Raw genomic sequence first — 57,157 nt, 5'->3', positions numbered from 1 at the left:
GGTTGGGTGGCTTTGACGATGAACTGGCAGAGCGGGTTGTAAAAATTCGCCCGGACCAGTTGCAGGATGAAGCGCAGCAGCACGATCAGCAGGTACAGGCTGCCCAAGGTTTTAATGATGAAAACGGCAGCGTCATTGAGTCCTAGCATTATTGAATCCTTTGTAAGAGCTGATTAGCGACCAAGTTGCTCAGCCATTTCGGCCGAGCGATGCGCGGCGGCGCCGAGTGCCGTTTCGACCAGGGCTTCGAAGCCGCCGGCCTGGAACGACTTGATCGCAGCTTCCGTGGTGCCCGCAGGCGACGTTACACGACGACGCAGTTCGGCGGCATCGACATCGCTGGCGACCGCCATGTGCGCGGCGCCCAGCGCGGTTTGCAGGGTGAGTTGTGCGGCGATGTCTGCTGGCAGGCCTAGCTTCACGCCCGCGGCGGTCATGGCTTCGATCAGCAGGAAAAAGTACGCCGGGCCGGAGCCGGACACCGCAGTGACGGCGTCCAGTTGCTGTTCTTCGTTGAGCCACAGTGCAATGCCGACAGCCGACAGCAGTTCTTGCGCTTGCTGGCGTTGATCAGCGTTCACTTGGGCCGTGGCGAACAAACCACTCACGCCCTGACGCAGCAGCGCCGGGGTATTAGGCATGCAGCGCACGATTGGCTGGGCACCGAGCCAGTTGTTCATGCTGGCGCAGGTGATGCCAGCGGCAATCGACACCACCAGTTGATTGGGCTTCAGGCTTGGGCGAATCGCTTCGCACACGGCTTTCATCGCCTGGGGTTTGACCGCCAGGACGATCACGTCGGCGTCTTGAATGGCGTCGGCATTGTCGGCGAATACTTCGATGCCGTGTTCGGCAGCGACCTTGGCGCGGGTTTCGGCACCGGGATCGCTGGCGCGGATCTGCGCAGCGTCCAGACCTTTGGCGCGCAGGCCGCCGATCAGGCTGGCGGCCATGTTGCCGGCACCGATAAAGGCAATACGGGTTTTGCTCATGTCAGGTCCTTATAAAGAGTGGTGTCAGCCAGGGTTTCAAGGCTGGCCGTAGTCGCGGGCGCCGAACAGGGCCGTACCAACGCGGACCCAGGTGGCGCCCATGGCAATGGCCGACTCAAGGTCGTGGCTCATGCCCATGGAAAGTGTGTCGAGCGGCAGGTTCAGGCTGGCTTGCAAGTGCTGCACGGCAGCAAAAGCGGCATCCTGGGCGGCGCGATCTTCAGTCGGCTCGGGAATTGCCATCAGCCCGCGCAGCTTTATGCGAGGCAAGGCGTTGATGGCATTGGCCAAGGCCGGCAGGTCGGCCGGGGTGCAGCCGGATTTGCTGGCTTCACCGCTGACGTTGACCTGGATGCAGATGTTCAGTGGCGGCAAATCGGCAGGGCGTTGTTCGGACAGGCGTTGTGCGATTTTCAAGCGATCCACGGAGTGCACCCAGTCGAAGTGCTCGGCGATAGCGCGAGTCTTGTTCGATTGAATGGGGCCGATGAAGTGCCAGATCAAGGGCAGGTCGGCCAGTTCGAGCTGTTTGCCCAGGGCTTCCTGCAGGTAGTTCTCGCCAACGTCGCGCAGGCCGGCGGCATAGGCTTCACGCACGGCTTCGGCGGGTTTGGTCTTGCTCACGGCCAGCAGTTGAACGCTGTGCTCATCGCGCCCGGCAGCCAGGGCGGCGGCGCGGATGCGTGAACTAACCTGAGCAATGTTGTCTGCTATCGTGGACATTCAATGTGCGCCAGCGGTCTGAAGGTTCGCGGCATTCTACTGGAATTGAGGAGCGCTATGGATATCACTGAGCTGCTGGCTTTCAGCGCTAAACAGGGCGCATCCGACCTGCACTTGTCAGCTGGCCTGCCCCCGATGATCCGTGTCGACGGCGATGTGCGGCGCATCAACCTGCCGGCCCTGGATCACAAACAGGTTCAGGAGCTGATCCACGACATCATGAACGACACCCAGCGGGTGGACTTCGAGAAACACCTGGAAACTGATTTTTCCTTCGAAGTGCCCGGTGTGGCGCGTTTTCGGGTGAATGCGTTTAACCAGAACCGGGGCGCCGGGGCGGTGTTCAGGACCATTCCATCGAAGGTCCTGAGCATGGACGACCTCGGCATGGGCGAGGTGTTTCGCAAGATCACCGATGCGCCGCGCGGGCTGGTGCTGGTCACCGGGCCGACCGGTTCCGGCAAGTCCACCACGTTGGCGGCGATGATCGACTACCTGAACAGCCATCGCCATCACCACATCCTCACCATCGAAGACCCGATCGAGTTTGTCCACGAATCGCGCAAATGCCTGATCAACCAGCGCGAGGTGCATCGCGATACGCGCAGCTTTGCCACGGCCCTGCGCTCGGCCCTGCGCGAAGACCCGGACGTGATTCTGGTGGGGGAGATGCGGGACCTGGAGACCATTCGCCTGGCGCTGACCGCTGCCGAGACCGGGCATCTGGTGTTTGGCACGCTGCACACCACGTCAGCGGCGAAAACCATCGACCGGGTGGTGGATGTGTTCCCGGGGGATGAGAAGTCGATGGTGCGGTCGATGCTGTCGGAATCGTTGCTGGCGGTGGTGTCGCAGACACTGGTGAAGAAGATCGGCGGCGGGCGGATTGCGGCGCACGAGATCATGTTGGGCACGTCGGCAATCCGTAACCTGATCCGCGAGGACAAGGTGGCGCAGATGTACTCATCGATTCAGACGGGAGGATCGCTGGGGATGCAGACGCTGGATATGTGCTTGAAGGAGTTGGTGACCAAGGGCTTGATCAGTCGCGAGCATGCGCGGGACAAGGCACGGTCGCCGGATAACTTCTGAGGAGGAGGTGATCACTCCCACGCAGAGCGTGGGAGTGATCATCCCGGGTCAGGCCCGGGATTTCATCAGCGCTGTACGACGCGCATCTGATTCGGTTCTTTTGGCAGAACCCGCTTGGCAACCACGTAGTGTTTTTCCCAGTACGGTTTCTTCAGCGTATCGATGCTCACCGACTTGCCACGGCGGGGCGCGTGGATGAAGCGGTCATTGCCCAGGTAGATGGCAACGTGATTGACTCGACGGCTTTTGATGTTGAAGAAAATCAGGTCGCCGGGCTTCAGTTCGTCGCGATCGACTTTCTCGCCATGACCGCTGGCCATGGCATTGGAAGTGCGCGGCAGGTCAAACGTAGCGTCGTTGAACGCGTATTTCACCAGGCCACTGCAATCGAACCCTTTACTTGGGCTACTGCCGCCCCAACGGTAGGGAGTACCGAGGACGTTGACGGCGCGGCTCAGCACATTGCTGCTTTCCTTGCTCGCCATCGGCGGTACAAGTTTGCTGTTGGCGTTGCTCGGTTCGCTCGACAGTTTTGCAGTTTGTTTGCTTTTGTTCGAAGGAGCAGAAGCATGGGATTTTGGGGTGTAACCATTAACGTTTGGAAGACGTTGCTCACGATTGGTGGCGTGGGCGGCCAGTGGCATCAAAAGGCAAATGGTTAGCCATGTCTTGAAAAATGGACGCATTAGGCAGGGCTCGAATGGGTGAACGCGCAACTTTATAACAGCTTTTTTTACCCTTCCGAGGCCGTTGGTCGATTCAACCTGGTGGCCATTTGAACCAAACAAGCGGCAGATTGACGCAATTGTCGGACAGAAGTCAGGTGCTATAAGGCTTTGACGGGACCCACGGTAGCATTTGCCATACGTCGGCTACCTGTAAAAAAGTCACAAAGATTTAAAGAATATTTCTCTATCGTGTGAATCGAGGTCATTCATGAACAGCTATCAACAGTCGGCCGCGCATCAGGATACTCACAGTAAAGTGATCGGGTATCTGCTGTGGATTTTTGGTTTTACCGGGGCCCACCGCTTCTATTACGGCAAGCCTGTGACCGGGACGATCTGGTTCTTCACCTTTGGTTTGCTGGGGATTGGCTGGCTGATCGACGTATTTCTGATCCCGGCTATGGACCGTGAAGCTGACCTTCGGTTCACCGCTGGGCCTATCGAGTACAACGTGGCGTGGATTCTGCTGACGTTTCTAGGGGTGTTCGGCGTGCACCGGATGTATCAGGGGAAGTGGATCAGCGGCTTGCTGTACCTGGTGACGGGCGGGTTGTTCTTTGTGGGGGTGCTGTATGACTTCTGGACACTGAATGACCAGGTTTCGCTGCGAAACGCCCAGAATAAGAGCGCTTTCTAAGACGCCATCGCGGGCAAGCCCGCTCCCACAGTGGTTTTGTGTGGACACAAATTTTGCGACCAGCCAATAACCCTGTGGGAGCGGGCTTGCCCGCGATTGGAACGACGCGGCCTTAAGCCTGGTGGCTAATCCGCCCATCCACCAGTGTGTAGCGCACTACACCCGGCAGGGTATGCCCAATAAACGGGCAGTTTTCACCCTTGGACAACCAGGTTTCACCCGCCACCGTCGACGCTGTCGGGTCGAACAGCACGATGTCCGCCGGCCCGCCGACCGCCAAACGACCTGCCGGCAAGCGCAAGGCCTCGGCCGGGCCGGTGCTCAAACGCGCCAGTAACGTCGACAGGTCGAGCAAACCATCTTCCACCAGCGTCATCGCCAACGGCAGCAGCAATTCAACACTGCTGATGCCCGGCTCCGTGGCGCCGAACGGCGCCAGTTTGGCGTCCAGCTCGTGTGGCTGGTGATGGCTGGAAATGGCCGAGATTACACCCGATTTCACCGCCTCACGCAGGCCATCGCGGTCGGCGCGGGTACGTAGCGGTGGCTGGACATGATAGAGGCTGCTGAAGTCGATCAAGGCTTCATCCGTCAGAATCAGCTGATACAGGGCGACATCGGCGGTCACCGGCAGCCCGCGGGCCTGGGCCTGGGCGATCAAGGCAACGCCGCGAGCGCTGGTGAGCTGGCTGAAGTGCGCGCGCACGCCGCTCTGCTCGACCAACAGCAGATCGCGGGCCAGGGCCACGGTCTCCGCGGTTTCCGGTATGCCCGGCAAGCCGAGGAAACTGGCGGTAGGGCCTTCATGGGCCAGGCCACCTTCGGCCAGATCATGGTCCTGGGAATTGAAAATCACCGTCAGGTCGAATGTCGCCGCGTATTCCAGCGCCCGGCACAGGGTGCGGGTATTGCGAAAGCTCTCCAGGCCATTGCCGAAGGCCACGCAACCGGCATCGCGCAGCGCAACGAGCTCGGCAAGCTGTTCGCCGTCCAGGCCTTTGCTCAGGGCGCCAATCGGGAACACTTTGGTGTTGCCGGCTTCACGCGCGCGGTCGAGGATCAGTTCGGCCACGGCCGAAGTGTCCAGCACCGGTTTGGTTTTCGGCGGGCAGCACAGGCTGGTGACGCCACCGGCGGCGGCGGCGCGGGTTTCGCTGATGATCGAGCCTTTGCGGCTGTAACCCGGCTCGCGCAGGGCGACGTTCAGGTCAACCAGGCCGGGAGCAGCCACGAGGCCATGGGCGTCGATTGTGTCGACGGCGACAAAACCGGCTGGCGCAGCGCCAAGGGCGACGACTTTGCAGGCTTCAATGTGGATATCGGTTACTTGATCCAGCCCCGTGGCTGGATCGATCACGCGGGCGCCGAGAATACTGAGCTTCACTGGGCGTTCTCCTGCTCGAATTGACGTTGCGCAGTCTGCCCGCTCATGGCCATGGACAGCACGGCCATACGAATCGCAATACCGTAGGTGACCTGGTTGAGGATCACCGAGTGCGGGCCGTCGGCCACCGCCGACTCGATTTCCACCCCACGGTTGATCGGCCCCGGGTGCATGACGATGCAGTCGGGTTTAGCGCCGGCCAGGCGTGCGGTGGTCAGGCCGAACAGGCGGTAGAACTCGCCTTCGCTCGGCAGCAGGCCGCCGGCCATGCGCTCGCGCTGCAGGCGCAGCATGATCACCACGTCGACGTCTTTCAGGCCTTCGGTCATGTCGGTGTAAACCTTCACGCCGTATTGCTCGATGCCGATGGGCAGCAGGGTTTTCGGCGCGATCACGCGGATGTCCGGGCAACCCAGGGTTTTCAGGGCCAGCATGTTCGAGCGCGCCACCCGCGAGTGCAGGATGTCGCCGACGATGGCCACCGAGAGATTTTCAAAACCACCCTTGTGCCGGCGGATGGTGAGCATGTCGAGCATGCCCTGCGTCGGGTGCGCGTGACGGCCGTCGCCGCCGTTGATGATTGCCACTTGCGGGCACACATGCTCGGCGATGAAGTGCGCGGCGCCGGAGTCGCCGTGGCGCACGACGAACATGTCGGCGGCCATGGCCTCCAGGTTGCGCAGGGTGTCGAGCAGGGTTTCGCCCTTGCTCGCCGACGAGGTCGACACGTTCAGGGTGATCACGTCCGCCGACAGCCGCTGGGCCGCCAGTTCGAAGGTGGTGCGAGTGCGGGTCGAGTTTTCGAAGAACACGTTGCACACGGTCTTGCCGCGCAGCAACGGGACTTTCTTCACGGCCCGGGCGCCGACTTCGAGGAACGAGTCAGCGGTGTCGAGGATTTCCGTCAGCAGCTCGCGGCGCAAACCGTCGAGGGAGAGGAAGTGGCGCAGCTGGCCCTGATCATTGAGCTGCAGCGGGCGCTTGGTATCTAGAGGCGTCATCGCGAGGGGACTCTCAATAGGGCGGATTAAAGGGCGAGGTCTTGCAGTTCAAGCTTGAGTTCGGGGCCGGAAAGCTTCACTCGTTCATGGGCGGCCAGCGACAGCGTCGCGCCAACCACGTTCGGGCGGATTGGCAGTTCGCTGGCGTCCAGGTCCAGCAGGCAGACCAGCGTTACGCTGGCCGGGCGGCCGTAGTCGAAGAGTTCGTTCATGGCGGCGCGGATGGTCCGGCCGCTCATGAGCACGTCGTCGATCAGCACCAGATGCTGGCCTTCGATCTCGAATGGCAGTGCCGACGGGCGAACCTGTGGGTGCAGGCCGTTCTGGCTGAAGTCGTCGCGGTAGAAGGACACGTCCAGCGTACCGAGCGGCGAATCGCTGCCCAGTTCTTCGAGCAACGCCTGGGCGACCCAGACGCCGCCGGTACGGATACCGATATAACGCGGTTCGCTGATGCCACGGTGTTCCAGGTGTGCCTTGAGACGGATCGCCATCTGGCTGATCAGTTCGGCGGGATTGGGCAGGCTCATGGTTGCTCCTTCTTGGGCCCGAGCCGGGTTCTGCGGGTGTGACGCCTGGCTCGGGTTGTCGCTAAGTAGAGACGCTTGCTGCGCCTCTTCAGGATTCGAACAATGCGGTGTTTTCGTCGAGCCAGCCTTGCAGCAGCAGGGCGGCGGCGATGGCGTCCACCGGGTTGTCGCGGTAACTGCCTTTTTGCCCGCCACGATCACGTCGTTCGCCTTTGGCTTCAAACGTGGTCAGGCGTTCATCGTGGGTATAGAAAGGCAGGTTGTAGCGGCCGTTGAGACGGCGGGCGAATTTTTCCGCGCGCAGGCACATGTCGCTTGGGGTGCCATCCATGTTCAAGGGCAGGCCCACCACCACTGCGTCGGGTTTCCATTCTTTGATCAGGGCTTCGACCTGATTCCAGTCCGGAACGCCGTTCTGCGCTTTCAACGTACACAACTCGCGGGCCTGGCCGGTAATCACCTGGCCGACCGCGACGCCGATCTGTTTGGTGCCGTAGTCGAAACCCAATATCAGGCGCAGGGCCATCAGGCGTGCCCCGCCTGGCTGGTGAGCAGGCTGAGGTTGACGCCCAGATGCTTGGCCGCCGCTTCCAGACGCAATTCGCTGCTGGTGTTGAACAGGATGTCGGCGTCGAACGGGCAGGTCAGCCAGGCGTTCTGAGCCAGTTCGGCGTCCAGCTGCCCGGCTTCCCAACCGGCGTAGCCGAGGGCAATCAGGCTTTTCGCCGGGCCGACACCGTCGGCAATGGCAAACAGTACGTCTTGAGAGGTGGACAGGGACAGATCGCCTTCCAGATCAACGGTCGCCTGATAACTCTGCCCTTTGGGGTGCAGGACAAAACCGCGATCCGTCTGCACCGGGCCGCCGATGAAAATCGGCACATGCCGACACAGCGGTGGGGGCTCGATGTCCGGGCGCAGTTGCTCAAGGATCTCGGCCAGGTTCAGGTCTTGCGGGCGGTTGATCACCAGCCCCATGGCACCATTGGCCGTGTGCTCGACGATGTAGGTCAAGGTGTGCGCAAAGTTCGGGTCGGCCATGTGAGGCATGGCGATCAGGAAGTGATGCTTGAGGTAGCTGGGGCTGACATTCTTCATGAGCGCTAGTGTGGCGTTGGAGGGGCGAACTGACAAGCTGGGGATGCACGGGAAATGCCCCGATTTTCCCCGGCAACAGAGATCATTGTGGGAGCGGGCCTGCCCGCGAAGGCGTCAGGTCGGTCGACATTTATGCTGAATGTGCCGACCTCTTCGCGGGCAAGCCCGCTCCCACAGGGGGATATGCAGTGTTCAATTGCTCGAGAGGCGGTCGCCGCGGGCAAATTTCCAGGTGCGGATGATTTCCAGCCGGTCGATGTCCGACAGATCCCCGGTAAACGGCGCAAACGGGGCCGCGAGCCGCACGATCCGCTGTGCCGCCTGATCCAGCAGCGGCTGCCCGGACGACTCCAGCACCAGCACTTCATACAACGAGCCGTCCCGGTTGATCGAAACCATCAAGCGCAAATTGCCGTAAATCTGCTTGCGTCGGGCTTCGTCGGGGTAATTGAGGTTGCCGATGCGCTCGACCTTCTTGCGCCATTCGTCCTTATACCAGGCGCCTTTGTCGCGCATGGTCGAAGCCGCGCTCAAGCGGTGAATGCGCGGGCGCTTGGCGTACAGCTGTTGTTCATTGGCCAGTTCCGCTTCGAGGCTGGCGATGTCGCTGGACAGCTGGGCACTGTCAAACGTCGGCGCGGCCACGGCAGGCTTGGCCTGTGGCTTGACCTCTTCGTTCTTGGCCGGCGCTTTTTTAGGTTGGGGTGCGACGGTAGTCACGGCTGCCTTGGGCGCTGCTTCCTGTACTTCAGGCTTGGCGGCGGGCGGTGGCGTGACTTTCTGCACTTTGTTGTCCTGGAACGGCGCGACCTCGGTGGTCTTGGGAATCGCTTTTTTATCCAGGGTGCCGCTGCCTTGCTGATTTTCCTGGGCGAGGAAATCGGCTTTTTCGGGCTTCTTTTCGCTTTTGAAGGTGGCGAGGGTGATTTCCAGGGTTTTGCTGATGGTTTTGGGTTCGACCATCGTAAAGCCGACGCCCAACAGCAAGGCCAGGTGAATCAACGCCGCGAGAAACAGGGTAAAACCGAGGCGATCGGCCGGGCGCACGCCACGATGGGCGAGTTCAGCAGGCAGATCGGACGGGAGGGTCATGGCAAGAAAACCAACATCGCGTTTTTCACAGGCCGCGCATGATAACGCAATGTTGGTGATTGCTTGGCTGTTCTATATCAACGAGCCTTGAGCTTCTGATCGATGGCATCCATCAGCAGGCCGCCGATGTCGGTGCCAAAGGCGTTATCGATTTCGCGGATGCAGGTCGGGCTGGTGACGTTGATTTCGGTCAGGTGCTCACCGATCACGTCCAGGCCAACAAACAAAAGACCTTTTTCACGCAGGGTAGGGCCCACTTGTGCCGCGATCCAGCGATCCTTCTCGGTCAATGGACGGGCTTCGCCACGACCACCGGCGGCCAGGTTCCCACGGGTTTCTCCGGCGGCCGGAATGCGCGCCAGGCAGTAATCCACCGGCTCGCCGTCGATCATCAGGATGCGTTTGTCGCCGTCCTTGATCGCCGGCAGGTACGCCTGGCCCATGATCTGCTGGGCGCCCAGCGCCGTCAGGGTTTCCAGGATCACCGACAGGTTCGGATCGCCAGCGCGATGACGGAAGATCGACGTGCCACCCATGCCGTCCAGCGGCTTGAGGATCACGTCGCCGTGCTTGGCGGCGAATTCACGCAACACATCGGCGCGACGGCTGACCACGGTCGGTGGTGTGCACTGCGGAAACAACGTGGCGAACAGTTTTTCGTTGCAGTCACGCAGGCTCTGCGGCTTGTTGACCACCAGCACGCCGGCGCTTTCGGCTTGTTCCAGCAAATAGGTGGAGTAAACGAACTCCATGTCGAACGGTGGATCCTTGCGCATCAGGATCACGTTCAGATCGCTGAGCGGCGCATCGCTCTCGGCGCCCAGTTCGAACCATTTTTCCGGGTTGGCGAACACTTGCAGCGGACGCATCCGCGCACGGGCCTGGCCTTCGCCCTGGTACAAATCGCGCTGTTCCATATAGAACAGTTCCCAGCCGCGCTTCTGCGCGGCCAGCAGCATGGCCAGCGAGCTATCCTTTTTATAGGAGATGCTGGCAATGGGGTCCATGACAATCCCGACGCGAACGCTCATGGGTTTTTCCTCGAATTTGGGTGGTCCGAATGGACATGAAAAAGTGGCGTCAGAGTGGCGCTGAGTGTGTTCCCGGTCAAGGAAAAACCATCGTGCAAGTCGGCCGATAGATTGGTTTTGGAGACTGTGCTAAAAAGGCTGCCATGTCATGCTGGCCCTTGAGTATCAAGGGTTTCGAGCGCAAACGGACAATTTGTTTCGCAAAGGCGACGGTAGAGCATTTATGGATCAGCATTCCAGCGCCTTGAAGGTCATGGTGATCGACGATTCGAAGACGATTCGTCGCACCGCCGAAACGCTGTTGAAGAATGTGGGTTGTGAAGTCATTACGGCCATCGACGGTTTCGATGCGCTGGCCAAGATTGCCGATAACCATCCCGGCATCATCTTTGTCGACATCATGATGCCGCGTCTGGATGGCTATCAGACCTGCGCTTTAATCAAGAACAATAGTGCGTTCAAGTCCACGCCAGTGATTATGCTGTCGTCCAAGGACGGGCTGTTCGACAAGGCCAAGGGGCGCATCGTTGGCTCCGACCAGTTTTTGACCAAGCCTTTCAGCAAGGAAGAACTGCTGAACGCGATCCAGGCCCATGTTCCGGGCTTCGCCGCCGTTTTGCCGCAGTAGGACACGCACAGTGACGCTCGGCCAGCGGGCCCGGCGTCGACAAGAATGGGGAAGACCATGGCTCGTATTCTGATCGTCGATGATTCGCCGACCGAAATGTACAAACTGACCGGCATGCTGGAAAAGCACGGTCACGAAGTGTTGAAAGCCGAAAACGGCGCCGACGGCGTGGCCCTGGCCCGCCAGGAAAAACCCGACGCGGTGCTGATGGACATCGTCATGCCTGGCCTCAACGGCTTCCAGGCGACTCGCCAGCTGACCAAAGACCCGGAAACCGGGCACATCCCGGTGATCATCATCACCACCAAGGATCAGGAAACCGACAAGGTCTGGGGCACGCGCCAGGGGGCCAAGGATTACCTGACCAAACCGGTCGACGAAGAAACCCTGATCAAAACCCTGAACAACGTGCTGGCCGGTTGAACGTCCGCCCATGACTGAATCGCTGACGGCTTTCGAGCTGCTGCTGCAGATCGATCAGCGCTGTCGTCTGCTGGCGGCGGATTTGCCGTCCCAGCCGACCCGACAGGACAGCTGGAGCGGCATTGGTTTCCGCTTGGGCGAGGACTGGTACGTCGCGCCGATGGGCGAAGTCAGCGAAGTCCTGCATGAACCGCGCTTCACCCAATTGCCGGGCGTCAAACCCTGGGTCAAAGGGGTGGCCAACTTGCGTGGGCGATTGCTGCCGATCATGGACCTGGGTGGTTTTTTTGGCCACGAAGCCTCGGCTGTGCGCAAGCAGCGGCGCGTGTTGGTGGTGGAACATAACGAAATTTTTGCCGGGTTGCTGGTCGACGAAGTCTTCGGCTTGCAGCACTTTGCCCAGGACAGCCTGCAGCCGGTAGATCATTTGAACGGGCCAATGTCGGGCTTCGTCAAAGGCCGGTTTCAGCGAGAGCAGGCCTGGCAGGTGTTCAGCCCGTTTGCGCTGGCGCAGTCACAAAGCTTTATGCATGTAGCGGTGTAATCCCCGGACCCTGTAGGAGCCGGGCTTGCCCGCGATGCAGACGGCGCGGTCTCACTTTGGACCGGGGTGATGCCATCGCGGGCAAGCCTTGCTCCTACAAGGGCGAGTAGTGAATTGGGCAGGACAGGCGAGGACCGATGACAAAAGCACAAACAGGCAAGCCAGAAGGATCGCGCAGTCGTTCGCAGATCATCGTGCTGTTTATCGCGCTGATCGTGTTCATCATGCTGCTGTTCGCCAATTTCGCTTACCTCAATACCCAAGCCACGTACGACAAACAGTACATCGGCCACGCCGGCGAGCTGCGGGTGCTGTCCCAGCGCATCGCCAAAAATGCCACCGAAGCTGCCGCTGGCAAAGCGGCCGCGTTCAAGTTGCTCAGTGATGCGCGCAACGACTTTGCCCTGCGTTGGGGATACCTGAAGAAGGGCGACCCGGCCACCGGCCTGCCGCCAGCGCCGTCCACCGTACGCCCGGAAATGCGCGCCGTGCAGCTCGATTGGGAACGCTTGCTGAAAAACACCGACGCCATCCTCTCCAGCGAGCAGACGGTGCTGTCGCTGCATCAGGTCGCGGCGACCCTGGCCGAAACCGTGCCGCAGTTGCAGGTCGAGTACGAGAAAGTCGTCGAAATCCTCCTGCAACGCGGCGCACCGGCCGCGCAGGTGGCGATGGCCCAGCGCCAATCGCTGCTGGCCGAGCGCATTTTGGGCGCGGTGAACACCGTGCTGTCCGGCGACGAAAACTCGCAGCAGGCCGCCGACGCCTTCGGCCGCGATGCCGCGCGTTTCGGCCAGGTGCTCAACGGCATGCTTCAGGGCAATGTGGCGCTGAGAATCAGCCAGGTCGAGGACCGCGATGCTCGCGCTCGCTTGAGCGAGATTTCCGAGCTGTTTGAATTCGTCTCGGGCTCGGTGGATGAAATCCTCGAAACCTCCCCCGAATTGTTCAAGGTCCGCGAGTCGGCCACCAATATATTTACCCTGTCGCAAACCTTGCTCGATGAAGCCTCGCACTTGGCCACCGGGTTCGAGAACCTTGCTGGCGGGCGCAATACCGACACCATCGGCGGTTACGTGCTGGGCCTGCTGGCGCTGATGTCGATCATCCTGATCGGGATGGTGATGGTGCGCGAAACCAATCGTCAGCTTCGGGAAACCGCCGAAAAGAACGAACGTAACCAGAGCGCGATCATGCGGCTGCTGGACGAAATCGAAGACCTGGCCGACGGCGACTTGACCGTCACCGCCTCGGTGACCGAAGACTTCACCGGGACCATCGCCGACTCGATCAACTATTCCGTGGACCAATTGCGCGACCTGGTGGCGACCATCAACCTCACTGCCGGCCAGGTGGCCGCCGCCGTGCAGGAAACCCAGGCCACCGCCATGCACCTGGCACAAGCCTCGGAGCATCAGGCGCAGCAGATCTCCGAAGCCTCGACGGCGATCAACGACATGGCCCAGTCCATCGATCAGGTCTCGGCCAATGCCGCCGAGTCGTCAGCGGTGGCCGAGCGTTCGGTGGAAATTGCCAACAAGGGCAACGAAGTGGTGCACAACACCATCCACGGCATGGACAACATTCGCGAGCAGATTCAGGACACCGCCAAGCGCATCAAGCGTCTGGGCGAGTCCTCCCAGGAAATTGGCGACATTGTCAGCCTGATCGATGACATTGCCGACCAGACCAACATACTTGCGCTCAACGCGGCGATCCAGGCATCGATGGCCGGTGACGCCGGGCGCGGTTTTGCCGTGGTGGCCGACGAAGTCCAGCGCCTGGCCGAGCGTTCATCCGCCGCGACCCGGCAAATCGAAACCCTGGTGCGGGCGATCCAGACGGACACCAACGAAGCGGTCATTTCCATGGAGCAGACCACCACCGAAGTGGTGCGGGGAGCGCGTCTGGCGCAGGATGCCGGTGTGGCCCTGGAAGAAATCGAAGGCGTATCGAAGACCCTCGCGGCGTTGATCCAGAGTATTTCCAATGCTGCGCAGCAACAAACGTCTTCGGCCGGGCAGATTTCCCTGACGATGAACGTGATTCAACAGATCACCTCGCAGACCTCGTCCGGTTCCACCGCCACTGCCGAGAGCATCGGCAACCTGGCTAAAATGGCCAGTCAGCTGCGGCGTTCGGTGTCCGGTTTCACCTTGCCGGCCGCCAAGGCGCAGGCGGCGGACAAGGCTTGAACCGGCCACAGGCGTATGATTTTTGAAAGGCGTAGGGACTGGAGTGGTTATGGGTGATCGGCACGACTATGTGGCCCTCGAGTGGGTCAAAGGCGAGATTGCCGAAACGCTGAAGCAGGCCCATCAAGCAATCGAAACGTTGCTTGATGACCCGCAGGCGCTGCACGCCTTGAGCGATTGCCTGGCGTACATCCATCAGGTTCACGGCAGTTTGCAGATGGTCGAGTTCTACGGCGCGGCCCTGCTCGCCGAAGAAATGGAACAGCTGGCCAGCGCCTTGCTGCAGCACCGCGTCAGCCATCGTGATGAAGCGCTGCACCTGTTGATGCAAGCCCTCGGGCAACTGCCGATTTACCTCGACCGCATACAAGGGGCGCGCCGTGACCTGCCCTTGGTGGTGTTGCCGCTGATTAACGATTTGCGCAGCGCCCGGGGTGAAACCTTGCTGTCGGAAACCAGCCTGTTCAGCCCGCAACTGGTGGACTTGCCACCGTTGGACGAAGCGTCGCTGGCCCTGCTGGAGCCTGCGGACTTCGCCAATGTGCTGCGCAAACTGCGCCAGATGCTGCAAATGGCACTGGTCGGGTTGCTGCGAGAACAGGATGACGACACCCATTTTAATTATCTGGCCAAGGTTTTTTCACGCCTTGAAGGGATATGCGCTGATGCGCCCCCTGAGCCCGCTGTGGCAAGTCGCCTCGGCACTGGTCGAAGGCATGCGCACAGACGTGATCGCCAACAGCCCGGCGCTGCGCAGCCTGTTCAAGGACGCCGACAAAGAACTCAAGCGTTTGCTCGAACAAGGCATCCGCGGGATCAATCAGCCGGCACCGCCCGAGCTGCTCAAGAGTTTGCTGTTCTACATTGCCAAGGCCGAACTTCCTACCGGGCAGATGCTGACCATGAAAGATCGCTACTCACTGGACGACGCGTTGCCCGACAGCGCGATGGTCGATGAAGAACGCGCACGCCTGGCCGGTCCCGACCGCGATGCCATGCGTTCGGTGCTGGCCGCGCTCTGCGAAGAACTGGTGCGGGTCAAGGAGCGCCTGGACCTGTTCGTGCGCAGCGACCGTCAGCACACCTCGGACCTCGACAGCCTGCTGGCGCCACTGCGCCAGATCGCCGACACCCTGGCGGTGCTGGGGTTTGGGCAGCCGCGCAAAGTCATCATCGATCAACTGGCGGTGGTACTCAGCCTGGTTCAGGGCCAGCGCGAACCCAACGACGCCATCCTCATGGACGTCGCGGGCGCCTTGCTCTACGTCGAAGCCACCCTGGCCGGCATGGTCGGCACCGTGGAGCCCGAGAGCCAGGAAGAAAGCCGCCTGCCGACCACCGACCTGACTCAGATTCACCAGATCGTCATCCGCGAAGCGCGCATCTGCCTGCAACAAGCCAAGGACATGATCGTCGACTACATCGACGCCGACTGGGATCGCCAGCAACTGCAGGCGCTGCCGGCGTTGCTGACGCAAGTGCGCGGCGCGTTGTCGATGATCCCGTTGAGCCGGGCGGCGAGCCTGGTCGAAACCTGCAATCACTTCATTCGCGACCATTTGCTGCTGGAGCCGGACCAGCCCGATTGGCAGGAACTGGACAGCCTGGCCGATGTGGTGACCAGCATCGAGTATTACCTGGAACGCCTCGGCGACGATCCCGAAGCACCGGGCGAACAACTGCTCGATGTCGCTGAAAAAAGCCTGGCGTCGCTCGGGGTTTTCCCCAGCGAACTGCAAGTACCGATGCTCGACGATGTGCTCAGCCCGAGTGAAGCCCAGGTCATGCAGCAGATGCAGGTGCTCGATGACCCCGAGATCGTGCAGACGCTGGCCGATGTGCTGGCCAGCCCGGTGTCCTCCGTCAATCCGCCCGCGCTGACCACCCCAGGCAGCCTGTTGCCGCCGCCCGCCGGTGAGGAACCGGTCGACGAAGAGTTGCGCGAAGTCTTCCTCGAAGAGACCGATGAGGTCCTGGATATCCTCCAGGAATACTTGCCGCGCTGGACGTCCAACCCCGACGACAAGTGTGCCTTGAGCGAATTGCGCCGAGCCTTCCACACCTTGAAAGGCAGCGGCCGGATGGTCCGCGCGTTGGTGCTGGGCGAGCTGGCATGGGCGGTGGAAAACCTGCTCAACCGTGTGCTGGAGGACAACGTCGCGCCGGGGGCCGCCGTGCAACAACTGCTTGCCGATGCCCTGAATTTACTGCCGGAACTGGTGACCGAGTACGCCGGCAATGTCCAGCGTCAGCGCAACGATGTCGACCAGTTGGCCGCGCGCGCCCATGCCCTCGCCAAAGGCGATGCACCTGCCTGCGATGAAGATACCCAGGACGTGGCGGCCCTTGATCCGCTGTTGCTGGAGATCTTCCGCAAAGAAGCCGAAACCCACCTGGCCAGCCTCAATCGCTTCCTTGATCAGGCTGCCGAGCATGTGCCGCTTCAGGCCAGCGACGAATTGCAGCGAGCGTTGCACACGCTCAAGGGCAGTGCCTCGATGGCCGGCGTCTTGCCGATCGCCGAGCTGGCGACGCCACTGGATCAACTGGCCCGTGAGTACAAGGCGCATCTGATAGCGCTGGACCTGGACGAAGTCGAACTGTTGCTGGAAGCCGAAGGCTTGTTCCGGCTCGGCTTGCGCCAGCTCACGACCGATCCGCTGGCGCCGATTCGCGGTGCCGGCTCATTGATCGAACGCACCCAGTCATTACTCGCCGAGCGTCTGCAAACGCTGTTGAGCACGCCCGATACCGCGCTGCGAACCAAGCGCGACCCGCAGTTGATCAACAACTTCCTGGCCCAGGGCATGGACATCCTGCTGGACGCCGAAAGCTTGTTGCAGCGCTGGCAACAGCATCCCGGCGAACGTCAGGAATTGACCGCGTTGCTGGATGAACTGACCACGCTCGGCGAGGGCGCGCACCTCGCCGATCTGCACCCGGTGGACGCACTCTGCGAAGCCTTGCTCGACCTGTATGGCGCGGTGGAAGAGAGCAGCCTGGCGGTCAGCGAGCGGTTTTTCCATGAAGCGCAAAGTGCTCACGAAGCGCTGATCAACATGCTCGACGAACTGGCCGCCGGCCAGGAAGTCAGCCCGCAGCCGGAACGCATCCGGGCGTTGCGCGAGTTGCTCGATGAAAGCCTCGACCCATCGTCCATGGGCCTGATTCGCAGTGACGGCAGCCGCACCCTGAGCATTCGCGAACTGGGCAGCGCCACCGCCGAACTTGAGCAAACGGCGACCCCGGTGGAGTTCGACGACGAAATCGTTTCCATCTTCCTCGAAGAAGCAATGGACATCCTCGAAAGTGCTGGTCAGGCCCTGCAACGCTGGTTGCGTGACCCGGACAACGCCGCCCCGTTGTCGTCCTTGCAGCGCGATTTGCACACGCTCAAGGGCGGTGCGCGGATGGCCGAAGTCGAGCCGGTCGGCGATTTGGCCCATGAACTGGAAAGCCTTTACGAAGGCTTGGTGGACCGCCGTTACAACCACAGTGAAACCCTGGCGCAGTTGCTGCAAAAGAGCCATGACCGCCTCGCCCTGCTACTTGAACAGTTGCAGAATCAGCAATCGCTGGGGACCCCGAGCGAGTTGATCGAGGCGATTCGCGCCTTTCGTCAAGGCAATGCCAGCGCCGCCGAAGTGGCCGAGCCCACACCGGCCAACGATTCGCCGGGCCATGATCCCGAGTTGCTGGAGATCTTCCTCGAAGAAGGTTTCGACATCATCGAAAACTCCGGCGCCGCGCTTGTGCGTTGGCAAGCCGAGCCGTCGAGCCGACAAGAAATAGAAACCCTGCTACGAGACTTGCACACGCTCAAGGGCGGCGCGCGCATGGTGGAAATCGCCCCCATCGGCGACCTTGCCCATGAGCTGGAGTTTCTCTACGAAAGCCTGTCGGCGGGCGCGTTGCAACCGAGCGCGGCGTTGTTCACGTTGTTGCAAAGCAGCCACGATCGGCTGGCGCAGATGCTGGATGCCACTCGTGCCGGTCAGCCGTTGCCGCCGGCTGATCGACTGATCGATGCCATCAAGAATTTCAGCCACCCGGCCGTGATCCAGCCGGCCAAGGTCCCATCGACCGTGGCGACACCTGCCGTGGCCAAGCCCGAGACACCTGTGGCACAAGCCGACGCCGGTGCCGACATGGTCAAGGTCTCGGCGGAGCTGCTCGACGACCTGGTCAACCTGGCCGGTGAAACCTCGATCTTCCGCGGCCGTATCGAACAGCAGGTCAACGATGCGCGGGTCACCCTGAGCGAGATGGAAACCACCATCGAGCGGATGCGCGACCAATTGCGCCGGCTCGATACCGAAACCCAGGGGCGGATTCTCAGCCGTCAGCAAGTCGACGCCGAACGCCTGGGCTACGAAGAATTCGACCCGCTGGAAATGGACCGACACTCGCAATTGCAGCAACTGTCGCGGGCGCTGTTCGAATCGGCCTCTGACTTGCTGGACCTCAAGGAAACCCTCGACCGGCGCAATCAGGACGCGGAAAACCTGCTGCAGCAACAGGGCCGCATCAATACCGAGTTGCAAGAAGGCCTGATGCGCACGCGCATGGTGCCGTTCGAGCGGATGCTGCCGCGTTTGAAGCGCATCGTTCGACAGGTCTCCAGTGAGCTGGGCAAGGATGTGGAATTCATTGTCGGCAATGCTGAAGGCGAGATGGACCGCAACGTGCTCGAACGCATGGCCGCGCCGCTGGAGCACATGCTGCGCAACGCCGTGGACCATGGCCTGGAATCGGCCGAGGTGCGCGTCGCGGCCGGCAAACCGGCGCAGGGGCGGATCACCCTGGACTTGTCTCGCGAGGGTGGCGACATGATTTTCGACATCCGCGACGACGGAGCCGGCGTGCCGCTTGACGCGGTGCGACGCAAGGCGATCAAGCGCGGTTTGCTGGCCGAAGATGCGGATATCAGTGACCGCGACGTGTTGCAGTTCATCCTTCAGCCGGGGTTTTCCACGGCCGAGAAGATCACCCAGATTTCAGGGCGCGGCGTCGGCATGGACGTGGTCCACGAAGAAGTTCGACAGCTCGGTGGCACGATGGTCATCGACTCTGTGCCGGGGCGGGGCGTGCATTTCCGGATTCGCCTGCCGTTCACCGTGTCGGTCAACCGCGCGCTGATGGTGCAGTGCCTTGAGGATCAATACGCGATCCCGCTGAACACCATCGACGGCATCGTCCGTGTGTTGCCCAACGAACTGGAAGGGCATTACCGGCTCGATCCGCCAAGGTACAAATACGCCGGGCAACACTATGAGCTGTGCTACCTGGGCGAGCTGCTGAAAACCAGCACCCGCCCGAAATTACTGGGCCAAAGCCTGCCATTGCCGGTGTTGCTGGTGCAATGCAACGACCGGCACATTGCCGTGCAGGTCGATTCCATGGCCGGCACGCGCGAGATCGTGGTGAAAAGCCTCGGCCCGCAGTTTGCAGCGGTGCAGGGTTTGTCCGGCGCGACGATCCTGGGCGATGGCCGGGTGGTGCTGATCGTTGATTTGCTGGCGCCGATCCGGGCGATGCAGGCGCATGTGCCGCCCCCGACGCTTATTCAGGACGCAGAGGCCGAGCCACAAAAACCGCTGCTGGTGCTGGTGGTCGATGACTCGGTGACTGTGCGCAAGGTCACCAGCCGATTGCTCGAACGCCACGGCATGAACGTGCTGACCGCCAAGGACGGGGTCGACGCCATGCTGCTGCTCGAAGAGCACATGCCGGACGTGATGCTGCTGGACATCGAGATGCCGCGCATGGACGGTTTCGAAGTCGCGACCCAGGTGCGCGCCGATGAGCGTTTGCAGCACCTGCCGATCATCATGATCACCTCACGCACCGGGCAGAAACACCGCGACCGCGCGATGGCAATCGGCGTCAACGATTACCTTGGCAAGCCGTACCAGGAATCGGTGCTGCTCGAAAGCATCGCCCTGTGGAGCAAATCCCATGCTTGATGACCATTTTTACCAGCGCACCAACAACCTCACCGGCCTGTTGCTGCCCTTGGCCGACCGCAATCTGATCGTGCCCAATGTCGCGGTGGCGGAGCTGATCGACTATCAACCGGGGGCGTTCGATCTGGATACGCCGCCGTGGTACCTGGGGCTGGTGAAGTGGCGGGACCGGCAAATTCCGCTGCTCAGTTTTGAATCGGCGTGTGGCGATAAAGTCGTCATCGGCGAGCGGGTGCGCATCGTGATTCTCAACGCGCTGGGCGGGCGGCCAGCGTTGAAGTTCATTGCGTTGCTGGTGCAGGGGATTCCTCGCTCGTACAAGCTCGACAGTCAGTTGAGCTATGTCGATGTGCCGTTGTGTTCGCTGGAGCAAGCGGCGGTGCAGGTGGGCGAGCAAGTGGCCAAGGTGCCGGACTTGCTGGCGCTGGAGGAGTTGTTGGTTACGGCTGGTTTAGCCAACTGATCTGGATATTGTGGTGATTTCGCCGGCCTCATCGCGGGCAAGCCCGCTCCCACAGGTATTGTGGATGACTCAGGATTTGAGCAAGTCACGGACACTGTGGGAGCGGGCTTGCCCGCGATATAGGCCGTCAATTTACCGAATACCTCACTGCTAAACCTTGGCCTGAGCCCGCATCTGCATTTGCAACACCTCGTAATGATCCAACGCCCGCTCCACCAACAACTGCACCCCATCCGCCATTCGGCTGATCGCCAAGGCGACCGAGCGGCGAGAGCCTTCCACATCGTCCGCCAGATCAGCCGCAATCGCGCTGATCGACAGCATGTCTTCGGAGGCATTGGCCAGCAGGGCTTCGGCGTCGATGTCGGGGCATACCGTGAAGAGCCGGGATTTGTTACGGCGTCTCGATGGTTTGTCGCGAGCAGGGGGAAGTAATGGGCGAAGGCGCGGTCGGCGGCTTCCTTGAGCTTTTCGGCTTCGAGGGGGTCGTCGGAATCGGTATCGGTTTCTGGGGGATTGGGAGTGGCTTTAAACATAGTGAATCTCCAGTAATGATTTTCAGCTGCTCCCTCGGTTCCAGCCGAAGGGGTGGCAGCTGTACGCGGGCTGGAACCCGAGGTGGAGAAAACCCGGTAGACCCGAAGGTCTCCCGCGCACAGCCGCCATAACGGAGTACACACATTAAAGGTGCGCAAGCATACGTCATGAGGGGGCGCTATTGCGCCTTCTACACCTCGGGATTCCAGACCCGGCCGCTGAATTGGCAGCGACCCACAAACGATAAAGCTCAGCGCAAAACCCCACCAGTCAGCGGCTTCCGGCATTGCTGTAGGCGGCGACGCCAGAGTGCGTAGCCTCGCACCCTTCCTGCTTACAAACTTTTAAACACAAAAATCCCAATCGGCTGGCAAAAGTTGAAGATTCCCAAAAAGCGACCTATCGGTCCTTTTTTGGGACTGATCGGTTTGATCGTTCCAACGCTCTGCGTGGGAATGCAGCCCGGGACGCTCCGCGTCCCATTCAGAGCTGGAACGCGGAGCGTCCCTTGAGGCATTCCCACGCGGAGCGTGGGAACGATCGTTTAGGCGATCATTACCCTGACCGTAACGATCCGTCTCTGTGCTTGATTGATGCCCCCCACCCAACACTCCTAAGGTGACCCCACGACAGCGAACCCGTGGAGTGGTCATGACAACAACAATATCCCCCGACTCGCGATGGACGCGCCGACGCAGCGAAAAGCAGCGGCGTCTGGCGTTGGTCAAGGATCTGGCCGACGGTGTGGTGTTGCCCACCGACAAAATCGTCGCCGCGCTGGAGGCGTTGATCCTGCCCGGCGACCGTGTGGTGCTGGAGGGCAATAACCAGAAGCAGGCGGATTTCCTCTCCCGTTCCCTGGTCAAGGCCGATCCCGCCAAGCTGCACGATCTGCACATGATCATGCCCAGCGTCGGGCGTGCCGAGCATCTGGACCTGTTCGAACGCGGCATTGCCCGCAAACTCGACTTTTCCTTCGCCGGCACCCAAAGCCTGCGCATCAGCCAGCTGCTGGAAGACGGCCTGCTGGAAATCGGCGCGATCCACACCTACATCGAGCTCTATGCGCGGCTGGTGGTCGACCTGATTCCCAACGTCGTGCTCTCGGCCGGTTTCATGGCCGACCGTGCCGGCAACATCTACACCGGGGCGAGCACCGAAGACACTCCCGCACTCATTGAACCGGCTGCCTTCAGCGACGGCATCGTCATCGTTCAGGTCAACCAGTTGGTCGACGATGTCAGCGACCTGCCGCGCGTCGACATCCCCGCCTCGTGGGTCGATTTCGTGGTGGTGGCCGACAAGCCGTTCTACATCGAACCGCTGTTCACTCGCGACCCACGGCACATCAAGCCTGTGCACATCTTGATGGCGATGATGGCGATCCGCGGCATCTACGAAAAACACAACGTTCAGTCGCTCAATCACGGCATCGGTTTCAACACCGCCGCCATCGAACTGATCCTGCCGACCTACGGTGAATCCCTCGGCCTCAAAGGCAAAATCTGCCGCAACTGGACGCTCAATCCGCACCCGACCTTGATCCCGGCGATTGAAAGCGGCTGGGTCGAAAGCGTGCATTGTTTCGGCACCGAACTGGGCATGGAAAACTACATCGCCGCACGACCTGACGTGTTCTTCACCGGGCGCGATGGCTCGCTGCGTTCCAACCGGATGTTCAGCCAACTGGCCGGGCAATACGCGGTGGACCTGTTCATCGGCGCCACGCTGCAAGTTGACGGTGATGGTCATTCTTCCACCGTAACCCGTGGACGCCTCGCCGGTTTCGGCGGTGCGCCGAACATGGGCCACGACCCACGCGGTCGCCGTCATGGCACGCCAGCCTGGCTCGACATGCGCCACACCGACGGGCCAGAGCCGCTGCTCGAACGCGGTAAAAAACTCGTGGTGCAAATGGTCGAGACGTTCCAGGAGGGCGGCAAACCAACCTTCGTCGAAACCCTCGACGCGGTGGAGGTGGCGAAGAAAAGCGGCATGCCGCTGGCGCCGATCATGATCTACGGCGACGACGTCACCCACCTGCTGACCGAAGAAGGCATCGCCTACCTGTACAAGGCGCGCTCGCTGGAAGAACGCCAGGCGATGATCGCCGCCGTCGCCGGAGTGACCGTCATCGGCCTGCGCCACAACCCCAAAGACACCGCGCGCATGCGCCGCGAAGGCCTGATTGCCTTGCCCGAAGACCTCGGCATCCGCCGCACCGACGCCACCCGCGAATTGCTCGCGGCGAAAAGTGTGGCTGACCTGGTGGAGTGGTCCGGTGGCCTCTACAACCCACCCGCGAAGTTCAGGAGCTGGTAATGCACGCACTTAACCTGCAACCGAAAACCCTGACCCTGGCCGAGCAATTGGCAGACTTGGCGGTGGACGTACTGATCGACGAAGCAGACCTGTCGCCGAAACCGGCGCTGGTCGATCGTCGTGGCAACGGCGCACACACCGACCTGCACTTGGGACTGATGCACGCTTCGGCGTTGTCGTTGTGGCCGGCCTTTAGAGAAATGGCTGAAGCCGCCATCGAGTTCGGCGAAATCGGTTTGCCGCTGCGTGAAGCAGTGGGGCGGATTGGTCGCGAAGGTGAGCACGCCATGCTCGACACCACCGGCGGCATCAACACCCATCGCGGGGCGATCTGGGCCTTGGGGCTGTTAGTCACGGGCGCTGCGCTGGACCCTCAATCCACTGGCGCCAGCAGCGTGTCGTTACGCGCAGCACGCCTGGCGTTACTCGACGACCGCCATGCCCCGCGCCCGCTCAGCCATGGCGCTCAAGTCGCCCGGCGTTACGGCGCACGCGGTGCTCGTGAAGAAGCGCAGCTGGGCTTTCCGGCGGTGATCCAGCGTGCACTGCCGCAACTCAAACGCAGCCGCGCCGCTGGCCACGGCGAGCAGAACGCTCGACTCGATGCCTTGCTGGCAATCATGACAACGCTGGCCGACACCTGCGTGCTCTATCGCGCCGGTGAGCAAGGCCTGCACACCATGCAGAGGGGGCTCAAGCGGTCCTCGACGCCGGCGGCAGTGCCAGCCTCGCCGGTCGCCGTCGTTTGCATGAGCTGGATGAACAATTAATCGCGTTGAATGCCTCGCCCGGCGGCGCTGCCGACTTGCTCGCAGCCTGCCTGTTTGTCGACCGTATCGAGTCGTGCGACGGCCTCACCCAGGGAGCTTTTTGATGGAAACCTTATCCTTTGAATTCCCCGCCGGCCAACCGCCACGGGGCCGCACGCTAGTGGGCTGTGTCGGCTCGGGCGATCTGGAAGTGCTGATCGAACCGGGTCAGGCCGGCAAGCTGACGATCACCGTGCAAACCTCGGTCAATGGCAGCGAACAACGCTGGGAGCATCTGTTTACGCGGATGTTCGAGGGCCAGACACCGCCGGCGATGGACATCGATATCCACGATTTCGGCGCGACCCCCGGCGTGGTGCGCTTGCGTCTGGAGCAAGGCTTTGAGGAGATCGGCCATGACTGACAGCGCAGAACTCTTGCAGCCATACCTACAAAGACGCAGCTTCGTCGAACTCGGCGCCCGGCAACGAGCAAGAGCCTTGCTTGACCCTGGCACCTATCGTGAATTGCTCGACCCGTTCCAGCGCGTCATGTCGCCGTGGCTGTCGCGCCAGGGCGTGGTGCCGCAAGCGGACGACGGCGTGATCATCGCCAAGGGCAGCATCGGTGGATTGCCGGTGGTGATCGCGGCCATTGAAGGCGCCTTTCAGGGTGGCAGCCTCGGCGAAGTCGGCGGAGCGAAGATGGCCGGCGCGCTGGAACTGGCCGCTGAAGACAACCGCAACGGCATTGCGACCCGCGCCGTGTTGCTGCTGGAAACCGGCGGGGTGCGTTTGCAGGAAGCCAACCTCGGGCTGGCGGCAATTGCCGATATTCATGCGGCCATTGTCGATCTGCGCCAATACCAACCGGTGATGGGTGTGGTGGCCGGCAGCGTCGGCTGCTTTGGCGGGATGTCGATTGCCGCCGGGTTGTGCAGCTATTTGCTCGTGACCCAGGAAGCGCGCCTTGGCCTGAATGGTCCGCAAGTGATCGAACAGGAAGCGGGCCTTGAGGAGTACGACTCCCGTGACCGGCCATTCATCTGGAGCCTGACCGGTGGCGAGCAACGGTTCGCCAGTGGTTTGGTGGATCGTTATGTCGCCGATGATGTGGCGCAGATTCAGCAGCAGGTGAGTGAATTGCTGCAGCAAGGTTTGCCTGCGCAACAACGCAGCCGTCAGGCCGATCTGTTCCTGCAGCGGTTGGCCCGCCTCGATGCCGGGCCGCAAATCGAAGCGGCGACGGTTCGCGATCTGTACCAAGGAGAACGCTCATGAGTTCGTATTCCCTGAGAGGGCTGCACTGGTTCAACGCCTTGAGTGCAGGCGCCAAACCGGTTGAGGGTTTGCCGGCTTCGTTGAAAGTGGCCGATGGTGTGTTGGGTAGTCAGCCGGCGCGGTTTATTGCGGTGGTGGCTGATCCGGACAACCGTTTTGTCCGCGCTCGCAACGGTGAAGTGGGTTTGCTCGAAGGCTGGGGCTTGGCCAAAGCCGTGGATGAAGTGATCGCCGCTGACCGTGACAAACCACACAAGCGTGCCTTGATCGCCATCGTCGATGTACCGAGTCAGGCGTACGGTCGGCGCGAAGAAGCGCTCGGGATTCATCAGGCCTTGGCCGGGGCGGCGGACAGTTATGCCCGCGCTCGATTGGCCGGCCATGCTGTGATCGGTTTGCTGGTGGGCAAGGCGATGTCCGGGGCGTTTCTGGCTCACGGTTATCAGGCCAACCGCCTGATTGCGTTGCGTGATCCGGGGGTGATGGTGCATGCCATGGGCAAGGCCTCGGCGGCCCGGGTGACCTTGCGCAGCGTCGAAGAGCTGGAGACGTTGGCTGCCAGCGTGCCGCCGATGGCCTATGACATCGACAGCTACGCCAGCCTTGGATTGCTCTGGGAAACCTTGTCGGTGGAGCAGATCGAACAACCCACGGCGGCGGACCTTACACGGGTGACGGAATGCCTGAGCCTGGCCATCGAGGATGTCGCCGCCAAGGGACGCGACTTGAGCAGCCGCTTGGGCGCGACCCATCGCGCCGCCTCCAGCCAGGTTCGCCAACTGCTGAGAGCGCAGTGGTGAATACGCTCCTGGCCCACGACTTGCTCTGGGGGATGACGCCAGAGCAGTTGCCTGCGGATGCGCCTGCGTGGGTGGTCGAGTCGATTTGCGCGGGTCAGCCGGTAGTGGTTCGGCGCGCGATGACGGCGCCGGATCACATCGCGGTCGGGGTGCGTGGGCGTTTGCGCGAGCAGCGTTATGCAACGTCGATGGCAATCACGGCGATTTCGCGTCGGGTCAGGCCGGAAGACCTCAGTCATGTCGAGTCGACTCGCGATCTGCCGGCGCTGCGAGCACTGGCGCAACTGCGGCCGATGCTCGACGCCTGCGGTTGGATATGGGGTATCAGCGGCAGCGCCGGTTTCGAATTGGCCAGCGGTTTTTCCGCGCTGCATGAGCGCAGCGATCTCGATTTGATTCTGCGCACACCGCAGCCGCTGAGCCGTACTCAAGCGCAGGCATTGGTGACGGTTCTCGACACCGCTGAGTGTCGGGTGGACATGCAATTGCAGACACCGTTTGGCGCCGTCGCACTGCGCGAATGGGCCCGGTCTTCGTCTCAGGTCTTGCTGAAAAACGACCGGGTTGCCTGTTTGGTCAGCGACCCCTGGAAGCCGCAGGAGCAAGCAGCGTGAGCAGTTTGCTGGTGTTCCCCGGCCAGGGCGCGCAACAGCCAGGCATGCTGCAGCGCTTGCCTCGGGACGTGTTGAACGAGGCGAGTGATGTGCTGGGCGAGGACGTACTGTGGCTCGATGGCGCCGAGGCATTGAGGTCGACGAGGGCGGTTCAGCTTTGCCTGTTGATCGCAGGCGTCGCGGCGGCACGACAATTGTCGATGAAGCCCGATTACGTGGCCGGGTTATCCATTGGCGCTTACCCGGCAGCGGTGGTCGCGGGTGCCTTGAGTTTCAGCGATGCGCTGCATCTGGTCAGTCTGCGCGGTGAACTGATGCAGCAGGCTTATCCACAGGGCTATGGCATGACCGCGATCATCGGTCTGGATTTATCCACCGTGGAAAAACTGCTGGCGCAGGTTCACAGCATCGACACACCGGTTTACCTGGCCAACATCAACGCCGATAACCAGGTGGTGATAGCCGGCAGCGACGAGGCAATGAAAGCAGTGGCGGCGTTGGCGAAAGGTCACGGTGCCGGTCTGGCCAAACGGTTGGCAGTGAGCGTGCCTTCGCACTGCCCGCTACTGGAGGGGCCGGCAAAAATTCTGGCGGAAGCATTCGCCAAGGTGTCATTGAAAACGCCGACCTTGGGCTACCTGAGCGGCAGTCGCGCCCGGCCGCTGATCAACCCCGAAGCGGTGCGCGATGACCTCGCTTTCAACATGTGCCGCGTCGTTGATTGGCGTGGCACGGTACAAAGCGCCTATGAGCGCGGCGTACGACTTCAGATCGAATTGCCGCCCGGTGCGGTGCTGACCGGGCTGGCGCGCCGGGTGTTCGAGCAAGGCACCGTGATTGCCTTCGACGGTGCGCGGCTCGATACCTTGCAGGCGCTGTTGCGTGAGGAGGGAAGCCGCCAACTCTAGACCTCCGACTCAGGCCTTCGAACAACAAAAACAACATTCGACGATGCATTTTGAGGACTACAACAATGATTATTTACGGTGTGGCGCTGTTGGCGATTTGTACGCTGGCAGGGGTGATCATGGGTGACGCGCTTGGCGTGTTACTGGGCGTCAAATCCAACGTCGGCGGGGTCGGGATCGCGATGATCCTGCTGATCTGCGCGCGGTTGTGGATGCAGAAGCGCGGTGGCATGACCAAGGATTGCGAGATGGGCGTCGGCTTCTGGGGCGCCATGTACATTCCGGTGGTGGTCGCGATGGCCGCGCAACAGAACGTCGTCACCGCGCTGCACGGCGGCCCGGTCGCGGTGCTCGCGGCGATTGGTTCAGTGGTGATCTGCGGCTGCACCATTGCGCTGATCAGCCGGACCCACAAAGGCGAACCCTTGCCCGATGAACCGGCGGAAGTTACCCCGGTCGGCACACCAGTAGGAGGTCGCTGATATGTGGGAACTCATTGATAAAGGCTTGACCGCTAATGGTCTGGTGACCGCGTTTGCCTTTGTAGGCGTGATCATGTGGGTGTCGGTTGTCTTGTCGAAGCGTCTGACATTCGGACGGATTCACGGGTCGGCGATTGCCATTGTCATCGGGCTGGTGTTGGCCTGGGTCGGCGGCACCCTGACCGGTGGGCAAAAAGGCCTGGCGGACCTGACGTTGTTTTCCGGCATCGGTCTGATGGGCGGCGCCATGCTGCGAGACTTTGCGATCGTCGCCACGGCATTCGAAGTGCAAGCAACCGAAGCGAAAAAGGCTGGTTTGATCGGCGTGATTGCGCTGCTTCTGGGCACGATCTTGCCGTTCATTGTCGGCGCGAGCATGGCTTGGGTGTTTGGTTATCGTGATGCGATCAGCATGACCACCATCGGTGCGGGCGCTGTGACGTACATCGTCGGGCCGGTGACCGGGGCGGCAATTGGTGCAAGTTCCGACGTGGTGGCGTTGTCGATTGCCACCGGGTTGATCAAGGCGATTCTGGTGATGGTCGGCACACCCATGGCCGCACGCTGGATGGGGTTGGATAACCCGCGTTCGGCAATGGTGTTCGGCGGGTTGGCCGGGACGGTCAGCGGGGTGACCGCAGGCTTGGCCGCGACGGATCGGCGGTTGGTGCCTTACGGGGCGTTGACGGCGACGTTCCACACCGGGCTTGGGTGCTTGCTTGGGCCTTCGCTGCTGTACTTCATTGTTCGCGCGATTGTTGGCTAAGCCGCTGGATCTTCGCTGACTGTAATGACGTCATCGCGGGCAAGCCCGCTCCCACAAGAGTTGCGCAGTTCTTGTGGGAGCGTGGCTTGCCCGCGATGCAGGCGCCACAGGTTTCAGGCTTGGCGATTGGCATACATCCGGCACTCTGCCAACAACGCCAGCAAATTCGGGTCGCGCTCCTTGGCCTTCAAGAACACCACCCCGATGTGCTGCTGCAGCCGGTACTTTTCCTGCAAGGGGATCAGCTTCACCCGGTTCTCATACACCGCCGCAATCCTCCCCGGCAGCAACGCATAACCCACGCCCGAGCTGACCATGCTCAGCAGGGTGAAGATGTCGTTGACCTGCATCGCCACCTTCGGCTCGAACCCCGCCTGCTTGAACACCCGATTACCGTCCTGGTGCGTGGCAAAGCCTTGGGTCAGCGTAATGAATGTCTCGTCGCGCACTTCGGCCAGATCAACTTCCGTGCGCTGGGCGAACTTTGAATCCGCCGGCGTGGCGAGAAAGATGTCGTCGGAAAACAGCGGGATCTGCTCGCAGTCCGGGTCGTTGACGCTGTCGTCCAGCGACACCAGGATCGCGTCGACTTCCATGTTCTTGAGCTTGTACAGCAGGTCGAAGTTCGAACCGAGGATCAGGTCGATGTTGAGTTCGCTGCGGCGGATCTTCAGGCCCATGATCAGCTGCGGCACGGTCTTCACTGTCAGTGAGTACAGCGAGCCAAGCTTGAAGCGTTCCGGCAGAAAAACCGGCGGCTTCACGGGTCAGGCGCACAGTTTCGACCACGTCCTGAATCAGTTTCTGCGCTCTTTCTTCGAGCACGTAAGCGCTTTCCAGCGGTGTCAGGTTACGACCTTCATGTTTGAACAGCGGGCAGCGCAAGGCACTTTCCAGGGAATGGATCGCCCTGTGACGCTGACGTTACTGGTCTGCAACTCGGCGGCGGCGCGAGCCAGATTGCCGGTGCGCATGAAGGCCAGGAACACCTCGAGCTTTTTCAGGGTCAATTCTTCGTCGATCAGCATGGCCCGGACTCTTATTCGAATGGCTCGATTGTGCACGCATGCGATGTTTTGTAGCAGCTATGTAGGAGCTGTGTAGGAGCTGTCGAGTGAAACGAGGCTGCGAATTTCTGACCACAACCTCGTTCCACTCGACAGCCCCCACAGTTTGCGCGATGTTGCATCAAATTTTGAGGTGAGCAACGCATGTACCACGGGGAACGATTGAACGCCTGGACGCATTTGGTCGGGGCGGTGGCGGCAACGGTTGGTGTGGTGTGGATGCTGGTGATCGCCAGCATGGACGGCAGCCCATGGAAAATCGTCAGCGTGGCGATTTACGGTTTCACTTTGTTGGTGCTGTACAGCGCCTCGACCGTTTATCACAGCGTGCGCGGGCGCAAGAAAGCGATCATGCAGAAGGTCGATCACTTTTCGATCTATTTGCTGATTGCCGGCAGCTACACACCGTTCTGCCTGGTGACCCTGCGCGGGCCGTGGGGCTGGACGTTGTTCGGGATTGTCTGGGGGCTGGCGCTGATCGGCATCCTGCAAGAGATAAAACCGCGGTCGGAAGCGCGGATTCTGTCGATCGTGATCTACGCGGTGATGGGCTGGATCGTGCTGGTGGCGGTCAAACCATTGCTCGCGGCGTTGGGCAGTGCGGGGTTTGCCTGGCTGGCGGCGGGCGGGGTGTTGTACACCGTGGGGATTATCTTTTTCGCCCTCGATCATCGTCTGCGGCATGCCCATGGGATCTGGCATTTGTTTGTGATTGCCGGGAGCTTGCTGCACTTTGTGGCGATTTTCTTTTATGTCCTTTAGACCGCGTCGCGGCCATTCGCGAGCAGGCTCGCTCCTACATTGAAATGCATTTCAATGTAGGAGCGAGCCTGCTCGCAAAAGGGCCCTAGAAATCACCCCAAAGCTGTTGAGCCACAGCTAACGCAACCACCGGCGCGGTCTCAGTGCGCAACACCCGAGGACCGAGGCGGGCGGCATGGAACCCGGCCGACTTAGCCTGATCGACTTCAGCGTCGGACAACCCGCCTTCCGGGCCGATCAGAAACGCCAGCGTCGCAGGCTTCGCATGACTCACCAACGGCTCAGCCACCGGGTGCAGGACCAGTTTCAACTCGGCGTCTGTCTGCTTCAGCCAATCCGCCAACAACACCGGCGGATGAATCACCGGCACCCGCGACCGTCCACATTGCTCGCACGCACTGATCGCCACTTGGCGCCAGTGCATCAGGCGCTTGTCGGCGCGCTCGTCTTTAAGGCGGACTTCGCAGCGATCGCTGAAGATCGGGGTGATTTCGGTCACGCCCAGTTCTGTCGCTTTCTGGATGGCCCAGTCCATGCGCTCGCCACGGGACAAGCCCTGGCCCAGATGGATCGCCAGCGGCGATTCAACCTGGCCGGCGAAGCTTTCGTCGATCTGCACCACCACGCGCTTCTTGCCGACTTCTACCAGCGTGGCGCGAAACTCATGGCCCGAGCCGTCGAACAGCTGCAACGCATCACCCTCGGCCATGCGCAGCACGCGGCTGATGTAATGGGCCTGGGCTTCGGGCAACTCATGCTCGCCGGTGCTCAGGGGGGCGTCGATAAAGAAGCGGGACAGTCTCATCTTGGGTCTCTGAAAAAGGTGTGAAAGTCTGGCGGCCTCATCGCGGGCAAGCCCGGCTCCTACAGGGTATATGCGGTCAACTGTGGGAGCCGGGCTTGCCCGCGATGGCGGCGGTCCAGGCTCCACAGTAGTCCAAGTGAAATCAATCAGCCTGGATCGCGGAAGCCGGGATGGAAGTCTTTCGGCACCGCCACGCTGACGCTGTTGCGCGTGGCGATGTCGATGCCTTCGCTGGCGACTTCCGCCAGAAAGTCGATCTGCTCGGGCGTAATCACGTACGGCGGCAGGAAATACACCACGCTGCCCAACGGACGAAGTAAAGCACCCCGTTCCAATGCATGCTGGAACACCTTCAAGCCGCGACGTTCCTGCCACGGGTAAGCTTCTTTCGTAGCCTTGTCCTTGACCATTTCGATGGCCAGCACCATGCCGGTCTGGCGCACTTCCGAGACGTTCGGATGGTCGACGAGATGCGCGGTGGAGGAGGCCATGCGCTGCGCCAGGGCCTTGTTGTTCTCGATGACGTTGTCTTCTTCGAAGATGTCCAGCGTTGCCAGGGCTGCCGCGCACGCCAGCGGATTGCCGGTGTAGCTGTGCGAGTGCAGGAAGGCGCGCAGGGTCGGGTAGTCGTCGTAGAAGGCGCTGTAGACGTCTTCGGTCGTCACGCAGGCCGCCAGCGGCAGGTAACCGCCAGTCAGGGCCTTGGACAGGCACAGGAAATCGGGGCGGATGCCCGCCTGTTCGCAGGCGAACATCGTGCCGGTGCGGCCGAAGCCGACGGCGATCTCATCGTGGATCAAGTGCACGCCATAGCGGTCGCAGGCTTCGCGCAGCAGCTTGAGGTACACCGGGTGGTACATGCGCATGCCGCCAGCGCCCTGAATCAGCGGCTCGACGATGACTGCCGCGACAGTGTCATGATGCTCTGCCAGGGTCTGTTCCATGGCCGCGAACATGTTGCGCGAATGTTCTTCCCAGCTCATGCCTTCCGGGCGCAGGTAGCAATCGGGGCTCGGCACCTTGATGGTGTCCAGCAGCAGGGCCTTGTAGGTTTCGGTGAACAGCGGCACGTCGCCCACCGACATCGCCGCCATGGTTTCGCCATGGTAGCTGTTGGTCAGGGTGACGAAGCGCTTCTTGTTCGGCTGGCCGCGATTGAGCCAGTAGTGAAAGCTCATTTTCAGCGCGACTTCGATGCAGGACGAACCGTTATCGGCGTAGAAGCACCGGGTCAGGCCTTCCGGCGTCATCTTCACCAGGCGCTCGGACAACTCGATCACCGGTTGATGGCTGAAGCCGGCGAGGATCACATGCTCCAGTTGATCGACCTGGTCCTTGATGCGCTGGTTGATGCGCGGATTGGCATGGCCAAACACGTTGACCCACCAGGAGCTGACAGCGTCGAGGTAGCGCTTGCCTTCAAAGTCTTCCAGCCAAACGCCTTCACCGCGCTTGATCGGGATCAGCGGCAGTTGTTCGTGGTCTTTCATTTGGGTGCAGGGATGCCACAACACCGCGAGATCGCGTTCCATCCACTGTTTATTCAGGCCCATTTTCTGTCTCCTGGAGGCTACCCGTGACGTAGGCGGGTAAACAATCGCGCAAGCCTATGCAATGCGTCGCGCCGGGACAACCCATTGTGTCGATTGAGCTACTTTGTATGGGCCGATAGACGTTGCTGGCGGGCGTCTGAAGCCTGACGTATCCTTCGCGGTTCTTGGAGTCGACTGACTCGTAAAACTGCATTTTTCTCATGATTTCCGGAGTTCGCTGAATGTCTGTCGGTTGGCTGCGCGCCTGTGCGCTGGTGATGTTGGGGCTGTTCAGCGTGTCTGCGCTGGCCAAGGATAAAACCGCGATCGTGATCGGCGGCGGGCTGTCCGGCCTGACCGCGGCTTACGAACTGCAGAACAAAGGCTGGCAGGTCACGTTGCTGGAAGCCAAATCGAGCCTGGGCGGTCGCTCCGGGATGGCCACCAGCGAGTGGATAGGCAACGACAAGGCCCAGCCGGTGCTGAACAAGTACGTGTCGACCTTCAAGCTGAGCACCACGCCGGCCCCTGAATTCGTGCGCACCCCAAGCTACCTGATCGATGGCGAGTACTTCTCGGCCGCTGATCTGACGACCAAGCAACCGGCCACCGCCGACGCGATCAAGCGCTACGAAAAGACCCTGGACGATCTGGCGCGCTCGATTGACGACCCGCTGAACCCGCTCGCTACCAACACGCTGCAATCGCTGGATTCGATCACCGTGTCCAACTGGCTCGACAAGCAGAACCTGCCGGCCACTGCGCGTCAGTTGATCAACCAGCAGATTCGTAGCCGCTACGACGAACCTTCGCGTCTGTCTCTGCTGTACTTCGCACAGCAAAGCCGTGTCTACCGTGGCATTTCCGATCGTGACCTGCGCGCTTCGCGATTGGTCGGCGGCAGCCCGGTGCTGGCCCAGGCGTTCGTCAAGCAACTGAAAACCATCAAGACCAACTCCCCGGTCTCGGCAATCATTCAGGACAAGGACGGCGTCACCGTCAAAGTCGACAACGTCGGGTATCAGGCTGACTACGTGGTACTGGCCGTGCCGCTGCGCGCGCTGAACAAGATCCAGATGACCCCGGCGCTGGACGCCCAGCACCTGGGTGCGATCAAAGGCACCAACTACGGTTGGCGCGACCAGATCATGCTCAAGTTCAAGACGCCTGTGTGGGAACCCAAGGCGCGCATGTCCGGCGAAGTCTTCAGCAACACCGGGCTGGGCATGCTGTGGATCGAGCCTGCCTTGAAGGGCGGCGCCAACGTAGTGATTAACCTGTCCGGCGACAACGCGCGGGTGATGCAGGCGTTCGGCGACAAACAGATGGTCGATCAGGTGTTGATCCGTCTGCACACGTTCTATCCACAGGCGCGTGGTTCGTTCACCGGTTATGAAATCCGTCGCTACAGCACCGACCCATCGACTGGCGGTGCCTACCTGGCCTTCGGTCCAGGCCAGATCAGCAAGTTCTGGCGTCTGTGGGAACGTCCGATTCAGCGTGTAACCTTCGCAGGCGAACACACCGACACCTTGTACCCGGGCACTCTGGAAGGCGCATTGCGCACTGGCCAGCGTGCAGCCAGTCAGGTAGAAGACCTGGCGGCGGGCAAGTCGTTTGAACCGGCTAAAGTGGGTCCGGCAGCAGCTGCTGCGGCGGCCGGCGCCGTGGCGGCGAAGAAAGGCAACTTCTTCAGCAACCTGTTCGGCGGTTCGGATGACGACAAGAAGCCAGAGCCGGTCAAGGCGCCTGAGCCTGTCGCTCCACCAGCACCGATCCCAGCACCGGTCGTTGCACCGGCACCGGTTGAAGCACCGAAGCCTGCAACACCCGTGAAAGCCGAACCCGCCAAAAAGGCGCCGGCCAAAGCTCCGGCGAAGAAACCGGCAGCCAAACCCGAAACCAAAAAGGCTCCGGCGAAGAAAGCTGAGACCGCGAAGAAGCCAGCGGCCAAGCCCGCTACGACTCCGGTAGCGGATGCCAAGACGCAGTAAGCGTCGGGATTAAAAAAACGCGGCAGCAATGTCGCGTTTTTTTATGCCTGTAGAAAACCAGGACCAGGAGTCGAATAAACACCGGGGGGCAGGTGTTCTTTAGTTGGACTTCATTTTTTCTCACACGTTGGTCTTTAATCTTTCCTTAACACGCCTATTTCAAGCTCTTGATCGTATTTCTCGATATTTCAAAGCGAAATTTTCGGCTTTAATTCGATAGATAACTCGATAGTCTTGGGCCAGAACTTACAGGGACTTGGCAATGCAACTACGAAACTCTATCTCTCGCTACGGCTGGGTCAGCATCTTCATGCACTGGGGTGTAGCGCTGGCAGTGTTCGGTTTGTTCGGTCTGGGTCTGTGGATGGTCGATCTCGGCTACTACGACCCTTGGCGCAAGGCAGGACCGGATCTGCACAAGAGCATCGGTCTGATCCTGCTGGGTGTCATGGTGTTGCGTGTGTTGTGGCGCTTCATCAGCCCACCGCCGCCAACGCTGACCAGCTACAGCCGCATGACGCGCCTCGGCGCCATGTTCGGGCATGCTTTTCTGTATCTCTGTCTGTTCGCTGTGATGATTGCCGGTTACCTGATTTCCACCGCAGAGGGTGTCGGGATTCCGGTGTTTGACTGGTTTGAAGTGCCTGCACTGGTTTCCGGACTACCGGACCAGGCAGATAACGCGGGTGCGATTCATCTCTACCTGGCGTGGGCGCTGGTGATTTTTTCCGGTCTCCATGCGTTGGCAGCATTGAAACACCACTTTATCGACCGTGATGTGACCCTCAAACGAATGCTGGGCCGCAAGGCCTGAAGTTCAACTTACCCCCCAAGGAATACAAGACATGTTGAAAAAGACGCTCGCCGCTTTGGCAATCGGTTCCGCCCTGCTGTCCGCTAACGTGATGGCAGCTGACTACACCGTCGACAAAGAAGGCCAGCACGCCTTCGTTGACTTCAAGATCAGTCACCTGGGTTACAGCTTCATCACCGGCACTTTCAAGGACATCGACGGCAAGTTCAGCTTCGATGCTGCCAAGCCGGAAGACAGCAAGATCGAGTTCAACGTCAACACTGCGAGCGTTTTCACCAACAATGCCGAGCGTGACAAGCACATCTCCAGCAAAGACTTCCTGAACGCCAGCAAAGCCACGTTTGTTTCCACCAGCGTAAAATCCACCGGTAAAAACGCCGCTGGCAAAGACACTGCTGACGTGGCTGGTGATCTGACAATCCTCGGTGTGACCAAGCCAATCGTGGTCAAGGCTACTTTCCTGGGTGAAGGCAAGGATCCATGGGGCGGCTACCGTGCAGGCTTTGAGGGTACTTTCAGCCTCAAGCGTTCCGATTTCGGCAAGCAAAAAGACTTGGGCCCATCGTCCGATGCGGTTGAGATGTACGTGACCTTTGAAGGTGTGAAAGCGAAGTAATGCTGAGACCGTAGGAGCCGAGCTTGCTCGCGATAGCGCAATTGGCAACACCTGCAATACCGAGGTGAACCCATCGCGGGCAAGCCTTGCTCCTACAGGTTTACGTTAGTGCATAAAAAATGCCCCTGATCGCGAGATCAGGGGCATTTTTTTATGGCAGGAAAAACTTAGCGGTTGCGGGTCAGCAATGCTGGTTTTTCGCCACGCGGACGGCCTGGCAGTTGATCAAGTTGCTCAGGAGTCGGGAAACGATCGGTTTTCGACTCCTTGTGAATGATCTTCGGCGCTGGACCGCGCGGGTTCTGCACGGCCGGTTCCGAACGCGGCTGATCGTCACGAGCAGGACGACGGTTGCGACCTTCTTCACGACGGGCCTGACCGTCACGTGGAGCGCCGCTGCGTGGACCGCTGCGCTTGGCTGGCGGCGTGCCGGTGGTGGCGCCGTCGCTGCTGCGCGGACCGCTTTGGCGACCCTGAGGCTTGCCGCCGGTACGCGGAGCAGCTGCGCCAGCGGCCGAACCCTGTGCCGGAGCACCCGGACGGCGGCCACGACCCTGAGCCGGTTTGGCTTGAGGAACGTAATCGACGCGGTTACCAAAGTTATCGATATCGTCGTCCAGGAACTCGTCTGGGGCACGGTCAGCCGAGGCAGCGCGCGGCGCCGGACGCTGTTGTTCGCGCGCCGGGGTGCCTTCGCGTGGCTTGTGTTCACGTGCCGGGCGATCACCGCGGGCCGTGGCGGCAGGTTTTTCCTTGCCGCCCTTGTCCTTGCCCTTGTCTTTACGACCGCCACCACCGCCGGTGCCGTTCGGGCCGTCGCCGCGCGGGCCACGTGGGTTGCGCGGGTTACGCACATCCGGACGCTCACGGACTTCAGGTTTCTCGGCTTCTACAGCGCTGGAGTCGAAGCCCATCAGGTCGCCGTCGGCGATTTTCTGCTTGGTCATGCGCTCGATGCTTTTGAGCAATTTCTCTTCGTCGGGCGCGACCAGCGAAATCGCTTCGCCCGAACGACCGGCACGGCCAGTACGGCCAATGCGGTGAACGTAGTCTTCGTCGACGTTCGGCAGTTCGAAGTTGACCACGTGGGGCAACTGGTCGATGTCCAGGCCACGCGCCGCGATGTCGGTGGCTACCAGAATGCGCACTTCACCGGCCTTGAAGTCGGCCAGGGCTTTGGTGCGAGCGTTCTGGCTCTTGTTACCGTGGATCGCGACAGCGCTGAGGCCGTGTTTGTCCAGGTACTCGGCCAGGCGGTTGGCGCCGTGCTTGGTGCGGGTGAACACCAGCACCTGTTCCCAGGCGCCATTGGTGATCAGGTGGGCCAGCAACGAGCGCTTGTGGCTGGCAGCCAGGCGGAACACACGCTGTTCGATACGCTCGACCGTGGTGTTCGGCGGCGTGACTTCAATGCGTTCCGGGTTGTGCAGCAGCTTGCCGGCGAGGTCGGTGATGTCCTTGGAGAACGTCGCCGAGAACAGCAGGTTCTGCCGTTTGGCCGGCAGGCGGGCCAAAACCTTCTTCACGTCATGGACAAAGCCCATGTCGAGCATGCGGTCGGCTTCGTCCAGCACGAGGATTTCCACGTGGGACAAATCGACGCTGCCTTGGCCGGCGAGGTCGAGCAAGCGGCCAGGGCAGGCCACCAGCACGTCAACACCGCGAGACATGGCCTGAACCTGCGGGTTCATGCCGACGCCGCCGAAGATGCAGGCGCTGACGAACTTCAGGTCACGGGCATAGAGCTTGAAGCTCTCGTGTACTTGAGCCGCGAGTTCGCGAGTCGGGGTCAGGACCAGTACGCGCGGTTGGCGCGGGCCGTGACGCTGGGATTTGTCCGGGTGACCGTTGGGGAACAACCGCTCCAGAATCGGAAGGGCGAAGCCGCCGGTTTTACCGGTACCTGTCTGAGCCGCGACCATCAGGTCGCGACCTTGCAACACGGCGGGAATAGCCCGCTGTTGCACCGGAGTAGGCTCGGTATAGCCCGCTGCCTCGATGGCGCGGACTAAAGCCTCGGAGAGACCGAGGGAAGCAAAGGACATGAGTAATCCTGTTTTAGTTAGGGCTTGGCCCAATGGGAGTCTTGCCTGGCGCGAATCGCGTTTAAGAGGAACGCAATCCCGTCCGGTCCTGCTGGAACTCAAAAGCTCGTCTGGAGTGCTCGCGCGGGCCGAAAGCTGCGCTGTAGCGGGGTCGAGATGCCTTGAACAAGTCCGAGCGTCCGGGCGTGAGCCTGGCGGGAACGCCGGAGTATAACAGAGCAATCACTGCGCGCCGCTTTCCTGCTGCTCAACGGTTTTTATAGGGTTCGCGTTGGCGGTGTCGGTGTTAAGGGCGGCACCGGGTTGCGCCCCGTATCGGGCGCTCAGTTCCGCGTAGGCGGGCTCGCGCTTGAAGCGCTTGAGTTCGGCGCCGAAACGCTGCACCAGCAAATCCATGCCGGCATTGCGACGTACCGCCAGAAACTGACTCTGGTGGCTGATGACGGTCGGATTTTCGGTGATCCTGTCGCGAATGCCCAATTCATCGAGCAAATGCTGGCCGACCCGGCGATCAGTGATCAGCAGGTCGATCCTCCCCCGTACCAGCTTGCCGAAATTAGCTTCATGGGTGGGCGCCGGTTCACGGATGAACAGCGGCGAGTCGCTGAAATCCTTGCTGTAGAGGTAGCCCGGTGAGGTGCCGATGGTCAGGCCTTTCAGATCGCTCAAGGTGCGAAACGGGTGGGGCCGCTGATTGGCGTAGAACATCACGAACTCGACTTCCGAGAGCGGTTCACCAGGATAGAGCAGGGTCGCGTCACGTTCGGCACTGTGGAAAATATCCAGCGCGCCATCGGCCTGACCGGTTTCAAGCATCGACAGGCAGCGTTTCCACGGCAGGAACTGCCACTCCACTTCGATCCCCAGGCGTTTGAAGACGATGGCTGTGGTTTCGTAATCCAGCCCCAGGAATTTACCATTTTCCTCATAGACATAAGGCGCCCACGGTTCGGTGACAATGCGCAGCTTCTCGCCTTGGGCGGCAAAGCTCAGGCAAGTAAAAAGCAGAACTGTCAGAAATCGCGAAATCAGGGGCATGGCGTGAGATTACGACGAGAAACCATAAAGAGCCAGAAACTGGATCCGAAAGCTCTGGCACAAAGTAAATCCCATAAAAAAGGCCCTGGATTTCTCCAGAGCCTTTTTCATGATGTTGCACTGTTTCAGCGCGGCAACTTCAGGTTGTTCCACACCGCCAGACTCGCTTCAGCCTGGTTCAGTGTGTAGAAGTGCAGGCCGGGTGCGCCACCTTGCAGCAGGCGTTCGCACATCTCGGTGATGACTTGTTCACCAAAGCCTTGAATGCTTTGGGTGTCGTCGCCGTAGGCTTCCAGCTGTTTGCGGATCCAGCGCGGGATTTCCGCACCGCAGGCGTCAGAGAAGCGCGCCAGTTTGCTGTAGTTGGTGATCGGCATGATCCCCGGCACGATCGGGATGTTCACGCCCATCGCCCGTACACGCTCGACAAAGTAGAAGTAGCTGTCGGCGTTGAAGAAGTACTGGGTGATAGCACTGTCGGCACCGGCGTTAGCCTTGCGCACGAAGTTGGCGATGTCATCTTCGAAATTGCGCGCTTGCGGGTGCATTTCCGGGTAGGCGGCGACTTCGATGTGGAAATGATCGCCGGTTTCTTCACGAATGAACTCGACCAGGTCATTGGCGTGGCGCATTTCACCGCTGGCCATGCCCATGCCCGAAGGCAGGTCACCGCGCAGGGCAACGATACGCTTGATGCCGGCGGCCTTGTATTGGGCCAGCAGGCCGCGCAAGTCGTCCTTGCTGTCGCCTACGCAAGACAGATGCGGTGCGGCAGGGACTTTGACTTCGCTTTCGAGCTGCAACACGGTGTTGAGGGTGCGATCACGAGTCGAACCGCCAGCGCCATAGGTGCAGGAGAAGAAATCGGGGTTGTAGGTGGCCAGCTGACGAGCAGTGGCGATCAGCTTTTTCATGCCCAGCATCGGTCTTCGTAGGGAAGAACTCGAAGCTGTAGCGACGATCTTGGGACATGGGAATACCCTTGAAAACGCGTAAGCCTGGAAGTCTTGCATATCCCAATGTGGGAGCGGGCTTTTGTGGGAGCTGGCTTGCCTGCGATGGCATCACCCAGGTGTAACTGAAACACCGAGGCGCCTGCATCGCGGGCAAGCCCGACTCACACAAAGCCCGCTCCCACAAGGGAGAGCGGACAGCGGGACTAATCAGTAGCGGTAAGCGTGCGGCTTGAACGGACCTTCGACGGTCACGCCGATGTAGTCGGCCTGGGTCTTGGTCAGTTGAGTCACAACACCGCCGAAACCGCGGACCATTTCCAGGGCCACTTCTTCGTCGAGCTTCTTCGGCAGTACTTCAACAGTCAGGCGCTCGGCTTTCTGGGCTGGCGACAGGTCGGCGTATTTCTGGCCGAACAGGAAGATCTGAGCCAGAACCTGGTTGGCGAACGAACCGTCCATGATGCGGCTTGGGTGACCGGTAGCGTTACCCAGGTTAACCAGACGGCCTTCGGCCAGCAGGATCAGGTAGTCATCGTTCTGAGCGTCGAAAGCGCCCGGGCCGGTGCGGTGGATTTTGTGAACCTGTGGCTTCACTTCTTCCCACGCCCAGTTCTTGCGCATGAAAGCGGTGTCGATTTCGTTGTCGAAGTGACCGATGTTGCAGACTACGGCGCGCTTCTTCAGGGCTTTGAGCATGTTCGAGTCGCAAACATTGACGTTGCCGGTGGTGGTCACGATCAGGTCGATCTTGCCCAGCAGGGCTTTGTCGATGCTCGCTTCGGTACCGTTGTTGATACCGTCGATGAACGGCGAAACCAGTTCAAAACCGTCCATGCAAGCTTGCATGGCGCAGATCGGGTCGACTTCGGACACTTTAACGATCATGCCTTCCTGACGCAGGGACTGGGCCGAGCCCTTGCCCACGTCACCGTAACCGATGACCAGCGCTTGTTTGCCGGACAGCAGGTGGTCGGTACCGCGCTTGATCGCGTCGTTCAGGCTGTGACGGCAGCCGTACTTGTTGTCGTTCTTGCTCTTGGTCACCGAGTCGTTGACGTTGATGGCCGGGATTTTCAGCTCACCCTTGGCCAGCATGTCCAGCAGGCGGTGTACGCCGGTGGTGGTTTCTTCGGTAACGCCGTGGACGCGGTCGAGGATCGCCGGGTATTTCTTGTGCAGCAGCTCGGTCAGGTCGCCGCCGTCGTCGAGGATCATGTTGGCATCCCAAGGCGCGCCATCTTTGAGGATGGTTTGCTCCAGGCACCACTCGTACTCTTCTTCAGTCTCGCCTTTCCAGGCGAAAACCGCGATGCCGGCAGCAGCGATAGCGGCAGCGGCCTGGTCTTGAGTCGAGAAAATGTTGCAGGACGACCAACGTACTTCGGCACCCAGGGCAACCAGGGTTTCGATCAGCACGGCAGTCTGAATGGTCATGTGGATGCAGCCGAGGATTTTTGCGCCTTTGAGCGGCTGCTCACCAGCGTATTTACGGCGTAGACCCATCAGGGCAGGCATTTCGGATTCGGCGATGATGGTTTCGCGACGGCCCCAGGCAGCCAGGGACATGTCGGCAACTTTGTAATCGTTGAAATCTGCAGGCGTGTTGACAGCGCTCATGAAGAGCCTCCATTCGTAATGTATGCGAATGGGCGCCGTTGTGCGTTTAGTGTCTGACCGATAACGGTCAAGCAACGCCCCATCCGAGCCTGACAGGTCGAACCTGCTGCAGCGCCCCTCGGACAGGTGGCGGGAAAACGGTATCAGTGGATCGTTACCGTTTCGAAACGGGGGCGATTATAGCGGGCTATGCTGATCTTCCAAAGCGTTTCTGTTGGTCAATGTCTGAACGGTAATCGAGACCATAGTCTATGCGTAATAGAGCTCTAGGTCGGGCTCTGCCATGATGCCCTCCATCATTCGGCAAGACGCTCAGGAGTGAATATGAATTTCCACACCCGCAAATGGGTAAAACCTGAAGACCTCAATCCCAACGGCACGCTGTTCGGCGGCAGCCTGTTGCGCTGGATCGACGAAGAAGCGGCGATCTATGCCATCGTTCAACTGGGCAACCAGCGCGTTGTCACCAAGTACATTTCCGAAATCAACTTCGTCAGCGCCTCGCGCCAGGGCGACATCATCGAATTGGGCATCACCGCCACCGAGTTCGGTCGTACCTCGATCACCCTGACGTGTGAAGTGCGCAACAAAATCACCCGAAAAAGCATCCTCACCGTGGAAAAGATGGTGTTCGTCAACCTGGGCGAAGACGGCTTGCCGGCGCCGCATGGCCGTACCGAGATCAAATACGTCAAAGACCAGTTTCAAGATGACGTCGAGTAGGAGCCGAACTCGCTCGCGATGACGTCTTTCGCATCATCGCCGCCACCGGGCTGAACCCATCGCGGGCAAGCCGTGCTCCTACAGGCGTGGTTTCGTTTTTCCGAACACTGAACAGCTCCGAACCACGCGTGTCGTACCTTCATGACACGCCACTGGTTCAGGAATGCTATGGATACCCCAAAAGACGGCAAGACCCCGAACCTTTCGGCTGAAGAAGAGCACGAAGTCGAAAAGAACCAGCCACCTCGTGCGGCGGTACTGCATGAAATCATCCGTACCCAAGGCGACCAGGAACTGGAGCGCAGCATTGCTGCGCTGTGGTGGTCGGCGCTGGCAGCGGGGTTGACCATGGGCCTGTCGTTGATGGGCATGGGTTTGCTCAACTCGCGCCTGCCGGACGGTGAAGGTTTCAAGGTGATTGCGAGCTTCGGCTATTGCGCCGGCTTTCTCGCCGTGATTCTCGCCCGCCAGCAACTGTTCACCGAAAACACCCTGACCGCCGTGCTACCGGTGATGACCAAACCGACACTGGTTAACGTCGGCCGATTGCTGCGGCTGTGGACGGTGGTGCTGGTGGGTAATCTGTGCGGCACGTTGTTGGTGGCGTATGTGATGCTGCATTTGCCGATTTTCGACAGTAAAACCGACCTGGCCTTCCTTGAAATCGGGCGCAAGGTCATGGAAAACCACACCGGCCAAATGTTCGCCAAGGGCATTGTCTCCGGCTGGATGATCGCCACTATGGTCTGGATGATTCCGTCCATGGAAAGCGCGAAGATGTGGATCATCATCCTCATCACCTATTTCATGGCGCTGGGAGACTTCACCCACATCGTCGTCGGGTCGGCCGAGGTGTCTTACCTGGTGTTTGCCGGCGAGTTGCCGTGGAAGGATTTCTGGCTGGTGTTCGCCGGGCCGACGCTGGCGGGAAATATCATCGGCGGCAGCTTTATCTTTGCCCTGATCAGCCATGCGCAGATCCGCAGTGAAAGCGGGCCACCGAAGAAGGATGCGGATCAGGCGCCGGATTCACGCAAACGCGAAGAGGAGTAAAGACAGGTGCATCGCGTCAACTTCATCGCGAGCAGGCTCACTCCTACAGGGAAGGGCGCGGTCCATGTAGGAGTGAGCCTGCTCGCGATAGCAATGTCATGGGCGATGCAGCTATTCAGCCTAAGACATTGACCGCAGCCGCACTACGACGCTGCAGGTAAATAAAGAACAACGCTGTCAGCACCGTCAAACCGCTGACCAGCGCGCCGGTCCATGGCAAGTCCGCCAGGTCGGCACCACTGGCGACCACCAGTCCGCCAATCCACGCGCCGGTCGCATTGCCGAGGTTGAATGCGCTTTGGTTCAGTGTCGAGCCGAGGTTGGGCGCTTCGTGCGCCTGATCGATGATCAGCAGTTGCAGGATCGGGCACAGGGCGAAAGCAAAAATCCCCCACAACACCAGCGTGATCGCCGCCGGGATGACCGAGTGACTGGTCTGCGTGAACGCCGCCAGCACCACCAGCACAGCCAGTGCCATGCCCACCAGCGAGGGCAGTAAACGGCTGTCCGCCAATCGACCGCCGAGCATGCTGCCCGCCGTCAAACCTACGCCGAACAGCAACAACATGATGGTCACGCCATGCGGGCTGACGCCGGTGATGTCTTGCAGGATCGGCGCGATGTAGGTGAACACGCTGAACAGGCTGGTCGACGCCAGCACGCTCATGCCCAGCGCCAACAACACATTGATCTTGCCCAGCACCTTGAACTCGCTGGCGAGATTGGCCTTGTCCATGGCGATGTGTTTCGGCAACCAGAGCCATTGCGCGATGGCGGCAATCACACCAATTACCGAGACCGCCCAGAAAGTCGAGCGCCAACCGGCGTATTGCCCAAGCGCGGTGCCCAATGGCACGCCCAGTACGTTGGCCAGCGTCAGGCCGGTGAACATCATTGCAATGGCCTGTGCCCGCTTGTTTGGTGCGACCAGGCCGGCCGCGACCACCGAACCGATGCCGAAGAACGCACCGTGGCATAGGGCCGTGACCACGCGAGCCGCCATCAACGTGGCGTAGTTCGGCGCGAGCGCGCACAAGACGTTGCCCAGAATGAACATCAGCGTCATCCCCAGCAATGTCGCCTTGCGCGGCATGTTGGCGGTGCCGACCGCCAGGATCGGCGCGCCGAACACTACGCCCAGGGCGTAGCCGGTGATCAGCAGGCCCGCGTGCGGGATGCTGACGGCGAGGTCGCGAGCGACATCGGGCAACAGGCCCATGATGACGAATTCAGTGGTGCCGATGCCGAACGCGGCAACAGCGAGGGCAAGCAAGGCGAGTGGCATGCGCAAGGTCTCTGTCGGTAGTCTTGACGCTGTGATCAGGCATACGCAGCCCGACGACCGATCTCGGAGAGAGCGGGCATGGACAGGCATTATTGGAATTAGTCTGTGTGCAACTGAGTGCGGCGTGGTCGCTTGCAGTATAAACAGCAGCTGATATATGACGTATCAATTATCTGGGCGCTTCCCGCAGGGAACAAAAACAAATAAAGGAGTGTGCTGTGCTTGCGACGGCTCTGGTGTTGGTGGCGGCGCTGTTGCACGCGGCGTGGAATACCCTGATCAAATTCAGTGCGGAGCGCTTGTTGGTAGTGGCCTGCATGGACAGCGTGGCACTGTTGTTTGTCGCGGTGATGGTGCCGTTCTTGAACGTGCCGCCCATCGACATCTGGCCGTGGATTCTGGCGTCGGCGGCGTTCGAGTTGCTTTACCGTTACTTGCTGATCCAGGCGTATCGGGTCGGTGACCTTGGCCTGGTGTACCCGCTGATGCGTGGCTTGTCGCCGCTGGTGGTGCTGACCTTGACGCTGATCTTTGCCGGGGAAGTGCTGACGAACCAGCAGATCTTTGGAATTCTGCTGATCCCGTTCGGTATGGCGTGCCTGCTGTGGCAGGGCGGTGGCGGCGCGCGATTGCCGTGGTCGATGCTACCCGTGGTGGCACTGATCGGCTTGTGCATCGGTTGCTATACCTACATCGACGGCCAGGCGTTGCGGCGCTGGTCTCATCCTCTGGATTATCTGGTCTGGGTCACGTTGCTCAGTGCCTGGCCATTCCCCTTGCTGGCGTTGGTGCGCAAGCGCCCGGCATTCAAGTTGTTCTGGCGTGAACAATGGCGACTGGGGTTGGCGGTCGGGTTCTGTGTGTTGTTCAGCTACGCTCTGGTGCTGTGGGCTATGCAGCTGGGTTCTATTGCCGAAGCGGCGGCGTTGCGTGAGATCAGCGTAATTCTGGTGGTGCTGTTTGGCATGCGTTACCTGAAAGAACCTTTTGGTCGACCGCGACTCCTTGCCTGTGGGCTGGTGATGATTGGCATATTGGTGATGAAGTTTTAATCGAAACCCGAATGTCTAAAACTGAAAAAGGATTGCTCTATGACGGTTGCACTGTGGTGCATTTTGATCGCGATTTTCCTGCCGTATATCTGCACGGGTGTCGCCAAGATCAGTGGCGGGTACAGGCTGAAAGATAACCATGACCCCCGGGATTTTCTTGATTCGCTGGAGGGGTTGGGCAGACGTGCGCATGCCGCGCAACTGAACAGTTTTGAAGTGACCCCGGCATTTGCGGCTGCGGTGATCGTGGCTCACCTGGCGGGCAATGCCGAGCTGGTGACGATCAACGTGCTGTCGGTGTTGTTCATCACCAGCCGGTTGCTGTACATCATTTGCTATTTGGCCGACTGGGCGACTTTGCGGTCGTTGGTGTGGTTTGTCGGGATGGGGTTGATTGTCAGTTTCTTTGTGGTGTCGGTCTGACAGCAACCTCGGCGATTGCGCTGGCCCCTTCGCGGGCAAGCCCGCTCCAACAGGATCTGTGGTGAAACACAAAATTTGTATTCACTGAAGATCAACTGTGGGAGCGAGCCTGCTCGCGAAAGCAATCTAACTGTCGCGGCAGAATTCAAGGTTTAGTGTCGGTCGCATCGGCCACCTGAGGCACTTGTGGCAACGGCGCACCTTTAGGCCACAACATCCAGATCTGCCCCTGCTGTTTCATGTCGCCGGCCAATTGCCCGGCCGCTTCACCTGTGCCCCAGAACAGGTCCGCACGAACCTCGCCGGCAATTGCGCCGCCGGTATCCTGAGCCGCCACCGGGCGAACCAGCGCAGTGCCGTCCGGTTTCGTGGTGGACAGCCACAACAGGCTGCCCAGCGGAATCACTTTACGGTCCACCGCCGCGCTATACCCCGCCGTCAACGGCACATTCAATGAACCGCGAGGCCCTTCGTTGCTGTCCGGGTTACGAGTGAAAAACACATAGCTGGGGTTACTGGCGAGCAGTTCGGGAATACGAGTCGGGTTGGCTTTGGCCCAGGTGCTGATCGCGCCCATGGTCACGTCTTCTTTCTTCAGTTCACCTTGCTCCACCAGCCAGCGCCCGATGGGCCGATACGGATGGCCGTTCTGGTCGGCGTAAGCGATGCGCAACTGGCGCCCGTCATCGAGCTGAATACGCCCCGATCCCTGGATTTGCAGGAATTGCAGGTTCATCGGATCGGTCAGCCAGGCAACGACGGGTGCCTTGGCCCCTTTGGTCCCAATCGTTGCCGCATCGTCGTAAGGCTTGAGCACTCGTCCTTCAAGTCGACCGCGCAGGCGTTTGCCTTTGAGCTCCGGGTAGATGCTGTCCAGCGAGACAATGATCATGTCGTCGGGCACGCCGTACACCGGGATGTTTGCGCTGGTGGTCTGGGTCAGGCTGCCCGGGTAGACCGGTTCGTAGTAGCCCGTGATCAAACCATTGGGGTTGTCATTGGCGGCGCGTAGGCCATAGACATCCAGATTCTGTTTCAGGAAGCCGCGGATGTCGGCGGCGGTTTGCGGCACATTGGTGGACGCCGCGCAGGTTGAACCCCAGACCGGGTCGGCCTTGAGTCGGTTGCACGCGCTGCGCCACGAGCCGAACCCGGCGATCAGGTCGCTGTCGGACACTGCTGGCAATGCTTCCCAGGTAGCACCGGAATAGGTAGCCAGTGCGTGGGTTTTCGGCTTGTTGTTATCGCCGCCGGTGCAGCCGGCGAGCACGGCCACCATTGGGAGAGCCCACGCGAGGGGGCGACGCCATGCCTTGAAACGGCTGTTCATGGAGTAATTCCTTTGCCGGTTGCCTGAGTGCTCCATGCGCTCAAACAACCCATATTGATAATAGGGCTATTGGTCTTTTCCGATGACGCGAGGATACTGGCCGCCGTTTCCCGTGACCTGTAGCCACCATGACTCTTAAAAGACTTTCTGTTGTATTGCTGGCCTGTCTGATGTTGTCCGCCTGCGGCGGCGTCGACCCGAATTCTCCGCTGGGTCAACGCAAGGCGATCTTCAAGCAAATGCTCAAGACCGGCGAGGACCTGGGCGGTATGTTGCGTGGGCGCATTCCATTTGATGGCCAAAAATTCGCCGACGGCGCCGTGAAGCTCGATGCGCTGTCCCGCGAGCCGTGGAAGCATTTTCCACAGGTGCGCGAAGAAGATCACACCAGCGCCAAGGACAATGTCTGGCAGCAGCAGGCACGTTTTCAGGAAATGTCCCGCGACCTTGAAGCCGCCACCGGTGAGTTGGTGATTGCCAGCCAGGTCCAGCCCTACAAGGCCAGCAACCTGGGGCCGGCGGTGCAGAAAGTCGAGGATGCCTGTAGTGCGTGTCATAAACAGTTTCGGGATCATTGATTCTCGCTTGTTGATCGTTCCCACGCGGTGCGTGGGAACGATCAGTCCTGAACTGATCCTTACTTGTCCAGCTCATCGAGGGCGTCCTGCAATTCCTTGCGGGCCTCGGCGAGTTTGTCTTTGCGTTTGTTGATTTTGTCGGGGTCGCCGTTCTTCATGGCTTTGTCGAGATCGGCCTGACGCTTGCTGACTTCGCGCTTGGCGTCGAGGACTTTATTTTCCCGTTCTTTCTTCAGCGAGGCGTCAGTGCAGTGTTCGGTGACCTCGCGCAAGGCAGTCTCCAGGCCGGCCTGCTGGTCGGCATTGCCGTGTGACTTGGCCAGATCGATCTGATTGATGATGCCCTGTTTCTTGGCCGCGCAGCCGGTCAGTTCCGGTGCTTCTTCAGCAGCCATCAGTGGAGCGGCCATCACGCTGCAAAAGGTCAGCAGGACGAGCGGTGAAAGAAATTTCATAAAAGCTCCATGTGCAAAGACAAGCGGGTCGGTGTGGCGATGGGCGTTGGAGCGCATCGACCCCCGGGGGTTCCCGGGCTGCCGGGCGTTACCGGTCTTTAAAACCGTCAATGCCGGCAATACGTAATGTTTCACTCAAGGCCAGGACCTGCGGATCGCGGAAAAACGCGCTCAATTGGGTCGCACGTCCCGGGCCGATACCGGCTTCAGCCTGCCATTGTTCGGTGTTTCGATTCGCCAGTTCCTGCCATGAATCGGCAAGCTTTGCCTGGCCGGTCGGAGGCAACCTCCAAGGCTTTAAGCCAGCGAGCGAACGGGCGTTGCCGCGCACTGTTGAAACTGTCTATCAGGCGAGCGCTGCTGCGTTCGCCGAAGCCATCAATGTTAGCAAGCTCCCGGGCATCGAGGGTCAACCAATCCAGCAGGCCGTTGAGATGGCCTGTATCGAAAAGTTTCTCCCAAGTGCCGGCGCCGACGTGGGGTAAGGCCAGGCCCCGCTTGCCACTGAGCCAGGTCAGTCGCGCGAGAAATTGACTTTCGCATCCCGGTGTCGGCTCCCAGCAACTCAAATGATGGAAGGCGGCAGCCTGCGGAACATTCAGTTGAGGGCGTTCGGTGCTGCGCAGCACAACGCTGTCGAGCCTGGGAATGGTCAGCCCGGCGAGGCTGATGGACACCTGGTCGCCGGGGAGGATGTCCAGCTCTGTCCAGCGCCGCAGGGAGCTGACGCTCACGCGTTTGATCTGCCGGTCATCCAGCGTCACCGGTTTGAGGTGCAGTACGGGGGTGATTCGTCCGGTACGACCGATCTTGAATTCGACTTTTCGCACCTCGGCCAGCGCCTGGGCAAAGGGTATTTCCAGGCGACGGCCCAGTAGGGTGATTTAGCCTGCCAGCGTTCAGCCGAGGGGCGCTGATTTTGCCGCAAGACAACACCATCGCTGGCAAACGGCAGGGGCGAGCGATACCAGTGATCGCGACAGCGTTCGGCATCGGCCAAGGTCCGGACCGGCTGGCTGTAGGGTGCCATGCTCGGGAAGCCCAAATCCTCCAGCGCCGCGATACGTTCGGGCACAGTGGCCGGGCCTTGTGGCCAGTCCCAGACAAACAGCCTGATGTTGTCGGCGTGCTCCGGGTCGAGTGCCTTGCGAGCCATCAAGCCGGCCACCATGGAGCGTGCATTGAGGCTGCCGGCCTTCGCTTGTACATGGTCAGTCAGGTGCCAATAAAGTTCGCCTTGCACCTGCACGTCCAGCGGTTGTGCAAGTTGTCGGGGGATGCCGGGAACCTGTCGCGCCGAAGAAGTCCAGTCCTGCCCGTGGATGCCGTCGCCCCGGCTGATCGCCTGATACAGCAGGCCTTTGCGATAGGTCAGCGTCACGGCGACACCGTCGACCTTGGGTTGTATCCAGATGCCCTCGCGATCACGCAGCCAGTGTTCAACGGCTCGGCCATCGCGCAGTTTGTCCAGACCCGTGTGGGCGATGGGGTGGGCTAACTTTCCACCCGCAGTGCGCAACGGTTCGGGAGCCAGACCCACGTCAAAACACTCACGCCATGCGATCAGTTGTGCACGGGACTGATCATAGATTTCGTCGGCAACCAGAGAGCGCCCGCCCCGGTGATAGTGGTCGTCCCACAAGTCGATCTGTTTTTGCAGGGCGGCAATTTCGTCGAACGCGCGGGCGGCAGGCCAGTCAGGGCAGTCGGCTGCGTTTGAAGGCAGGCAAATCAGCGTCAGAAAAAAAGCGGAAAACAGGCGCAGAAGCATCGTGAGCGTCCTTGCTCAAATGAAGTTCTGGAAGGCTAGGACGGATTTGAGAATCGAGGCGGCCGGGAGTTTTTCGGCGTGTGTCGACGGGCAATAAAGCCCCGCACGGCGAACCGTGCAGGGCTTTTGGTACCGCCGGGGAAGTCTTACAGGCCGGCTGCCTGACGCAGGTCGTCGGCGCGGTCGGTTTTTTCCCAGGTGAACGTGGTGAAGGTGTCTTCGCCAACGGTCTTGGTGGCCGGGGTGCGACCGAAGTGGCCGTACGCAGCGGTTTCCTGGTACATCGGGTGCAGCAGGTCGAGCATGGTGGTGATTGCGTATGGACGCAGGTCGAACACTTCGCGAACCAGTTTGACGATTTTGTCGTCGCTGATCTTGCCGGTGCCGAAGGTGTTCAACGAGATCGACGTAGGCTGGGCAACACCGATCGCGTAGGAAACCTGAATCTCGCAGCGCTCGGCCAGGCCGGCAGCGACGATGTTCTTGGCCACGTAACGACCAGCGTAAGCGGCCGAACGGTCAACCTTCGATGGATCTTTACCGGAGAACGCGCCGCCACCATGGCGAGCCATGCCGCCGTAGCTGTCGACGATGATCTTGCGACCGGTCAGGCCGCAGTCGCCAACCGGGCCACCGATGATGAACTGGCCAGTCGGGTTGATGTGGAACTGGGTGTCCTTGGTCAGCAGTTCGGCAGGCAGTACGTGCTTGACGATCAGCTCCATCACGCCTTCGCGCAGGTCTTTGTACGACACTTCCGGGTTGTGCTGGGTCGACAGAACAACGGCGTCGATACCAACAACCTTGCCGCCTTCGTAACGGCAAGTCACTTGCGACTTGGCGTCCGGGCGCAGCCATGGCAGCAGGCCGGATTTACGGGCTTCGGCCTGGCGCTGAACCAGTTGATGCGAGAACGTGATCGGTGCTGGCATCAGCACGTCGGTTTCGTTGCTGGCGTAGCCGAACATCAGGCCTTGGTCGCCGGCACCCTGATCTTCAGGCTTGGCACGGTCAACACCTTGGTTGATGTCTGGGGACTGCTTGCCGATGATGTTCATCACACCGCAAGTGGCGCCGTCGAAGCCGACATCGGAGCTGTTGTAGCCGATGTCCAGAATGACGTTACGCACGATTTCTTCCAGATCGACCCAAGCCGACGTGGTGACTTCGCCGGCGATGATGGCAACGCCGGTTTTTACCAGAGTCTCGCACGCCACACGGGCGAACTTGTCTTCAGCAATGATGGCGTCCAGCACCGCATCGGAAATCTGGTCGGCGATTTTGTCCGGATGTCCTTCAGACACGGACTCGGAGGTGAAGAGGGAGTATTCGCTCATCTCGATGTTTTCCTGAATTTACCGATGGTGAGTGTCGCCAGTCGGTCGCTGAAAGTGGCGAACCTGGATCTGGAAACCATTACGTAAGCCTACATAGAGGCTTTCCCCGGGAACGAGTCCCGCAGCGGTGGCCCAACGGGCCAAATCGTCCTGTTCAAACCCCAACCAGAGATCACCGCAGGCCTCCCTGGCCCAACTCTGGTTGTGGCTACATAACTCTGTCACGAGCAGGCTACCGCCCGGTTGCAGCAAGTCGGCCATGTGCTTGAGCGCTTCGGCCGGCGCGGCGAAATGGTGCAATACCATGTTCAGTACAACGCAATCGGCATGAAGGCTGACACCGTTCAATGCATCGGCCAATTGCAGGCTGACGTTAGCCAGCTTTTCACGCTCGCATACCTGGCGCGTCAGTTCGAGCATCGCCGGGCTGTTGTCCAGCGCCGTGACCTGCGTGAAGCGACGTGCCAGTTCCGGCAGAAATTCGCCGTCACCCGGGCCGACTTCAATGGCCGTGGCATCTTTGCTGAAACTCAACTTGTCGAGCAATGCCACCACGCTTTCGCGGTACTGCGGCAGGCCGGCGATCAAGTCTTGCTGGGCACGGAATTTCTCCGCCACCCGTGAGAAAAAGTCCTGGCTGGCCGCCGCTCGTTGCCCATGCACCTGACTGATCCGCGACTGCACATCGGCAGGCAGGGTCAGGTTGTCTACTTCTTCCAGCAAGGCAGCGTGCAGCTTGCCGCCTAGCAGGTCGGTGTGGGGCAGGGCGCGACGGTAGAAAATCGCGTTGCCTTCACGGCGGGTCGCCACCAGGTCGGCCTGGGCCAATACCTTGAGATGGTGACTCATGCCGGACTGGCCGATGCCGAAGATCTGCGCCAGCTCCAGTACGCCGAACGAATCGTTGGCCAGTGCGCGCAATACATTCAGACGCAGAGGGTCGCCGCCAGCCTTGCAGAGGGCCGCCAGCTCGTCGCAATCGTCATGTTGAATGGAAGGCACGCGTAAATTCATAAGGCCAGCAGTCTAGTGACGGGTAGAAATCACTGCAAGAGCAATATCAAAAAGTTTTGATATTGCTCGATAGATGGCACTTCCAGGCTTGCCATTTACTCTACAAACGAATAGCAGAAAGGTTTCATCAGCCGAAACCTTGGTAATCCATTGGAAAAACGCCTCCAGATGACTATCTGTCATTGCCCCGAGGCGTCCGGGTGAGGGAAAATGCTCGCCTTTTTTCCGATTCATTTTATTCACTCTCGATTCAATATCCGCAGGAGATCAGCGATGCCAAGCCGTCGTGAGCGTGCCAACGCCATTCGTGCCCTCAGCATGGATGCCGTGCAAAAAGCCAACAGCGGCCATCCGGGTGCCCCTATGGGTATGGCGGATATCGCCGAAGTGCTGTGGCGTGACTACCTCAAGCACAACCCGAGCAATCCATCGTTCGCCGACCGTGACCGCTTCGTGCTGTCCAACGGCCATGGCTCGATGTTGATCTACTCGCTGCTGCACCTGACTGGCTACGACCTGTCGATCGACGATCTGAAACAATTCCGCCAACTGCACAGCCGCACCCCGGGTCACCCGGAACTCGGCTACACCCCAGGCGTTGAAACCACCACCGGTCCACTGGGCCAAGGCCTGGCCAACGCCATCGGTTTTGCCCTGGCTGAAAAAGTCATGGCCGCACAATTCAACCGTCCGGGCCACAACATCGTTGATCACCACACCTACGTTTTCCTGGGTGATGGCTGCATGATGGAAGGCATTTCCCACGAAGTCGCTTCCCTGGCCGGTACCTTGGGCCTGGGCAAGCTGATCGCCTTCTATGATGACAACGGCATTTCCATCGACGGCGAAGTCGAAGGCTGGTTCACCGACGACACGCCGAAGCGTTTCGAAGCCTACAACTGGCAGGTGATCCGCAACGTCGACGGTCACGACCCTGAAGAAATCAAGACCGCGATCGAGACTGCACGCAAAAGCACGCAGCCAACCCTGATCTGCTGCAAGACCACCATCGGTTTCGGTTCGCCGAACAAGCAAGGCAAGGAAGACTGCCACGGCGCCCCACTGGGTGACGCGGAAATCGCCCTGACCCGCGCGGCTCTGAAGTGGAACCACGGTCCGTTCGAAATTCCGGCCGACATCTACGCCGAGTGGGACGCCAAGGAAGCCGGTAAAGCGGTCGAAGCCGAGTGGGATCAGCGTTTCGCTGCTTACTCCGCCGCGTTCCCGACCGAAGCCAACGAACTGATCCGTCGTCTGAGCGGTGACCTGCCAGCCGACTTCAGCGAAAAAGCCGCGGCCTACATCGCCGAAGTGGCCGCCAAAGGCGAAACCATCGCCAGCCGTAAAGCCAGCCAGAACGCGCTGAATGCCTACGGTCCGATGTTGCCGGAATTCCTCGGCGGCTCGGCTGACCTGGCCGGTTCCAACCTGACCCTGTGGAAAGGTTGCAAAGGTGTCACCGCCGAAGACGCCAGCGGCAACTACATGTACTACGGCGTTCGCGAGTTCGGCATGACCGCCATCATGAACGGCGTTGCCCTGCACGGCGGCCTGGTGCCTTACGGCGCGACCTTCCTGATGTTCATGGAATACGCTCGCAACGCAGTGCGCATGTCGGCCCTGATGAAGCAGCGTGTGATCCATGTCTACACCCACGACTCCATCGGTCTGGGCGAAGACGGCCCGACTCACCAGCCAATCGAGCAACTGACCAGCCTGCGCAGCACGCCGAACCTGGACACCTGGCGTCCGGCTGACGCCGTTGAAGCGGCGGTGTGCTGGAAGTTCGCGCTGGAGCGTAAAGACGGTCCTTCGGCCTTGATCTTCTCGCGTCAGAACCTGCAGCACCAAACCCGTGACGCCGGCCAGATCGCCGACATCAGCCGTGGTGGTTATGTGCTGAAGGACTGTGCAGGCGAGCCTGAGCTGATCCTGATCGCCACCGGTTCCGAAGTGGGCCTGGCGGTTCAGGCCTTCGACAAACTGACTGAGCAAGGCCGCAAGGTGCGCGTGGTTTCCATGCCTTGCACCAGCGTGTTCGATGCCCAGGACGCCGGCTACAAGCAAGCGGTCCTGCCGTTGCAGGTCAGCGCCCGTATCGCCATTGAAGCCGCCCATGCGGACTTCTGGTTCAAGTACGTGGGCCTGGAAGGTCGCGTGATCGGCATGACCACCTACGGCGAGTCGGCGCCTGCGCCTGCCTTGTTCGAAGAGTTCGGCTTCACCCTGGAAAACATCCTGGGTCAGGCTGAAGAGTTGCTGGAAGACTGATCCAGAAAATGTGTCGTCTGGGCTGACGCCATCGCGGGCAAGCCCGGCTCCTACAGATCACGTTGACTTGTAGGAGCCGGGCTTGCCCGCGATAGCGGTCTAACGGATTCACCACGGTAATCGAGAACCCCATGCCTCAACCGCGTCCTTACAAAGTTGCACTCAACGGCTACGGCCGGATTGGTCGTTGCGTCTTGCGTGCGTTGTTTGAGCGGGGCGAGAAGGCCGGGTTTGAAATTGTCGCGATCAACGATCTGGCCGACATGGCCAGCATCGAATACCTGACGCGCTTTGACTCCACTCACGGGCGATTTCCCGGTGAAGTGCGGGTTGACGGCGACTGTCTGCATATTCAAGGCGACTGCGTGAAGGTCCTGCGCAGTGCCACCCCCGAAGGCATCGATTGGGCGTCGTTGGGCGTCGATCTGGTGCTGGAGTGCTCCGGCGCTTATCACACCCGTGAAGACGGTCAGCGTTTCCTCGACGCCGGTGCGCCACGGGTACTGTTTTCCCAGCCGATGGCCAGCGAGTCGGATGTCGACGCCACCATCGTCTACGGCGTGAACCAGGATTGCCTGACCGGCGACGAACTGCTGGTGTCCAACGCGTCCTGCACCACCAACTGCGGCGTACCGCTGTTGCGCCTGCTGGATCAGGCCATTGGCCTGGAATACGTGTCGATCACCACCATTCACTCGGCGATGAACGATCAGCCGGTGATTGACGCCTATCACCACGAAGACCTGCGCCGTACTCGTTCGGCGTTCCAGTCGGTGATCCCGGTGTCCACCGGTCTGGCGCGCGGCATCGAACGCCTGTTGCCGGAACTTGCCGGGCGAATTCAGGCCAAAGCCGTACGGGTGCCGACGGTGAACGTGTCTTGCCTCGATATTACGATGCAGACCGTCAGCGATACCGACGCCACCGAGGTCAACCGGATACTGCGCGAAGCCGCCACCAGCGGCCCGCTCAAAGGCCTCCTGGCCTATACCGAGTTGCCTCACGCCAGTTGTGATTTTAACCATGACCCACATTCGGCGATCGTCGATGCCAGTCAGACCCGAGTTTCCGGCCCGCGGCTGGTAAACATCCTGGCCTGGTTCGACAACGAATGGGGGTTTGCAAACCGGATGCTGGACGTTGCAGAACACTATCTGCAAACAGCTATTTCCAAACCTGAATCACCACTCTCTACCTCTCAAAATCAGTAACCCAGGAATTGCGACCCATGACCGTGTTGAAGATGTCCGACCTCGATCTGCAAGGTAAGCGCGTACTGATTCGCGAAGACCTCAACGTCCCAGTCAAGGACGGTGTTGTCACCAGCGATGCGCGAATCCTGGCTTCGCTGCCGACCATCAAGCTGGCCCTGGAAAAAGGCGCGGCCGTGATGGTCTGCTCGCACCTTGGCCGTCCTACCGAAGGCGAATTTTCCGCCGAGAACAGCCTCAAGCCTGTCGCTGACTACCTGAGCAAGGCGCTGGGTCGTGAAGTGCCGCTGGTCGCTGACTATCTGGGCGGCGTCGATGTGAAGGCCGGCGAGATCGTGCTGTTCGAAAACGTGCGCTTTAACAAGGGCGAGAAAAAGAACGCTGACGAGCTGGCCCAGCAATACGCGGCCCTGTGCGACGTGT

At 60.4% G+C, this 57,157-nt stretch carries 49 protein-coding genes, 6 pseudogenes and 1 riboswitch (2 of these 56 only partly in view); of the genes and pseudogenes, 29 read left to right on the top strand and 26 right to left on the bottom strand.

Features of this window, described 5'->3' with window-relative positions; all coding sequences use genetic code 11:
• The 3 genes in view from AB4N76_RS12150 to AB4N76_RS12140 are tightly spaced (at most 36 nt apart) and all read right to left on the bottom strand, a layout consistent with a single transcriptional unit that may run on beyond the window.
• On the bottom strand, window positions 1–149 hold the 5' end (the start) of the coding sequence (locus AB4N76_RS12150) for a YggT family protein (RefSeq protein ID WP_046029737.1). The gene continues 439 nt to the left of window position 1, outside the view; the window shows 149 of its 588 coding nt (coding positions 1–149); its start codon is at window positions 147–149; its stop codon lies off the left edge, out of view.
• A gap of 24 nt (window positions 150–173) precedes the next feature.
• Window positions 174–992 (bottom strand): pyrroline-5-carboxylate reductase, encoded by an 819-nt coding sequence (proC, locus tag AB4N76_RS12145; RefSeq protein ID WP_460164488.1) that lies wholly within the window; start codon window positions 990–992, stop codon window positions 174–176.
• 36 nt (window positions 993–1,028) lie between these two features.
• A complete protein-coding gene (locus tag AB4N76_RS12140; protein ID WP_046029739.1) occupies window positions 1,029–1,715 on the bottom strand; it encodes a YggS family pyridoxal phosphate-dependent enzyme in 687 nt (228 codons plus the stop codon).
• A gap of 57 nt (window positions 1,716–1,772) precedes the next feature.
• Here AB4N76_RS12140 and AB4N76_RS12135 point away from each other — a divergent pair, with 57 nt between their 5' ends.
• The gene (locus tag AB4N76_RS12135; protein WP_046029740.1) at window positions 1,773–2,807 is read left to right on the top strand and encodes a type IV pilus twitching motility protein PilT; all 1,035 of its coding nucleotides are present in this window, start codon (window positions 1,773–1,775) and stop codon (window positions 2,805–2,807) included.
• 65 nt (window positions 2,808–2,872) lie between these two features.
• Here AB4N76_RS12135 and AB4N76_RS12130 read toward each other — a convergent pair whose 3' ends face one another.
• Entirely contained in the window at window positions 2,873–3,493 is a 621-nt protein-coding gene (locus AB4N76_RS12130) for a C40 family peptidase (RefSeq protein WP_046029741.1), read from the bottom strand.
• A gap of 250 nt (window positions 3,494–3,743) precedes the next feature.
• On the opposite strand from AB4N76_RS12130, the gene AB4N76_RS12125 reads away from it, so the two are divergent.
• Window positions 3,744–4,172, top strand: coding sequence for an NINE protein (locus AB4N76_RS12125; protein ID WP_077431105.1), 429 nt, complete (start codon window positions 3,744–3,746; stop codon window positions 4,170–4,172).
• 112 nt (window positions 4,173–4,284) lie between these two features.
• On the opposite strand, the gene AB4N76_RS12120 is transcribed toward AB4N76_RS12125, so the two are convergent.
• From AB4N76_RS12120 to gshB, 7 genes are all read right to left on the bottom strand, one after another.
• Window positions 4,285–5,556, bottom strand: coding sequence for a dihydroorotase (locus tag AB4N76_RS12120; RefSeq protein WP_460164487.1), 1,272 nt, complete (start codon window positions 5,554–5,556; stop codon window positions 4,285–4,287).
• Window positions 5,553–6,557, bottom strand: a complete 1,005-nt coding sequence (locus AB4N76_RS12115) for an aspartate carbamoyltransferase catalytic subunit (RefSeq protein ID WP_046029744.1) — start codon at window positions 6,555–6,557, stop codon at window positions 5,553–5,555. Before AB4N76_RS12115 ends, AB4N76_RS12120 begins: the two co-directional genes overlap by 4 nt.
• A 26-nt stretch (window positions 6,558–6,583) precedes the next feature.
• Window positions 6,584–7,087, bottom strand: a complete 504-nt coding sequence (gene pyrR, locus AB4N76_RS12110; protein ID WP_046029746.1) for a bifunctional pyr operon transcriptional regulator/uracil phosphoribosyltransferase PyrR — start codon at window positions 7,085–7,087, stop codon at window positions 6,584–6,586.
• Between the two features lie 88 nt (window positions 7,088–7,175).
• Entirely contained in the window at window positions 7,176–7,613 is a 438-nt protein-coding gene (gene ruvX, locus AB4N76_RS12105) for a Holliday junction resolvase RuvX (RefSeq protein WP_003195067.1), read from the bottom strand.
• Complete coding sequence (locus AB4N76_RS12100) at window positions 7,613–8,185, bottom strand: YqgE/AlgH family protein (protein WP_046029751.1); 573 nt, start codon at window positions 8,183–8,185, stop codon at window positions 7,613–7,615. The genes ruvX and AB4N76_RS12100 overlap by 1 nt, the downstream gene beginning before the upstream one ends.
• A gap of 192 nt (window positions 8,186–8,377) precedes the next feature.
• Entirely contained in the window at window positions 8,378–9,277 is a 900-nt protein-coding gene (locus AB4N76_RS12095; protein ID WP_077431107.1) for an energy transducer TonB, read from the bottom strand.
• 77 nt (window positions 9,278–9,354) lie between these two features.
• Window positions 9,355–10,308 carry a glutathione synthase gene (gene gshB, locus AB4N76_RS12090; RefSeq protein ID WP_046029757.1) on the bottom strand — a complete coding sequence of 318 codons (954 nt, stop codon included), beginning with the start codon at window positions 10,306–10,308 and terminating at the stop codon, window positions 9,355–9,357.
• 223 nt (window positions 10,309–10,531) lie between these two features.
• Between gshB and pilG the strand changes: the two genes are divergently transcribed.
• From pilG to AB4N76_RS12060, 6 genes and pseudogenes are all read left to right on the top strand, one after another.
• Window positions 10,532–10,936: a twitching motility response regulator PilG gene (gene pilG / locus AB4N76_RS12085; protein WP_027926573.1), complete on the top strand. Its 405-nt coding sequence runs from the start codon at window positions 10,532–10,534 to the stop codon at window positions 10,934–10,936.
• Between the two features lie 57 nt (window positions 10,937–10,993).
• Window positions 10,994–11,359, top strand: coding sequence for a twitching motility response regulator PilH (gene pilH / locus AB4N76_RS12080; protein ID WP_008068134.1), 366 nt, complete (start codon window positions 10,994–10,996; stop codon window positions 11,357–11,359).
• Window positions 11,360–11,369: 10 nt separating this feature from the next.
• The gene (locus tag AB4N76_RS12075) at window positions 11,370–11,903 is read left to right on the top strand and encodes a chemotaxis protein CheW (RefSeq protein ID WP_460164486.1); all 534 of its coding nucleotides are present in this window, start codon (window positions 11,370–11,372) and stop codon (window positions 11,901–11,903) included.
• Window positions 11,904–12,040: 137 nt separating this feature from the next.
• Window positions 12,041–14,098, top strand: a complete 2,058-nt coding sequence (locus AB4N76_RS12070; protein ID WP_046029762.1) for a methyl-accepting chemotaxis protein — start codon at window positions 12,041–12,043, stop codon at window positions 14,096–14,098.
• Between the two features lie 49 nt (window positions 14,099–14,147).
• Window positions 14,148–20,064, top strand: a pseudogene (locus AB4N76_RS12065) (Hpt domain-containing protein).
• Window positions 20,057–20,527: a chemotaxis protein CheW gene (locus AB4N76_RS12060; protein ID WP_046029767.1), complete on the top strand. Its 471-nt coding sequence runs from the start codon at window positions 20,057–20,059 to the stop codon at window positions 20,525–20,527. Before AB4N76_RS12065 ends, AB4N76_RS12060 begins: the two are co-directional and overlap by 8 nt.
• A gap of 150 nt (window positions 20,528–20,677) precedes the next feature.
• Here AB4N76_RS12060 and AB4N76_RS12055 read toward each other — a convergent pair.
• Window positions 20,678–21,063: pseudogene (locus AB4N76_RS12055) on the bottom strand (DUF6124 family protein).
• 652 nt (window positions 21,064–21,715) lie between these two features.
• Here AB4N76_RS12055 and mdcA point away from each other — a divergent pair.
• The 9 genes and pseudogenes from mdcA (at window position 21,716) to madM (ending at window position 28,985) form a co-directional block, all read left to right on the top strand.
• Entirely contained in the window at window positions 21,716–23,386 is a 1,671-nt protein-coding gene (gene mdcA / locus AB4N76_RS12050) for a malonate decarboxylase subunit alpha (RefSeq protein ID WP_460164485.1), read from the top strand.
• Window positions 23,386–24,260, top strand: a pseudogene (locus AB4N76_RS12045) (triphosphoribosyl-dephospho-CoA synthase). Before mdcA ends, AB4N76_RS12045 begins: the two are co-directional and overlap by 1 nt.
• Entirely contained in the window at window positions 24,260–24,559 is a 300-nt protein-coding gene (locus AB4N76_RS12040; protein ID WP_046029774.1) for a malonate decarboxylase subunit delta, read from the top strand. Before AB4N76_RS12045 ends, AB4N76_RS12040 begins: the two are co-directional and overlap by 1 nt.
• Window positions 24,552–25,415, top strand: coding sequence for a biotin-independent malonate decarboxylase subunit beta (locus AB4N76_RS12035; protein ID WP_046029775.1), 864 nt, complete (start codon window positions 24,552–24,554; stop codon window positions 25,413–25,415). The genes AB4N76_RS12040 and AB4N76_RS12035 overlap by 8 nt, the downstream gene beginning before the upstream one ends.
• Entirely contained in the window at window positions 25,412–26,215 is an 804-nt protein-coding gene (gene mdcE, locus AB4N76_RS12030; RefSeq protein ID WP_046029777.1) for a biotin-independent malonate decarboxylase subunit gamma, read from the top strand. Before AB4N76_RS12035 ends, mdcE begins: the two co-directional genes overlap by 4 nt.
• Window positions 26,209–26,829, top strand: a complete 621-nt coding sequence (locus AB4N76_RS12025; RefSeq protein ID WP_046029778.1) for a malonate decarboxylase holo-ACP synthase — start codon at window positions 26,209–26,211, stop codon at window positions 26,827–26,829. The genes mdcE and AB4N76_RS12025 overlap by 7 nt, the downstream gene beginning before the upstream one ends.
• A complete protein-coding gene (gene mdcH / locus AB4N76_RS12020) occupies window positions 26,826–27,737 on the top strand; it encodes a malonate decarboxylase subunit epsilon (RefSeq protein ID WP_077431117.1) in 912 nt (303 codons plus the stop codon). The genes AB4N76_RS12025 and mdcH overlap by 4 nt, the downstream gene beginning before the upstream one ends.
• Window positions 27,738–27,802: 65 nt before the next feature.
• Window positions 27,803–28,219, top strand: coding sequence for a malonate transporter subunit MadL (gene madL, locus AB4N76_RS12015; RefSeq protein WP_046029780.1), 417 nt, complete (start codon window positions 27,803–27,805; stop codon window positions 28,217–28,219).
• A 1-nt stretch (window position 28,220) separates the two neighbouring features.
• Window positions 28,221–28,985 (top strand): malonate transporter subunit MadM, encoded by a 765-nt coding sequence (madM, locus tag AB4N76_RS12010; RefSeq protein ID WP_046029781.1) that lies wholly within the window; start codon window positions 28,221–28,223, stop codon window positions 28,983–28,985.
• A 113-nt stretch (window positions 28,986–29,098) separates the two neighbouring features.
• On the opposite strand, the pseudogene AB4N76_RS12005 reads toward madM, so the two are convergent.
• Window positions 29,099–30,013 (bottom strand): annotated as a pseudogene (locus AB4N76_RS12005) (LysR family transcriptional regulator).
• A gap of 183 nt (window positions 30,014–30,196) precedes the next feature.
• Here AB4N76_RS12005 and trhA point away from each other — a divergent pair.
• A complete protein-coding gene (gene trhA / locus AB4N76_RS12000) occupies window positions 30,197–30,814 on the top strand; it encodes a PAQR family membrane homeostasis protein TrhA (RefSeq protein WP_046029783.1) in 618 nt (205 codons plus the stop codon).
• A gap of 85 nt (window positions 30,815–30,899) precedes the next feature.
• Here trhA and AB4N76_RS11995 read toward each other — a convergent pair whose 3' ends face one another.
• Together AB4N76_RS11995 and AB4N76_RS11990 are read right to left on the bottom strand one after the other, a co-directional pair.
• Window positions 30,900–31,619, bottom strand: coding sequence for a 16S rRNA (uracil(1498)-N(3))-methyltransferase (locus tag AB4N76_RS11995; RefSeq protein WP_046029784.1), 720 nt, complete (start codon window positions 31,617–31,619; stop codon window positions 30,900–30,902).
• Window positions 31,620–31,765: 146 nt separating this feature from the next.
• Complete coding sequence (locus AB4N76_RS11990) at window positions 31,766–33,172, bottom strand: adenosylmethionine--8-amino-7-oxononanoate transaminase (protein ID WP_046029785.1); 1,407 nt, start codon at window positions 33,170–33,172, stop codon at window positions 31,766–31,768.
• Window positions 33,173–33,393: 221 nt separating this feature from the next.
• Between AB4N76_RS11990 and AB4N76_RS11985 the strand changes: the two genes are divergently transcribed.
• From AB4N76_RS11985 to AB4N76_RS11975, 3 genes are all read left to right on the top strand, one after another.
• Window positions 33,394–35,145 carry a flavin monoamine oxidase family protein gene (locus AB4N76_RS11985; RefSeq protein ID WP_077431121.1) on the top strand — a complete coding sequence of 584 codons (1,752 nt, stop codon included), beginning with the start codon at window positions 33,394–33,396 and terminating at the stop codon, window positions 35,143–35,145.
• 262 nt (window positions 35,146–35,407) lie between these two features.
• Window positions 35,408–35,959, top strand: coding sequence for a cytochrome b (locus AB4N76_RS11980; protein WP_046029787.1), 552 nt, complete (start codon window positions 35,408–35,410; stop codon window positions 35,957–35,959).
• A 31-nt stretch (window positions 35,960–35,990) separates the two neighbouring features.
• Window positions 35,991–36,575: a YceI family protein gene (locus AB4N76_RS11975; protein ID WP_046029788.1), complete on the top strand. Its 585-nt coding sequence runs from the start codon at window positions 35,991–35,993 to the stop codon at window positions 36,573–36,575.
• A gap of 167 nt (window positions 36,576–36,742) precedes the next feature.
• On the opposite strand, the gene AB4N76_RS11970 is transcribed toward AB4N76_RS11975, so the two are convergent.
• The 4 genes and pseudogenes from AB4N76_RS11970 to ahcY form a co-directional block, all read right to left on the bottom strand.
• Window positions 36,743–38,620: a DEAD/DEAH box helicase gene (locus AB4N76_RS11970; RefSeq protein WP_077431122.1), complete on the bottom strand. Its 1,878-nt coding sequence runs from the start codon at window positions 38,618–38,620 to the stop codon at window positions 36,743–36,745.
• Window positions 38,621–38,842: 222 nt separating this feature from the next.
• The gene (locus AB4N76_RS11965) at window positions 38,843–39,658 is read right to left on the bottom strand and encodes a substrate-binding periplasmic protein (RefSeq protein ID WP_460164484.1); all 816 of its coding nucleotides are present in this window, start codon (window positions 39,656–39,658) and stop codon (window positions 38,843–38,845) included.
• Window positions 39,659–39,783: 125 nt separating this feature from the next.
• Window positions 39,784–40,630: pseudogene (metF, locus tag AB4N76_RS11960) on the bottom strand (methylenetetrahydrofolate reductase [NAD(P)H]).
• Window positions 40,631–40,821: 191 nt separating this feature from the next.
• Window positions 40,822–42,231 carry an adenosylhomocysteinase gene (gene ahcY, locus AB4N76_RS11955; RefSeq protein WP_046029792.1) on the bottom strand — a complete coding sequence of 470 codons (1,410 nt, stop codon included), beginning with the start codon at window positions 42,229–42,231 and terminating at the stop codon, window positions 40,822–40,824.
• Window positions 42,232–42,254: 23 nt separating this feature from the next.
• Window positions 42,255–42,357: riboswitch (S-adenosyl-L-homocysteine riboswitch) on the bottom strand.
• 198 nt (window positions 42,358–42,555) lie between these two features.
• Here ahcY and AB4N76_RS11950 point away from each other — a divergent pair.
• Together AB4N76_RS11950 and AB4N76_RS11945 are read left to right on the top strand one after the other, a co-directional pair.
• Window positions 42,556–42,954 carry an acyl-CoA thioesterase gene (locus AB4N76_RS11950; protein ID WP_046029793.1) on the top strand — a complete coding sequence of 133 codons (399 nt, stop codon included), beginning with the start codon at window positions 42,556–42,558 and terminating at the stop codon, window positions 42,952–42,954.
• Window positions 42,955–43,122: 168 nt separating this feature from the next.
• The gene (locus AB4N76_RS11945; RefSeq protein ID WP_046029794.1) at window positions 43,123–44,007 is read left to right on the top strand and encodes a formate/nitrite transporter family protein; all 885 of its coding nucleotides are present in this window, start codon (window positions 43,123–43,125) and stop codon (window positions 44,005–44,007) included.
• A 115-nt stretch (window positions 44,008–44,122) separates the two neighbouring features.
• Here AB4N76_RS11945 and AB4N76_RS11940 read toward each other — a convergent pair whose 3' ends face one another.
• Complete coding sequence (locus AB4N76_RS11940; protein ID WP_046029795.1) at window positions 44,123–45,292, bottom strand: MFS transporter; 1,170 nt, start codon at window positions 45,290–45,292, stop codon at window positions 44,123–44,125.
• Window positions 45,293–45,510: 218 nt separating this feature from the next.
• Here AB4N76_RS11940 and AB4N76_RS11935 point away from each other — a divergent pair, with 218 nt between their 5' ends.
• Both AB4N76_RS11935 and AB4N76_RS11930 read left to right on the top strand, forming a co-directional pair.
• The gene (locus AB4N76_RS11935) at window positions 45,511–46,344 is read left to right on the top strand and encodes an EamA family transporter (RefSeq protein WP_046029796.1); all 834 of its coding nucleotides are present in this window, start codon (window positions 45,511–45,513) and stop codon (window positions 46,342–46,344) included.
• A gap of 39 nt (window positions 46,345–46,383) precedes the next feature.
• On the top strand, window positions 46,384–46,767 hold the full coding sequence (locus tag AB4N76_RS11930; RefSeq protein WP_046029797.1) for an MAPEG family protein: 384 nt from the start codon (window positions 46,384–46,386) through the stop codon (window positions 46,765–46,767).
• A gap of 145 nt (window positions 46,768–46,912) precedes the next feature.
• Here the strand turns inward: AB4N76_RS11930 and mltA are convergent, their stop codons facing one another.
• The gene (gene mltA / locus AB4N76_RS11925; RefSeq protein ID WP_046029798.1) at window positions 46,913–48,097 is read right to left on the bottom strand and encodes a murein transglycosylase A; all 1,185 of its coding nucleotides are present in this window, start codon (window positions 48,095–48,097) and stop codon (window positions 46,913–46,915) included.
• A 128-nt stretch (window positions 48,098–48,225) separates the two neighbouring features.
• Here mltA and AB4N76_RS11920 point away from each other — a divergent pair, with 128 nt between their 5' ends.
• Window positions 48,226–48,675 carry a c-type cytochrome gene (locus tag AB4N76_RS11920; RefSeq protein WP_046029799.1) on the top strand — a complete coding sequence of 150 codons (450 nt, stop codon included), beginning with the start codon at window positions 48,226–48,228 and terminating at the stop codon, window positions 48,673–48,675.
• Window positions 48,676–48,734: 59 nt separating this feature from the next.
• Here the strand turns inward: AB4N76_RS11920 and AB4N76_RS11915 are convergent, their stop codons facing one another.
• The 5 genes and pseudogenes from AB4N76_RS11915 to AB4N76_RS11895 all read right to left on the bottom strand — a co-directional run bounded on the left by AB4N76_RS11915 (window position 48,735) and on the right by AB4N76_RS11895 (window position 53,495).
• Window positions 48,735–49,130, bottom strand: a complete 396-nt coding sequence (locus tag AB4N76_RS11915) for a DUF1090 domain-containing protein (RefSeq protein ID WP_223522910.1) — start codon at window positions 49,128–49,130, stop codon at window positions 48,735–48,737.
• An 88-nt stretch (window positions 49,131–49,218) separates the two neighbouring features.
• Window positions 49,219–50,901: pseudogene (gene ligB / locus AB4N76_RS11910) on the bottom strand (NAD-dependent DNA ligase LigB).
• Window positions 50,902–51,047: 146 nt separating this feature from the next.
• Window positions 51,048–52,238: a methionine adenosyltransferase gene (metK, locus tag AB4N76_RS11905; protein ID WP_046029802.1), complete on the bottom strand. Its 1,191-nt coding sequence runs from the start codon at window positions 52,236–52,238 to the stop codon at window positions 51,048–51,050.
• Between the two features lie 18 nt (window positions 52,239–52,256).
• On the bottom strand, window positions 52,257–53,252 hold the full coding sequence (locus tag AB4N76_RS11900; RefSeq protein ID WP_460164483.1) for an ArsR/SmtB family transcription factor: 996 nt from the start codon (window positions 53,250–53,252) through the stop codon (window positions 52,257–52,259).
• Window positions 53,253–53,264: 12 nt separating this feature from the next.
• Window positions 53,265–53,495 (bottom strand): hypothetical protein, encoded by a 231-nt coding sequence (locus tag AB4N76_RS11895; RefSeq protein WP_139348088.1) that lies wholly within the window; start codon window positions 53,493–53,495, stop codon window positions 53,265–53,267.
• A gap of 30 nt (window positions 53,496–53,525) precedes the next feature.
• Between AB4N76_RS11895 and tkt the strand changes: the two genes are divergently transcribed.
• The 3 genes from tkt to AB4N76_RS11880 form a co-directional block, all read left to right on the top strand.
• Window positions 53,526–55,523 carry a transketolase gene (gene tkt / locus AB4N76_RS11890; RefSeq protein ID WP_077431127.1) on the top strand — a complete coding sequence of 666 codons (1,998 nt, stop codon included), beginning with the start codon at window positions 53,526–53,528 and terminating at the stop codon, window positions 55,521–55,523.
• 131 nt (window positions 55,524–55,654) lie between these two features.
• Window positions 55,655–56,734, top strand: coding sequence for an erythrose-4-phosphate dehydrogenase (gene epd, locus AB4N76_RS11885; protein ID WP_077431128.1), 1,080 nt, complete (start codon window positions 55,655–55,657; stop codon window positions 56,732–56,734).
• 17 nt (window positions 56,735–56,751) lie between these two features.
• Window positions 56,752–57,157, top strand: partial view of a phosphoglycerate kinase gene (locus tag AB4N76_RS11880; RefSeq protein WP_046029806.1) — the beginning only. 758 nt of this gene lie beyond the right edge of the window; the window shows 406 of its 1,164 coding nt (coding positions 1–406); it begins with the start codon at window positions 56,752–56,754; its stop codon lies beyond the right edge, outside the window.

The sequence above is a fragment of the Pseudomonas sp. S2_F03 genome (genome assembly GCF_054668335.1).
The sequence above is the reverse complement of the archived record's forward strand: the minus strand, read 5'-3'. Positions and strand labels throughout refer to the sequence as shown.

Coding starts and splice junctions, on each gene's coding strand:
- proC (WP_460164488.1), bottom strand. CDS start 992: ATGAGCAAAACCCGTATTGCCTTTATCGGTGCCGGCAACATGGCCGCC.
- AB4N76_RS12140 (WP_046029739.1), bottom strand. CDS start 1,715: ATGTCCACGATAGCAGACAACATTGCTCAGGTTAGTTCACGCATCCGC.
- AB4N76_RS12135 (WP_046029740.1), top strand. CDS start 1,773: ATGGATATCACTGAGCTGCTGGCTTTCAGCGCTAAACAGGGCGCATCC.
- AB4N76_RS12130 (WP_046029741.1), bottom strand. CDS start 3,493: ATGCGTCCATTTTTCAAGACATGGCTAACCATTTGCCTTTTGATGCCA.
- AB4N76_RS12125 (WP_077431105.1), top strand. CDS start 3,744: ATGAACAGCTATCAACAGTCGGCCGCGCATCAGGATACTCACAGTAAA.
- AB4N76_RS12115 (WP_046029744.1), bottom strand. CDS start 6,557: ATGACGCCTCTAGATACCAAGCGCCCGCTGCAGCTCAATGATCAGGGC.
- pyrR (WP_046029746.1), bottom strand. CDS start 7,087: ATGAGCCTGCCCAATCCCGCCGAACTGATCAGCCAGATGGCGATCCGT.
- ruvX (WP_003195067.1), bottom strand. CDS start 7,613: ATGGCCCTGCGCCTGATATTGGGTTTCGACTACGGCACCAAACAGATC.
- AB4N76_RS12100 (WP_046029751.1), bottom strand. CDS start 8,185: ATGAAGAATGTCAGCCCCAGCTACCTCAAGCATCACTTCCTGATCGCC.
- AB4N76_RS12095 (WP_077431107.1), bottom strand. CDS start 9,277: ATGACCCTCCCGTCCGATCTGCCTGCTGAACTCGCCCATCGTGGCGTG.
- gshB (WP_046029757.1), bottom strand. CDS start 10,308: ATGAGCGTTCGCGTCGGGATTGTCATGGACCCCATTGCCAGCATCTCC.
- pilG (WP_027926573.1), top strand. CDS start 10,532: ATGGATCAGCATTCCAGCGCCTTGAAGGTCATGGTGATCGACGATTCG.
- pilH (WP_008068134.1), top strand. CDS start 10,994: ATGGCTCGTATTCTGATCGTCGATGATTCGCCGACCGAAATGTACAAA.
- AB4N76_RS12075 (WP_460164486.1), top strand. CDS start 11,370: ATGACTGAATCGCTGACGGCTTTCGAGCTGCTGCTGCAGATCGATCAG.
- AB4N76_RS12070 (WP_046029762.1), top strand. CDS start 12,041: ATGACAAAAGCACAAACAGGCAAGCCAGAAGGATCGCGCAGTCGTTCG.
- AB4N76_RS12060 (WP_046029767.1), top strand. CDS start 20,057: ATGCTTGATGACCATTTTTACCAGCGCACCAACAACCTCACCGGCCTG.
- mdcA (WP_460164485.1), top strand. CDS start 21,716: ATGACAACAACAATATCCCCCGACTCGCGATGGACGCGCCGACGCAGC.
- AB4N76_RS12040 (WP_046029774.1), top strand. CDS start 24,260: ATGGAAACCTTATCCTTTGAATTCCCCGCCGGCCAACCGCCACGGGGC.
- AB4N76_RS12035 (WP_046029775.1), top strand. CDS start 24,552: ATGACTGACAGCGCAGAACTCTTGCAGCCATACCTACAAAGACGCAGC.
- mdcE (WP_046029777.1), top strand. CDS start 25,412: ATGAGTTCGTATTCCCTGAGAGGGCTGCACTGGTTCAACGCCTTGAGT.
- madL (WP_046029780.1), top strand. CDS start 27,803: ATGATTATTTACGGTGTGGCGCTGTTGGCGATTTGTACGCTGGCAGGG.
- madM (WP_046029781.1), top strand. CDS start 28,221: ATGTGGGAACTCATTGATAAAGGCTTGACCGCTAATGGTCTGGTGACC.
- trhA (WP_046029783.1), top strand. CDS start 30,197: ATGTACCACGGGGAACGATTGAACGCCTGGACGCATTTGGTCGGGGCG.
- AB4N76_RS11995 (WP_046029784.1), bottom strand. CDS start 31,619: ATGAGACTGTCCCGCTTCTTTATCGACGCCCCCCTGAGCACCGGCGAG.
- AB4N76_RS11990 (WP_046029785.1), bottom strand. CDS start 33,172: ATGGGCCTGAATAAACAGTGGATGGAACGCGATCTCGCGGTGTTGTGG.
- AB4N76_RS11985 (WP_077431121.1), top strand. CDS start 33,394: ATGTCTGTCGGTTGGCTGCGCGCCTGTGCGCTGGTGATGTTGGGGCTG.
- AB4N76_RS11980 (WP_046029787.1), top strand. CDS start 35,408: ATGCAACTACGAAACTCTATCTCTCGCTACGGCTGGGTCAGCATCTTC.
- AB4N76_RS11975 (WP_046029788.1), top strand. CDS start 35,991: ATGTTGAAAAAGACGCTCGCCGCTTTGGCAATCGGTTCCGCCCTGCTG.
- AB4N76_RS11970 (WP_077431122.1), bottom strand. CDS start 38,620: ATGTCCTTTGCTTCCCTCGGTCTCTCCGAGGCTTTAGTCCGCGCCATC.
- AB4N76_RS11965 (WP_460164484.1), bottom strand. CDS start 39,658: ATGCCCCTGATTTCGCGATTTCTGACAGTTCTGCTTTTTACTTGCCTG.
- ahcY (WP_046029792.1), bottom strand. CDS start 42,231: ATGAGCGCTGTCAACACGCCTGCAGATTTCAACGATTACAAAGTTGCC.
- AB4N76_RS11950 (WP_046029793.1), top strand. CDS start 42,556: ATGAATTTCCACACCCGCAAATGGGTAAAACCTGAAGACCTCAATCCC.
- AB4N76_RS11945 (WP_046029794.1), top strand. CDS start 43,123: ATGGATACCCCAAAAGACGGCAAGACCCCGAACCTTTCGGCTGAAGAA.
- AB4N76_RS11940 (WP_046029795.1), bottom strand. CDS start 45,292: ATGCCACTCGCCTTGCTTGCCCTCGCTGTTGCCGCGTTCGGCATCGGC.
- AB4N76_RS11930 (WP_046029797.1), top strand. CDS start 46,384: ATGACGGTTGCACTGTGGTGCATTTTGATCGCGATTTTCCTGCCGTAT.
- mltA (WP_046029798.1), bottom strand. CDS start 48,097: ATGAACAGCCGTTTCAAGGCATGGCGTCGCCCCCTCGCGTGGGCTCTC.
- AB4N76_RS11920 (WP_046029799.1), top strand. CDS start 48,226: ATGACTCTTAAAAGACTTTCTGTTGTATTGCTGGCCTGTCTGATGTTG.
- AB4N76_RS11915 (WP_223522910.1), bottom strand. CDS start 49,130: ATGAAATTTCTTTCACCGCTCGTCCTGCTGACCTTTTGCAGCGTGATG.
- metK (WP_046029802.1), bottom strand. CDS start 52,238: ATGAGCGAATACTCCCTCTTCACCTCCGAGTCCGTGTCTGAAGGACAT.
- AB4N76_RS11900 (WP_460164483.1), bottom strand. CDS start 53,252: ATGAATTTACGCGTGCCTTCCATTCAACATGACGATTGCGACGAGCTG.
- tkt (WP_077431127.1), top strand. CDS start 53,526: ATGCCAAGCCGTCGTGAGCGTGCCAACGCCATTCGTGCCCTCAGCATG.
- epd (WP_077431128.1), top strand. CDS start 55,655: ATGCCTCAACCGCGTCCTTACAAAGTTGCACTCAACGGCTACGGCCGG.